The sequence below is a fragment of the Methylobacterium sp. E-005 genome (assembly GCF_022829725.1).
GTDB lineage: Bacteria > Pseudomonadota > Alphaproteobacteria > Rhizobiales > Beijerinckiaceae > Methylobacterium.
In genome coordinates this window covers 55,272-111,838 of record NZ_JAKSYG010000164.1, presented here as the reverse complement: position 1 = coordinate 111,838, position 56,567 = coordinate 55,272, and the positions used below count along the sequence as shown (strand labels likewise).

The following is a 56,567-nucleotide window of genomic DNA, read 5'->3' as shown; positions in this document are numbered from 1 at the left end:
GCGAACCGCATCGCCGTGTCTCAACCGTTAAGCTCTCGTTAACGAAAGCTCTCACGCCGGCGGCCCGGCGGCAATCCGCCGATTAACAAAAGGTTAACGCTGTGCGCAACGCGGATAAGCCAGGCCATCCGCCTGGACCACCGGAGGGGGCAGGCGAAACCGCGAGATCGTGATGGGAGCACGGCGGCCCCGACGCGGCCGGGCGCCGTTATGGTCTTACCGCACCCGCGCGACGACGCCTGTGGGCGGGAGGAGAAACGTCGATGCGCGGAGCGGATGGAATGGCCGGGATCGTCCTGGCCGGGCTAGCAGCAGGCTCTCTCTGGACGATTCCCGCACGTGCGGCGCCCCCTGCCGCACCGGCTCCCGCCGTTTCGGGCGCAGCGGATCTCAAGAGCGACGGGCCAACCCAGCCCGCCAAGGTCCAGGACGGCCAGTACACCGACAAGAACGGCGACCCGACCTATCACATCACGGATGATGGCAAGAAGGTCGACTGGTACACGATGTCGGGCTACCTCCGGTACAATGCCAATTGCATCGTCTGCCACGGGCCGGACGGCATGGGCTCGACCTACGCGCCCTCCCTGGTCGATGCCCTCAAGGGCATGGATTACGCGCATTTCGCCGGCATCATCGTCGGCGGCAAGAGGGACGTGAACGCCGCCCAGGAGCTGGTCATGCCGGCCTTCGGGGATAACCGGAACGTCATGTGCTACATGCCGGACATCTACACCTACCTGCGCGCCCGCTCGGACGGGGCGCTGGGGCGCAACCGCCCCCCGGAGCACGAGCCCAAACCCGCGGCCTTCGAGAAGGCTGAGGATGCCTGCATGAAGTGACGCCACACACGACACATCCAGTATTGGACGGTGGAACACCCCCGTTGCGCGGATTGATTGCGCGCGACATACTCACCCCGTGAGACTGAAGAGCGGGCGCAAAGCCCGCCAAGGGGGTCCGCAGGGGGTGAGATGTGGTTCAGGGATCGGGTGTGCGCCGCCATCTGTGCGGGATCTGGACGGCCTGGACGGAGGCGGCCTCGGCCGTCGACGCGGTCGCCGATGTGGCCCGGGCGGTCCGTGAAGCCCACCTCTCGCAGATCGTCGTGTTCTTCTCGGCCGATTACGACGCCGAGGCCCTGGCCCGGGAATTGGGGACATGGTTCCCCGGCGTGCCGGTCTCCGGCTGCTCGATGTCGGGGGGCATCGCCCCGGCTGGCGGCCTCGACCGCGGCCTTGTCGTGATCGCGTTTCCGGCTGAGCGCTTCCGCATCGTCTCGACGGTGCTCGACGCCATCGACCATCTCGACGTGGAGCGCACAGCCTCAGCGGTGCGGGCTTTGCGCCGCACCCTCGACCCGCTCGATTCCTGCCGCGAGGGCGACGCCGCGGCGGCCGGCCGCCGCTTCGCCCTGTCGTTGATCGACGGCCTCGCCAATGCCGAGGAGACCGTCGTCTCGGCGATCGCCTGGGCGCTCGACGGCATCCCGATCGTCGGCGGCTCGGCCGGTGACGACCTGCGCTTCCGCGACGCGGTGGTGATCCATGGCGGCCGGATCCACCGCAAGGCGGCTGTTCTGGTGCTGGTCGAGACCGATTTCTCAGTGGAGATCTTCAAGAGCGACAATTTCGAGCCGACGCAGACCAAGTTCGTGGTCACGGCCTCGGACGGCGAGCGCCGCGAGGTCCACGAGCTGAACGCCGAGCCGGCGGCCCGGGAATACGCCATGGCGATCGGCCTCGATCCGGAGCGTCTGTCGCCGATGAGCTTCGCGGCCTATCCGCTGGCCGTGAAGGTCGGGGGCGAATATTTCTGCCGCTCGATCCGGCGGATGAACGAGGACGGCTCGCTCAGCTTCTTCTGCGCGGTCGACGAAGGCGTGGTGCTGACCCTGGCCGAGCCGCGCGACATCGTCGCCTCCACCCAGGCGGAGCTGGCTCGGCTCGACGCACAGCTCGGCGGCATCGACCTGATCATCGGGTTCGAATGCGTGCTGCGCCGCCTCGATGCCGAGAGCCGGCAGGTCCGCCACGGCATCACCGACCTGTACCGCCGCTACAACGTCGTCGGCTTCGAGACCTTCGGCGAGCAGTACCGGGCGATGCACCTGAACCAGACCTTCACGGGCATCGCCATCGGCAAGGGCCTCGCTGACACGAATCGGGCCTCCGGCGAGGCTCCGGTCGCGTCGTGACCGTCCATCCGAACGGGCTGGAGACCGACGCGTCCCTGCGGCGTCGGATCGAGAAGCTCGAACGCATCAACGCCGCGCTGATGTCCCATGTCGAGCGGAGCATGGATCAGCGGGGCAGCGCCTACTCGCTTTTCCAGACCGCGATCATGCTCGAGGGGCGGGTCCGCACCCGCACCGAGGAGTTGACCGGGCTGATGCACCGCCTGGAGCGCTCCAACGAGGCGCTGGCCGCCGCCAAGGAGGAGGCCGAAACCGCCAACCGCTCCAAGACCCGGTTCCTGGCCGCTGCGAGCCACGACCTGCTGCAGCCCGTGAACGCCGCCCGCCTGTCGATCTCGGCGCTGGCCGACCTCGACGTGCCGCCGGAGGCCCGCACCATCGCCGGCCAGGTGGAACGGGGGCTTCAGACCATCGAGGATCTGATCAAGACGCTGCTGGACATCTCCAAGCTCGATGCCGGCATCGTCCGCCCGCTTCTGCAGCCGATCTTCCTGCCCGATCTGCTGGCCGAGCTCGCCGAGAGCTTCAAGCCGTTTGCCGAACGCAAGGGCCTGCGGCTCGCCGTGCGCTGCCCGGATCTCACCGTCACCAGCGATGCGGTCCTGCTCCAGCGCATCCTGCAGAACCTCGTCTCGAACGCCGTCCGCTACACCGGCGCGGGCGGCATCGTGCTCGCCGCCCGGCGCCGCGCCGGCATGGTCCGGGTGGAGGTGACCGATACGGGCTGCGGCATCGCCGATGAGGATCGCGCCCTCGTCTTCGACGAGTTCTTCCGCGGCGGTGCCCGGTCGAGCAGCGGCGAGGAGCCTGGCTTGGGACTCGGCCTGTCGATCGTGCGCCGCATGGCCCAGGCGCTCGATCATCCCCTGACCCTGGCCTCCCGCCCGGGCCACGGCACGCGGGTGACGCTGGCCCTGCCGCTGAGCACGGTTCCGGCCGCCGCGGCACCACCCGCGCCGGTGGCGACCCGGCTGTCGGGGGCGCACGTCCTCGTGGTGGAGAACGACGCCTCCACGGCCGACGCCCTCGCCCGCCTCCTCCAGAACTGGGACGCCCGGGTCTCGACCTTTCGCGATCTCGCCGGCGTGCGGGCCGCCGTGGCGGCGGGGGCCGCGCTGCCCGATATCCTGGTGCTCGACTACCATCTGGATGACGGCGCCTGCGGCCTCGACGTCGCCGCCTATCTGCGCGAGCGCCGCCTGGAGCCCCTCCCCGTGATCGTGACCACGGCCGACCATTCCGCCGAGGTGGAGGAGCGAGTCACGGCGGCCGGGGCCGAACTCGTGCGCAAGCCGATCAAGCCGGCCCAGCTACGCTCGCTGCTGACCTACATGCTGGCGTGAGCGGCGCCAGAACAAAACCCTCCGCGCCGTGACATAGAACACACCGCGCCCCTCGACGGGCCGCCTCGCCTGCGCGACAGGGAGCGGCATCCGCGGCGCCTCGGCACCTGGATTCCCCCCGCCATCGACGTCACGGACTTCCCGGACGCCGCAGGAGCGCGCGATCATGGCGCAGGTCCCGCCCGGTTCAGGCGCAGCCCACAGTGGCAGCGCGCAGGACGGCTTGCCACCGCGCGAACGGGTCCTCGCCATGGCGGCCATCGGACTGGCCATGACAATGGCGGTCCTCGACGGGGCCATCGTCAACGTGGCGCTGCCGATCATGGCCAAGGATCTCGCGGTCAAGCCCGCCGACGCAATCTTCATCGTCAACGCCTATCAGATCGCCGTCACCGCCAGCCTTCTGCCGCTGGCGGCCCTGGGTGACATCTTCGGGTTCAGGCGGGTCTACCTGCCGGGGCTCGCGGTGTTCGTCGCCGCCTCGCTGGCCTGCGCGGTCGCGCCGAGCCTGCCCCTGCTCATCGCGGCCCGCATCGTCCAGGGGCTCGGTGCGGCGGCGATCATGAGCGTCAATATCGGCTTCGTGCGCTTCATCTATCCGCACCGGATGATCGGCCAGGGGGTCGCCAACGTGGCCCTGGTGGTGGCGGTGGCCTCCGCGGCCGGCCCGACCGTGGCGGCCGCGATCCTCTCGGTGGCGACCTGGCCCTGGCTGTTCCTCGTCAACATCCCGGTGGGGCTGCTGGCGCTGACGGTGGCCTCCCGTACGCTGCCGGTGACGCCGGCGAGCGGGCGGCCCTTCGACGGCATCAGCGCCGTCCTGAACGCCCTGACCTTCGGCCTGCTCATCATCGGCATCGACGGGTTGGGCGATGCCGGGGCGCAGGGTGTGGCCGTCGCCGAGCTGATCGGCGCCCTGGTGATCGGGACGATCTTCGTGCGGCGCCAGATCCGTCTGCCGGCGCCGCTGCTGCCGGTCGATCTCCTGCGGATTCCCGCCTTCGCCCTCTCGATGGCGACCTCCGTCGCCTCGTTCTGCGCCCAGATGGTCTCCTACGTGGCGCTGCCCTTCTATTTCCAGGACGTGCTGCACCTCTCCAGCACGCAGACCGGCTTCCTGCTCACCCCCTGGCCGATCGCGGTCGCCGCGATGGCGCCATTCTCCGGACGGCTCGCAGACCGCTACCCGCCCGGAATCCTCGGCGGGATCGGGCTCGCCATGCTGGCGACCGGCCTCGTCTGCATGACGCTCCTGCCCGCTTCGCCCGCGACCCTCGACATCGTCTGGCGGCTGACCCTGTGCGGGCTCGGCTTCGGCCTGTTCCAGTCGCCCAACAACAAGGTGATCGTCACCTCCGCGCCCCGTGACCGGGCCGGGGGCGCCAGCGGGATGCAATCGACGGCGCGGCTCACCGGCCAGTCGCTGGGCGCGGCCCTGGTGGCGGTGATCTTCGGCCTCACCCACGGCCTCGGACCCGCCCGGGCCGTCACCCTCTCGCTGTCCTGCGCGGCGGCGTTGGCGGTGATCGGCGGCTGCGCCAGCGTCCTGCGGCGGAGTCGGGCCGGCTAGACGCCGCCGGCATGTGACCGAGGCTCCCCATGCGCGTTGATGCTGCAACGCACCGTTGGAGGTTTCGATGGATCTCGATCTCACCGGCCGGACCGCCCTGGTCACCGGCTCGACCGCCGGCATCGGCTACGCCATCGCGAAGGAACTTTGCGATCTCGGCGCCGAGGTCGGCATCAACGGCCGCACCCCCGAACGCGTCGAGGCGACGCTCGCCAAGCTGCGCGGCGAGGCGAAATCCGGCCGCGCCTTCGCGGCACCGGGCGACGTCGCCACCGCGGAGGGCGTCTCGGCTCTGGTGCGGGGACTGCCCACGGCGGACATCCTGGTCAACAACACCGGGATCTTCGAGCCGAAGCCGTTCTTCGACATCCCGGACGCCGATTGGCAGCGCTTCTTCGACGTCAACGTCATGAGCGGCGTGCGCCTCTCGCGGGCCTACACACCCGGCATGGCCGAGCGCGGCTGGGGCCGGGTGATCTTCATCTCCAGCGAGTCCGGCATCAACACCCCGACCGAGATGGTCCATTACGGGATGATCAAGACCGCGCAACTCGCCATCGCCCGGGGCCTTGCCCAGACGGTCGCGGGCAGCGGCGTGACGGTCAACAGCGTGCTGCCGGGTCCTACGCTTTCTGAGGGCGTGGCGGAGTTCATGAAGCAGATGGCAGGCGGCCGGGCCGACGCCGATCTCGACGCGATGGGCCGCGCCTTCGTGGCCGAGCACCGCCCGTCCTCGCTGATCCAGCGCCTCGCGCGGGTGGAGGAGGTGGCGAACCTCGTCGCCTATCTGTGCAGCCCCGCGGCGAGCGCCACGACGGGCGCCGCCCTGCGGGTCGACGGCGGGGTGCTGCAGGGTATCGCCTAGGAGCCCGCCCGACCCATCCGCACACGAAATGCGCGGCACCCGACTGCCGCGCTGGTCCAGGCCGTGCCCGATCCGGCGAAACACGACGGGACACCGAGCCGACGGGAATCCACCCTCCCCCCCATGCCCTCAGCCTGAGGTGCCGGAGCGCAGCGGAGGCTTTGCACGTGGCCTCCAGATCGCGCCGAGATCCTCGGAACCCATTCGCGAGGCCCGCTGATTCAGGCACCTCAGGATGAGGGGGTGGGATGGATGTGATCAGCCGAACGCCGGCGTCGACCGTGATGGCGCCGCGATCAGGTGCGGCTCCAGCCCCGCCGCGCGCAGCGGAGCCCGACCCTCAGAAACGCAAAGCACCCCGAACCGGCCAGGGGCGGCGCGCCTCGATCCGATCGGACCTGCGGTTCCCGGATCGCGGGGGCGCGTCGCCTCAACCCGAAGGGTTTCGGGCGCCCGTCGCATCCATGCGGCGGTTCCAATGCTCCTAGAGCCGATGGTCCGGACGATGAGCCGAACCTGGCTCTAGGGAGCGATCAGGCCTTGAGATGCGCGGCGAGGTGCTTGTTCATCTCGAACATCGAGCACTTGTCCTTGCCGAAGACCTTCTTCAGCTTGTCGTCGGCCATGATCTCGCGCTTGTTCTCCGGGTTCTGCAGGTTGTGCTTCTTGATGTATTCCCAAACCTTGCTGACCACCTCGCCGCGCGGCAGCGGGCTGGTGCCGACGATCGCGCCGAGATCGGCAGAGGGCTTCAGCGGCTGCTGCAGGGCGTTCGGCTTGGTGCCAGCGGCCGCCTTGGTCGCGGTGGGCTTTGCAGCCTTCGGAGCGACCTTGGCCGGAGCCTCCTTCTCGGCAGCCTTGGTGGTCTTGGCCGCCTTCGGCGCAGCCTTCTCGGTCTTAGTGGCCATAAACTTCCTCCGGTTCTCGGGCCGCAGGCCGGGGCACGATCACCCCACGGCCGAGCCAGCATAGCAGCAACTAAGCGGTGCCGCTGCCGTTCCAAGGGGAAATCGCCTTCACGGGGCCATCATCCACAAGGCACGCACGGAAATTCACACCGAACGGCCCCAATCGGGGCCGGCGCGAAGATGATTCACCGATTGAGGTTACGCGAAACCTGTTCTTAACAATCTTGCCGCTGATGTGCTTGCATGTTCGCCCCGGCCCTCACCCTCGCACTGCTGCTTGCCGCCGGGCTCGTCACGGCGCTCGGGGTCGGTATCCGCACCGAGCCGGCGAGTTCGGGCATCACGCCGGGCCGCGGCCTGGTCTGAGCCGCCGGGATTGCCCTGGGGCCCGCCCGAACCATCTGCCCGGCGGCATGATCGACCCGACCATCCCCACGACCTTGGCCACGACCCTGGAAAGCACGGCGCATGTCGTGCAGGTTGCGCTGAGCCCCGTCTTCCTGCTCTCCGGCATCGCGACGCTGCTCAACGTCTTCGGCGCGCGCCTCGCCCGGGTGGCGGACCAAGCCGATCACGTGTCCGCCCTCCTCGCCGGTGCCACGGATGCCGAGCGCCGACGCCTGGGCCGTCGCCTCGACCGGTTGCACCAGCGATCGCTGGCCCTGGATGCCGCGGTGGTGCTGGCGGCCCTCGGCGGCGTCGCGACCTGCGGTGCGGTGCTGACGCTGTTCGTGGGCGCACTCCGGGACGCGACCGTGGCGACGTTGCTGTTCGGATTGTTCGGCGCGGCGATCCTGTGCACGCTGTGCGCCCTGGTCGCCTTCGGCTTCGAGATGCTGCTCGCCAGCCGCGCGGTGCGGGACCGGGTCAACGAGCGGCGGGTCCAGGCCGGTCTCCCGACGGATCCCTGAACAGGCCGGGGCCGTGGAACCGGCCACCCGCGTCCCGCTTGGTTCTCAGAACCCACGGGGTGCGGATCGTCCCGCGCCCGCCGACAGGGAGTGATCATGCCGACGGATCTGCCCACCGAACGTGCCGTGAGGAAGCCCGGAACCCTGGAACTCGACCCCGACAGCGGTGAGGGCGTCGCCATCGACGAGACCCCCCGGCTGGTCGGATCGCACAAGGTCGAGGGAGCGGACGTCTACGACCGGACCGGCCGCCATCTCGGCGCGATCCACACGATCATGGTCGATAAGATATCCGGGCAGGTCGCCTACGTGGTGCTGGCCTTCGGCGGATTCCTAGGCCTCGGCGAGACCCATCATCCCCTGCCCTGGAACGCACTGAGCTACAGCACCGATCTCGGCGGCTACGTGGTCGATATCGAGCCGGGGGTGCTGGCGGGCGCACCGACGCAGGCGGGATAGGCCGGGCTTTCCGGCCCGACCCTCCACGGTGGACGGCGCGGGTCGCTCAGAACTTCCCGCCGAGGCCGACGCTGCCGCCGGGCGCCATCATCGGCCCCATCGAGCCGCTGCCGGTCCCGGCTCCGACCGCCCCGTTACCGCCATCGAGATCCTCGCGGCGGATGCGCCGCTCGCCCGCATCGGCCGAACGCGTCGCGGCGCCGGCGGTCTTGGGGATCGCGAGCTGGCGCGTCGGCGCGGTCTGGAGCGGCCGCCCGTCGGCATCCACCCCGGCGTTGCGCGCCTCGCGGTTCGGCAGGGCGCCGCGCATCGAGGGCGGGAGCCCGACCTCGGTGTCCGGCATCACGCCGCCCCCGCCTCCGAGCGCTTGGCAGCCGGCCGTGAGGGCGGCGAGCGCCGCGCCGAGCGCAAGGCCGCGCAGGGCGGGGCACCACGACGGGGAGAGGGTCGGCATCGTTTGGTCCTCGAAAAAGGCCGCGGTGATGTCCGCGGCTCGCGTGACTTATCGGCCGCTGTCTACGCCGGGGATGCGGCGAAAACCAGACGTCCGCGTCGCCGCCCTCGGCGCGGGGGCGGCCCGAACCTTGCGGCGCGGCCGCTGGGATCCATAACTTCGCCCAGGTCCTGCGGCACGACGACCATCCGCAGGCGCAGACCTGCCGGCGGTCGGCCCGGATCCGACCGAGATGGTCGCGGTCGCGCCGGCATGCCGGTCCGGTCCGGCCCTTCCTCAGAGGACGTAGCGTGTTCAGAACCAACCGGATGATCGCGGCCGTGACGCTCGCCCTCTGGGCGTCGGGCGCTGCGGCGCAGGTCCAGGCAAGCGGGAGCGAGGGCGCGTCCGGTCAAGCCTCGTCCCAGGTCCCGGCGGCAAATCCGGGCCCCGCGGTCAATCCGGCTCCGGCGGCCCCCGTCCCGGGCCCGACGGCCCCGGCAGTCACGCCGCCGGCCGCCACGGCCGCGCCGGCGGCGACGCAACAGGGCACGCCCGCCACCGTGCTCGACACCCAGGATTACGAAAGCCTGCTCGGCCGCAGCGTGCGCAGCGCCCAGGGCGACGAACTGGGCCGCGTCATCGACATCATCATCGACAAGGAGGGGCACCCCCGGGCCGCGATCATCGATTTCGGTGGCTTCCTCGGGGTCGGCACCCGCAAGATCGCGGTCGACTGGCGGGCCCTGCGCTTCACGTCGGACGGCGGCAAGGAGCGCAAGCTGTCGGTCGCGCTGACCCGCAATCAGGTCCGCGTGTCACCCGAATACAAGTCGGGCGAGCCGATCGTGGTGCTGGGCCCCGCGAGCCCCGCCGCGCCGTCGGCCGAGGGCGATCAGGCCGCCGCACCCGCAGCCCCTACGGCCAGTCCGACGCCCACCGCCGCGCCCCCGACACCTCCCGCTTCCACGGGCCAGACCCCGCCCGCCGCCTCCCCGGAGAAGGCGCCGGATAAATGACGGTGGCCCGATTGAAGGTACGAACCGTCGTTCCCCCCCGCGAGCGCGAGATGCCCCGGCAGGATATCCGCGCACGGCCCGTGCGCCTGAAGGATCAGGCGGCCGAGGTCCCGCGCGAGCCCGCTCCGGTGACCGAGGTCGCGGCGGGCGGGCGCCGGATCTCGGCGGCGAGCCGCTACGGCCTCGACGCCTTCGCGTTCTTCGTCGCCAACCTGCAGACCGGCTTCGGGCCGTTCCTGGCCGTGTATTTCTCGCAGGCCAAATGGACCCAGTCGGATATCGGCTTCGCGCTGACGGTCGGCAGCCTCGTCGCCCTGCTCGGTCAGGTGCCGGGCGGGGCCTTCGTGGACGTCGTCCGCTCGAAGCGCTTTGCCGCCGCGGTGGCGGTGATCGGCATCGCGGGCAGCGCCTTCGCGCTGGCGGTCTGGCCGAGCTTCCTCGTGGTCCTGCTGGCGATGGCGGCCCATTCGGCGGCGAGCTGCGTGCTGACGCCTGCCATCGCGGCGATCAGCATCGGCCTCGTCGGGCGCGCGCAGGCCGGCGAACGCCTCGGCCGCAACGCCAGCTTCGCGGCCCTCGGCAACGCGCTGGGCGCCGCCGGGATGGGCGCCATCGGTTATTACCTGTCGAACGGGGCGGTCTTCTACCTCACGGCGGCGCTCGGCATCCCCACGGTGATCGCGCTGGCGCGCATCCGCGCCCGGGACATCGATCCCGACGTACTCAAGGAGCCGTCGAGCCCCGCGACGCCGCGAGCCGCCGGGCAGGACGGTATCCGCACGCTGCTGACCAACCGGGGGCTCCTGTGCTTCTCGGCCTGCATGGTGCTGTTCTTCCTGGCCAACGCGGCGATGCTACCGCTGGTGGGCAGCGTCCTGACGCTCCGGGCGAGCGAGACCGCGACCGCGCTGGTGGCGGCCTGCATCATGGTCCCGCAGGCGGTGCTGGCCGTCAGCGCCCCCGCGGTCGGGCGGGCGGCCGAGCGGTTCGGCCGATACCCGGTGCTGCTGTTCGGTTTCGGCGCTTTGCCGGTGCGCGGGCTGATGCTGGCCTACACCACCAACCCCTACGGCCTCGTCGCCATCCAGGTGCTTGACGGGATCTCGGCCTCCGTGCTCGGCGTGATGGTGCCGCTGATCGTCTCGGACCTCACCCGCGGGACCGGGCGTTTCAACCTTGCGCTGGGTGCGGTCGGCACCGCGATGGGCATCGGCGCCGCCCTGTCTACGTCGCTCGCCGGCGTGATGGCCGACCATCTCGGCAGCCACAGCGCCTTCCTGGGTCTCGCCTGCGTGGGCTTCGCGGCCTTCATGCTGGTCGCGCTGATCATGCCCGAGACCCGCCACTCCGAGGCTCATCCGGTGCAGGGCGCGGCCTGAACCGCCGCGGCACCGGATTCGCTTGGGTGTTTCCGACCCGCTCAAGCGGTGTTCAGGTTTGACGGATAAAAGCGCACGGGAGGTGCGGACTGGTGCAACATATGGCAACGCTCTCGCGTTGTCGCTGCGGGTCAGACTGCGCCCGCGCTGCACACCGCCTTGCCCGTAAGCCAGAGCCGCGCGAATACGGAATGGTCACCGCGATGGAAGAGCTGCACCGATACGCCGACAGGCCGTTCGCCTTCGTCGGACGGTATCTCCGCCGCCGCTGGGTGCCGCATCTGGTCATCCTGATCTCGGTGCTCGGCGCCGTCGGCTTCTCGGTCTCGACCGATTACGCCCTGAAGGGCGTGGTCGACGCGCTGACGAAGGGGCCGGGCCCCGGCAACGCCGTGATCTGGAGCGCGCTCGCGGTCCTGATCGCCTTCATCGCCGCCGACAACATGCTCTGGCGCGTGGCGGCGCTGACCGGCGCCTTCACCTTCGTGGGCATCACCGGCGACATCCGCCGGGACCTGTTCCGGCACCTGACCGGCCATTCCCCGACCTTCTTCTCCGATCGGCAGCCCGGCACCCTGGCGTCCCGCATCACGGCGACCTCGAACGCGATCTTCACGGTCGAGAACATGTTCGTGTTCAACGTGATGCCGCCGACCGTCGCGGCCTTCGGGTCGATCGCCTACATCGCCACCGTCAACACCACCATGGCGGGCATCCTGGCCGGGGTCTTCGCAGCGGTCGTCGTGCTGATGTTCAAGATGGCGGCGGCCGGCAAGCCGCTGCACCACGACTTCGCCGCCAAGGCGGCCTCGGTCGATGGCGAGATGGTCGATCTCGTCGGCAACATGTCGCTCGTGCGCGCCTTCTCGGCGTTCAAGCGGGAGGGCGTGCGCTTCGAGGGCACCATCGCTACCGAGATGCGGGCCCGCCGCTCCTCGCTCCTCTACCTCGAGAAGCTGCGCATCGTGCACGCGGTGCTCACCGTTCTGGCGGTGTTCGGTCTGCTCTACTGGGCGATCCAGATGTGGGAGGCCAAGGAGGCGACCAACGGTCAGGTCGTGCTGGTCTGCACGCTGGGCATCCGCATCCTGGCCGCCACCCGGGACCTCGCGGTGGCTCTGGTCGACGCCACGCAGCACACCGCGCGCCTGTCCGAGGCGTTGCACACGCTGCTGCAGCCGCACGACCTCGTCGACCATCCGGAGGCGAAGCCGCTCAGCGGCCAGGGCGCCAAGATCGAGTTCGACCACGTCGCCTTCAACTACCCGGACGGCCGCCCCGTCTTCACGGATTTCGACCTGACGATCGAGCCGGGTCAGCGTGTGGGTCTCGTGGGCCGGTCGGGCGGCGGCAAGTCGACCCTGTTCTCGCTGCTTCAGCGCTTCTACGACGTGCAGAAGGGAGCGATCCGGATCAACGGACAGGACATCCTGCGGGTGACGCAGGAATCCCTGCGCGAGGCGATCACCGTGGTCCCGCAGGACGTCTCGATGTTCCACCGGTCCTTGCGCGAGAACATCCGCTACGGCCGACCCGACGCCACCGACGAGGAGGTCTGGCAGGCGGCTGAGGCGGCCCATTGCACGGACTTCATCAAGGCCCTGCCGGAGGGATTCGACACGATCGTGGGCGACCGCGGCGTAAAGCTCTCGGGCGGCCAGCGTCAGCGCATCGCCATCGCGCGGGCGATCCTCAAGAACTCGCCGATCCTGCTCCTCGACGAGGCGACCTCGGCGCTCGACGCGGAATCCGAGGAGGCGATCCGGCATGCGCTGGCCAACCTGATGAAGGGCCGGACCGTGATCGCGATCGCGCACCGCCTCTCGACGCTGCAGGATTTCGACCGGATCGTCGTGCTGGAGGGCGGCCGCATCGCCCAGGATGGCTCGCCCGACAAGCTGACCCATCTCGACGGCTTCTTCCGGGAGCTGATGAAGAAGGAGTCGATGGCGATGGCGCTCGCCGCCGCCTGACACACCCCCCTCGATCCCGCACCACCGCATCGCCAGCTCAGTGAAGCGAGCCAGGGCAGCGCAACGCCATCAAAGCGTGGCGCTGCCGGATTGCTTCGCTCCGCTCGCAAACACGATGGTGAGCCGGGCGGTCGTGTTTTCACGCCCGACTCGCGCTGCTAGATCGGCCGGGGCCGGACCGGTCCTTGCATCGTCTGAAACGTCGCCAGCCGGTCCGGTTCCGACGTTTCTCGACGCCCGAGCCTGCCCGTGCCCGACCTCGCCCACGTCATCCGGGAGATCTCCGAGGAGATGGCCCAGCGCTCCGACCGGGGCACGGTGGCCGACTACATTCCCGAACTCGCCCGGGTCGATCCGAAGAATTTCGGCATCGCGGTGATCGACGCCGAGGGGCAGGCCTTCACCGGCGGCGACAGCGACACGCCGTTCTCGATCCAGAGCGTCTCGAAGGTCTTCACCCTGACCCTGGCGCTGGGCATGGCCGGCGACCGGCTGTGGAAGCGGGTCGGCCGCGAGCCGTCCGGCAACCCGTTCAACTCCATCGTCCAGCTGGAGCGGGAGCGCGGGGTGCCGCGCAATCCCTTCATCAATGCCGGCGCCATCGCGGTGACCGACCTGATCCTCTCGGGTCACGAGCCACGCGAGGCCCTAGGTGAGATCCTGCGCTTCATGCAGTTCCTGGCCCAGGATGCCAGCATCACCATCGACGAGCGGGTGGCGGCCTCGGAGAAGCGAACCGGCTTCCGCAACACCGCGCTTGCCAACTACATGAAGTCCTTCGGGGTCATCGATAATCCGGTGGATTACACGCTCGGCGTCTATTTCCACCACTGCGCCATCGCGATGACCTGCCGCCAACTCGCCACCGCCGGGCGGTTCCTGGCCCATAACGGCCGCATCCCCGCGACAGGCCACTCGGTGGTCTCGGCGGAGCGGGCGCGCCGCATCAACGCGATCATGCTGACCTGCGGCCATTACGACGGCTCGGGCGAGTTCGCCTACCGGGTCGGCCTGCCCGGCAAGAGCGGCGTCGGCGGCGGCATCCTGGCGGTGGCGCCCGGCAAGGCCTCGATCGCGGTCTGGGCGCCCGGCCTCGACGCGGCCGGCAATTCCCATCTCGGCCGGGTCGCCCTGGAGCAACTGACGCAGCGCATGGGCTGGTCGGTGTTCGGGGCGTGACCAGCGGCTTGCACCCTGCGGATTTCCGCGGCACTGCGCGGGGGCGCCGATTTGGCGCCTGAGCGGACGCGGCGGTATGGCGACGATTACGGCTGCACGGGTCTCGGCCGAGTCTCTCGATCCCGGCAGCCTCCTCGCCCGCCTGGACCGGCTGCCCGCCACGCGCACGATCTGGCGGCTCGTGATCCTCCTCGGCCTCGGCTTCTTCTTCGAACTCTACGACCTGCTGTTCACCGGCTACGTCGCCCCGGGCCTCGTCAAGGCCGGGATCCTGACGCCGACGACACCCGGCCTGTTCGGCGCGAGCGGCGTCGCGAGCTTCGTGGCGGCCCTGTTCACCGGGCTGTTCATCGGCACCCTGCTGTGCGGCTGGCTCGCCGACCGGTTCGGGCGCCGGGCGATCTTCACGGGGTCGCTGCTGGCCTACACGGCGGCCAATCTCGTGATGGCCTGCCAGCACGAGGCCTTCGGGCTCAACCTCTGGCGGCTCGTGGCCGGGATCGGCCTGGGGCTCGAGATGGTGACGATCGGCAGCTACCTGTCGGAACTGGTGCCGAAGGCGGTGCGCGGCCGCGCCTTCGCGCTCTGCCAGGGCATCGGCTTCACGGCGGTGCCGGTGGTGGCATTCCTCTCGTACCTGCTGATCCCGACGGCCCCGCTGGGGATCGATGGTTGGCGCTGGATCGTGCTGATCGGGGCCTCGGCGGCCCTCGTGGTCTGGTGGTTGCGCGCGGGCCTGCCGGAGAGCCCGCGCTGGCTGGTGGAGCACGGACGGCTCGCGGAGGCGGACGCGGTCCTGCGGCGGCTCGAAGCCCAGGTCGCCGCGGAATCCGGGCGCCCGTTGCCCGCACCCGCCCCGCCGGAGCCGGTGCAGCCACGCGGCGCCTTCCGCGACATGTGGGTGCCGCCCTATCGCCGCCGGGCGCTGATGATGGCCGGCTTCAACGTGTTCCAGACGGTGGGCTTCTACGGCTTCGCCAACTGGGTGCCGACCCTGCTGGTGGCCCAGGGCATCACGGTGACGGCGAGCCTCGCCTACACGGCGCTGATCGCGCTCGCCGCCCCGGTCGGGCCGCTGATCGGGCTCCTGATCGCCGACCGGTTCGAGCGCAAGCATGTCATCGTGGCGGCCGCGCTGGTGTACATCGCCTGCGGGCTCGCCTTCGCGCGCACCACGGCGGTCGAGGGGATCGTGGCGCTCGGCATCGGCCTGACGCTCGCCTCCAACGTCATGTCGTACAGCTTCCACGCCTATCAGGCCGAGCTGTTCCCCACCGGCATCCGCGCCCGGGCGGTGGGCTTCGTATATTCGTGGAGCCGGTTCTCGGCGATCTTCACGGGCTTCGTCATCGCCTTCGTTCTGCGCCAGGCCGGCACGCCGGGGGTGTTCCTGTTCATCTCGGCGGCGATGCTGGCGGCGGGGCTGCTCGTCGGGCTCCTCGGCCCCCGGACGCGGGATGTGGCGCTGGAGAAGATCGCCGGGTGACGATCGCTCACCCCGGCGGCGGCCCGAAGCGGTCGAGGTAGCGGCGCGCCCGGGGCAGCGGTTCGTGAAGGAACTGGCCGGGTTCACGGAGCCACAGGCCGGCGTGACGTCGGGAGCGTTCCTCCGAGACAAGGACCTCGGGCGGCAGCGCGATCAGCTCGGCCTCCCAGCCGGGCCACCAGTGCCGGGCGCGGGCGAAGGTGTGGGCGATGTAGCGCTCGCGGGCGCTATAGCCGTGATAGTCGAACACCCAGGCCTCGGTCGCCACCACGATGTGGTTGCCTGTGAAACCGGGCGCGGGCTTGAACCAGTGAACGATCATATTCGGCCTGCCGTACCGTTCGAGGAAGGCATGGGCCAGGATGTGGCAGGCCCCGCAGGCGAAGAAGACGCGATCGGGAAGGTTCCATCGCTTGAGCGGGTTGCGCTTCGCGCCGGGGGTTCTGCGCCGATACATGCGCACTCCGACAGAGCCGCGTTGGCCCAAAACCGAATCGTGTTAGCCTGCCGCCATGGTGGCACAGCCGAAGCCTCGGATGACGGTCGATGAGTTCCTAGTCTGGGCCGAAGGCCAGCCGGGGCGCTACGAACTAGTCGATGGCGAGGTCTTCGGCATGTCGCCCGAACGCGTCCGGCATGCCGAAGTCAAAGCATCCGCCTATCTAGCGCTGCGATCCGCCCTGGGTCGGACGACTCTTCCGTGTCGCGCGTTGCCCGACGGTATGAGCGTGCGCATCGACCACACGACCGTCTTCGAGCCCGATGCCCTGGTCTATTGTGGCCCACGCGCAAACCCGGACGCGATCGAGATTACCGACCCCATCATCGTAGTCGAGGTGCTGTCGCCCAGCACGGCCGCAGTCGATTCAGGCCGCAAATTCGCTGGCTACTTCGCCCTCATGAGCATGCGGCACTACCTGATCATCGACCCGATGAAGCGCTTGGTCATCCACCATCGACGCGGTGCCGACGGGCTTATCGTGTCTCGCATCGCGACCGACAGCACCCTCGACCTCACGCCGCCCGGCCTGACCCTACCGGTCGCCGAGCTGTTCGCCGATCTGCCGCCGCCCGCAGATCCCGCGGCTTGATCCGATCCGAGGCGGATGCCACAGCGGCGCGAACCCGAATCAGGACGCCCGGATGACAGCCTCCCTCGATCTCCTCGTGCTCGGCAACGCGATCGTCGACGTGATTGCCCGCGCGGACGAGTCCTTCCTCACCACCCAGGGCGTGACCAAGGGCGCCATGCAGCTCATCGACGAGCCGCGGGCGGAGACGCTGTTCCAGGCCATGGGCCAGACGACGATCGTGTCGGGCGGCTCGGGGGCGAACACCGCCGTGGGCGCGGCGCTGCTCGGCGCGAGGACCGGCTTCGTCGGCAAGGTCCGGGACGACGAGCTGGGCACCCTGTTCGGCCACGACCTGAAGGCCACCGGCGTCGGCTTCACCGTCCCGGCGGCGGCCGAGGGGCCGGCCACGGCCCGCTGCCTGATCCTGGTCACGCCGGACGGCGAGCGCACCATGAGCACCTATCTCGGCGCCTGCCAGGGCCTCTCGCCCACCGATGTCGACGACGCGCTGGTGAAGTCCGCCCGGGTCGTCTACCTCGAAGGCTACCTGTGGGATCCGCCGGCCGCCAAGGACGCGTTCCGCAAGGCCGCCCAGATCGCCCACCAGGCCGGCAACGCCGTGGCGCTCACCCTGTCGGACGCGTTCTGCGTCGGCCGGTACCGGGACGAGTTCCTGGGCCTGATCCGCGACGGGAGCATCGACATCCTGTTCGCCAACATGGGCGAACTCCAGAGCCTGTATCAGACCGACGATGCCGAGGCCGCCGTGGCGGCTTTGCGCGACGAGCGCAACGCTCGCGGCCGCCACCTGCTTGGCTTGGTCACGCGCTCGGCCGAGGGCGCCCTGGTGGTGCAGGGCGGCGAAGTCCGTGCCGTCGAGGCGAGCCCAGTGAATGCGGTGGTGGACACGACCGGGGCGGGCGACCTGTTCGCGGCCGGGTTCCTGGCCGGCCACGCCCGCGGCCTCGACAACGTCGCCAGCGCCCGCCTCGGCACGCTGGCGGCCGCCGAGGTGATCCAGCACATCGGCGCCCGGCCGCAGACTGATCTCGTCGGCCTCGCCAAGGCGCGCGGGCTGCTCTGAGGCGTCAGGGCCGCAGCAGCACCTTGCCCACCGCCGCCCGGCGGGTCAGCAGGCCGAAGGCCTCCGGAAACTCGGCCAGGGGGTAGGTCCCGTGCACCTGCGCGGTGAGCTTGCCCTCGGCCACCCAGTCGAGGAGCCGGCGCTGGTCGGCCCGGTGCGCCTCCGGCTCGCGTTCCAGGAAGGCGCCCCAGTGGACGCCCTGTACGTCGAGTTCCTTGAGCAGGATCAGGTTCAGCGGCAACCGCGGAATGTCCCCCGCGGCGAAGCCGATCACGAGGTAGCGCCCGCGCCAGCCGAGCGCCCGCAGGGCCGGCTCCGCATAGGCGTCGCCGACCGCGTCGTAGACCACGTCCACGCCGCCTCCGGAGATCCGGCGCAGTTCATCCTTCAGGGTCGCGGGATCGTACACGAGCCCCGCCTCGGCCCCGTGGGCCCGCGCCACCGCGAGCTTCTCCTCGGACGACGCGCAGGCGATCACCCGGGCGCCCATCAGCCGGCCGAGTTCCACGGCGGCGAGCCCGACGCCCCCGGAGGCGCCCAGCACCGCGAGCCATTCGCCGGGCTGGATCCGCGCCCGGTTGGCCAGCGCGTGGAGCGAGGTGCCGTACGTGATGGTGAGTCCGGCCGCCTGCTCGTCCGGCACCGCGTCCGGCACCGGCGTGAGACGCCGCGCGTCGATGGCGATCCGCTCGGCGCAGCAGCCGTGCCCCGCATGGACGATCACCCGGTCGCCCACCGCGACGCCCGAAGCCCCCTCCCCGAGCGCCTCGACCACGCCGACACCCTCGCCCCCCGGCGAGAACGGCAGCGGCGGCTTCACCTGATAGCGGCCGGCCACGATCAGCGTGTCGAAGAAATTCAGCGCCGCCAGCCGCATCCGAACCAGGGCCTGTCCCGGCCCGGGGACCGGATCGGGCCGCTCGACGATTTCGAGATGGTCCGGCCCGTCGAGCCGCGTGCACAGCAGCGCCTTCATGGCGTCTCGTCCTCCCGTTGTGGTTGGTCCCGTTCAGAACCCTGCCGGCCGCGCGGTCAAGCCGTCCCGATCATCTCCCGGATGCGCGCGCCCAGCACCTCGACCACGAACGGCTTGGTGATCACCTGCATGCCGGGGGCGAGCTGGCCGTGGCCCAGCACCGTCGCCTCCGCGTAGCCGGTGATGAACAGCACCTTGAGCCCCGGACGCTTCTCGCGGCCCGCCTCGGCCATCTGGCGCCCGTTCATCCCGCCGGGCAGCCCGACATCGGTTACCAGCAGATCGATCCGCACGTCGGATTGCAGCACCTTGAGCCCGGCGACGCCGTCGGCGGCCTCGATCGCGGTGTAGCCGAGATCCTCCAGAACCTCCGTCACCAGCATCCGGACCGTCGGCTCGTCATCGACGACCAGCACGGTCTCCCCCGGGGCGGCCCGGGGCGGCGCGCCGAGCGTCGCAAGGGGATCCTCGTCCGGCACCGCGCCGCCGTGGCGGGGCAGGTAGAGGCACACCGTCGTGCCCCGGCCGACCTCCGAGTCGATCCGCACCTGCCCGCCGGATTGCTGGGCGAAGCCGTAGATCATCGACAGGCCGAGGCCCGTGCCCTGCCCCAGGGGCCTGGTGGTGAAGAACGGCTCGAACACCCGCGCCACGACCTCCGGCGGCATCCCGGTGCCGGTATCGGTGACGCAGAGCGAGAGATACGGCCCCGGCGGCATGTCGTGGCGCTGGGCGGCTTCCGTGTCGAGCCGCGCGTTGGCGGTCCGGATGGCGATCCGGCCCCCCTCCGGCATCGCGTCCCGGGCGTTGATGCACAGGTTGAGCAGCGCGTTCTCGAGCTGCGGCGGATCGACCAGGGCCGGCCACAGGCCGGGCTCGCCCGCCACCTCCACCGCGATGGAAGGCCCCACGGTGCGCCGGATCAGTTCCTCCATGCCGGCGACCAGCCGGTTCACGTCGGTGGGCTTGGGATCCAGCGTCTGCCGGCGTGAGAAGGCGAGCAGCCGGTGCGTCAAGGCGGCAGCACGCCGGGCCGCGCCCTGGGCGGCGTTGATGTAGCGATCGACATCCATCATCCGGCCCTGGCTGAGCCGGGTCTGGATCAGCTCCAGCGAGCCGGAGATGCCGGCCAGCAGGTTGTTGAAGTCGTGGGCGAGGCCGCCGGTGAGCTGGCCCACCGCCTCCATCTTCTGCGACTGCCGCAGGGCCTCCTCGGCGGCCGCCAGGGCGTCGGCGCGCTCGCGCTCGGCGGTGAAGTCGCGCCCGACCGCGTTGATCACCCCATCGCCGGGCCGGGCCGCCCAGCTGATCCAGCGGTGGCCGCCGTCCCGGTGGCGGTAGCGGTTGTCGAAGCGCGTCAGACGCTCGCCGGCCGCAAGGCGCCCGCCCCCCTCGATCGTGCGCTCCACATCGTCCGGGTGGATGAGGTTCATCAGGTTGGTGCCGACGAGTTCGTCCGCCTGCCAGCCCAGCACCTCGGTCCAGGCCGGGTTCACCGCGGTGATGGTCCCGTCGAACAGGCTGCGCAGCATCATGTCGGTGGAGAGCGTCCACAGGGCGTTGCGGTCGGCGGTCCGCTCCGCGACCTGATGGGCCAGGGTGGCGTTGAGGCTGCCGAGTTCCGTGAGCGCGGATTCGAGCTGGGCGCGGCTCTCGACCAGGGCGGAATCCGCTAGAACCCGGCCGGTGGTCTCATTGGTGAGGATGAACAGCCCGGCGACCGCGCCCGTGGCATCGAGGACGCGCGAGTACGAGAAGGTCCACCACGTGTCCCGGGCGCCCCGGTCGGTGTCGAGCTGCCAGGGCAGGTCGACGAAACGCTCCGGCCGGCCCGCCTGGGCGGCGTCGATGATCGGCTTGGCCTGATCCCAGGCATCCGCCCAGACTTCATCGAAACGCGCCCCCATGGCCCAGGGCAGCCGCGGCCCCAGCAGCGGGAAGTAGGTGTCGTTGAAGAAGAAGTGGAGATCGGCCCCCCAGGCCAGGATCATCGATTCCGGCGAGTTGAGCACGAGGGAGAGTGCCGCGCGGAAGTCGGCCGGCCAGGTTTCCGGGGGGCCGAGGGGGTGGCCGGTCCAGTCGCGCGCGCGGATCATGCGCGCGGCTTCGCCGCCGCCGGCGAGGAAGGCGAGTGGGTCGGTCACGGGGTGGGAACGGGACACGTCATGGGCGTACGGCGTATGACCGGCTTTGGCGGCATCTCCAAGACGACGCTATCGATCTGCAACTTAAGGACGCTTGAAGAGGGTCAATCGTGGAAGGTCGCAGGCGGACCCCATGACGGACGATTCATTTTTTCGCCTCGCAGCCGACTGCGACGCAGCGCGTGCCGCGGCCGAACGCCTGTTCCAGACGGTCACCGACCAGTTGCACCCGCAACTTCCCATGTCGGCGGAGATCCGACACGTTGGGGCGACTGCCATACCCGGCTGCCTGACCAAGGGCGATCTCGACATGGTGGTGCGCGTCGCGCGCGCCGACTTTGCCGCAGCCGATGAACGGCTCGCACGGCTCTTCGCCCGAAACGTAGGGTCGATCCGAACCGATGCGTTTTCGGCCTTCGCCGATGCAAGCCGGACCCCGCATCTCGGTGTGCAATTGACCGTCAAAGGGGGCACCCTCGACGTGTTTCATCACTTTGCGGACGCTTTACGGTCTGATCCCGCGCTCGTGGAGCGCTACAACGCGCTCAAGCGGGCGCATCAGGACTGGCCGATGGCGCTCTATCGACCGGCCAAGGATGCGTTCATTGCCGGTGTTCTGAGGGAACGCTCGCTCCGTTCGCGAGGACAAAGCGGTTTAACCTCGATCCAATCCGCGCCCTCATCCTGAGGTGCCGCAGCGCAGCGAAGGCCTCGAAGGAGCCCTCCAGAAGTCGCTTTGATGCCTGGAGCCCTCCTTCGAGGCCCGCTGACGCGGGCACCTCAGGATGAGGGTGATGGATTGGACATCCGGCATCGTGCGGCTTCGTCCGTGCCGGATTTAGGCCGGCGATGCATCGTTCGCGGTTGCCGCGCCCTCAATGCGCCTCCTGCCAGTTCCCGGCCGCCTTGGCCTCCACGACCAGCGGCACGCGGAGTGTAAGAGCCGGCGCCGGCGCCTGCTCCATCACCCCGGCGATAACCGGAATCGCCGCATCCACCTCGTCCTCGGAGACCTCGAACACCAGCTCATCGTGGACCTGCAGCAGCATCTGCGCCTTGAGCTTCTTAGCCGCCAGCGCCGCCTCCATCCGGGTCATGGCCCGGCGGATGATGTCGGCGGCCGAGCCCTGGATCGGCGCGTTGATCGCCTGCCGCTCGACGCTGGCACGCTCGGACGGGTTGTTGGAGCGGATCTGCGGATAGTGGCAGACCCGGCCGAACAGGGTGGTGACGTAGCCCTTGTCGCGGCAGCTGCGCTTGGTGGTGTCGATGTAATCGCGGATCCCCGGGAACTGCTCGAAATACTGCTTGATGAACGCCGAGGCCTCCTCGCGCCCGATTCCGAGCCGGTCGGCCAGCCCGAAGGCCGAGATGCCGTAGATGATGCCGAAATTGATGGTCTTGGCCCGGCGCCGGAGATCCGGCGTCATCTCCTTGAGCGGCACGCCGAACATTGCGGAGGCCGTGGCCGCATGGATGTCGATCCCATCCGCGAACGCCTTCCGCAGCTCCGGGATGTCAGCCATGTGGGCGAGCAGCCGCAGCTCGATCTGAGAATAGTCAGCTGAGATCAGCCGGTTGCCGGGCGCCGCCACGAAGGCGCGGCGGATGCGCCGGCCCTCCTCGGTGCGGATCGGGATGTTTTGCAGGTTCGGCTCGGACGAGGACAGCCGCCCGGTGGTGGTCGCCGCCAGGGAGAACGAGGTGTGGACTCGCGCCGTCTCGCGATCCGCATGGGTCTGGAGCGAATCCGTGTAGGTGGATTTCAGCTTCGAGAGCTGGCGGTATTCCAGGATCTTTTTCGGGAGTTCGTGCCCCGCCTGGGCCAGTTCCTCCAGCAACGTGGCCGGCGTCGCCCATTGGCCGGAGGGCGTCTTCTTGGCCCCCGGCAAGCCCATCTTCCCGAACAGGATATCGCCGATCTGCTTCGGCGAGCCGACCGAGAACTTCTCGCCGGCATCCTCCTGGATCTCCTCCTCAAGGCGGACGAGGATCTGCGAGAAGTCGCCCGAGAGCCGGCTCAGCATCTCCCGGTCGACCCGGATGCCCCGCTGCTCCATCCGGGCGATCACCGGCAGCAGGGGCCGCTCCAGGGTCTCGTAGACCGCGACCCGGTGCTCGGCCACGAGGCGCGGCTTCATCATCCGCCACAGGCGCAAAGTGACGTCCGCGTCCTCAGCGGCGTAGGCGGTGGCCTTATCGATGGCGACGCGGTCAAACGTGACCTTGTTGCGGCCGGTGCCGGCCACATCGGAGAACGTGATCGGCTGGTGGCCGAGATGGCGACGGGCCAGCTCGTCCATGCCGTGGCCGCCCTTGCCGGCGTCGAGCACGTAGGAGATCAGCATCGTGTCGTCGAAGGGCGCGATCTCGATGCCGTAGCGGGCGAGCACGACCCAATCGTATTTCAGGTTCTGGCCGACCTTCAGAACGCCCGGGTTCTCCAGGAGCGGCTTCAACCGGGCGATGGCCTCCTTCAGGGGGATCTGGCCGGGCACCGGTTCGGCCACGTCGGAGGCCGCAGCGCCCTCACCGAACAGGTCGGTGGCGTCGGCCTGCACCTTCACGGCCTGGATGTGGGCGAGCGGGATGTAGCAGGCCCGGCCGGTCGCCACCGCCAGCGAGACGCCGACGAGGCCGGCCTTGTGGGCATCGAGGGCGTCGGTCTCGGTGTCGACCGCGATCACCCCGGCTTCCTGGCTTTCCGCGATCCAGGCGTCGAGCTGCTCCAGGCTCGCGACGGTCTCGTAGGCGGCGGTATCGAACGGCGCCACCGCCTCAGCGGCGCGTGCCGCCACGACATTGCCCGGCGTCGCCTCGACGGGCGCCCGGGGCTTGGCGGGGGCGTCCGGCAGGTCGAGATCCGCGAAGGGATCGATCTCGCCGCCCTCCGGCGGGGCGGCCCCCGGTGGGCGCTCGGCGCCCGCCGCCGCGGTCTCGGGGTCCGGCGGCACGGAATCGCCGAAGAACGGCACCGCGTCGCTGCCCCCTGCGCCGTTGCTATCGCCATGCGGCCGGGCGCCGGGCAGGAGCCGCGGATCGGGCTTCACCGCCTCGGGATCGACGTGCAGCATCTGGGCGATGCGGCGGGTCAGGGTGTTGAACTCCATCGCCTTCAGGAAGCCGACGAGCTTCTCCGGGTCGGGCTTGGGCACGCCGAGCTCGTCCAGCGGCACCGGGACCGGCACGTCCTCCATCAGCGCCACGAGCTTTCGCGAGAGCCGCGCCTGATCGATGCTGGCGAGCAGGGTTTCCCGGCGCTTGGGCTGCTTGATCTCGCTGGCCCGCTCCAGCAGCGCGTCGAGGCTGCCGAATTCCTTGATCAGGGCTGCGGCGGTCTTCAACCCGATGCCAGGGACGCCGGGCACGTTGTCGGAGGTGTCGCCGATCAGCGCCAGCGCGTCGCCGATCTGGTTGGGCTGCAGGCCCTCCCACTTGGCGATGATCGCCTCGACATCGAGGTTGCGCTCCGGCCGATAGCCGGGCTTGCCCTTGGCGCCGGATTCGAAATCGTAGAACCGCACCTGCGGCCCCACGAGCTGCATCAGATCCTTGTCGGAGGAGACGATGATGACACCCGCGCCCCGCGCCTCGGCCTGGCGGGTGTAGGTGGCGATCAGGTCGTCGGCCTCGTAGCGCTGCAGCTCAACGGCGTGCAGGCCGAAGGCGCGCACCGCGTCGCGCATCAGCGGCATCTGGCGCTTGAGGTCGTCCGGCGCGTCCGGGCGGTGGCCCTTGTAGTCCGGGAACATCTCCTTGCGGAACGAGCCCTCGGACTTGTCGAAGACGATGCCCAGATGGCTCGGCATCGTGCCGGCGGCGCCATCCTGCAGGAACTGCGCGATCTTGGTGCAGAACAGCCGCACGGCGCCGGTGGGCAGCCCGTCGGAGGGACGCGAATTGTACTTCTGGTCCTGGTTGATCGACTGGAAATAAGCCCGGAAGATGAACGACGAGCCGTCGACCAGGATCACCTGATCGCCGGGGCCGACGGGTTTGGTCTCGGGGCTCGCGTCGGGCTTCGCGTCGGTCATGGGGCTCGGGCGGCTCGGGGGCGATCAGGAATCGGGCGCGCGGTCCAGCTCGGCGCGGCAGGCCGCGACGAGAACGGGCAACTCGTGGTGGACGGTGAGCCAGACGATGTCCAGCGTCACGCGATCGTAGCTGTGGCGATAGACGTTGCCCGCATCCGCGATCTGTCGCCACGGCAGGCCCGGATGCCGGGCCTTGGTCTCGGCGCTCAACCGGCGGCTCGCCTCCGAAACGATCTCCAGGCAGCGGACGACTGCGAAATGCGTGCGCTCGTCCGCCTCGAAGGTCTCAAGCGTGAATCCGGCCACGAAGCGAGTGGCGCGATCCGCGTTGGCGATGATGTCTGCGCAGGCGGTCCGCTCGCGCTCAGAAGGCGAAAACGGCATCGCGCTCTGCGTGCGTGCGGACCCGCGCCTTCAGCGTCGCCCGATTCGCAACGTCGACCCGGATCGGAAACAGGTCATCGATGAAGTGGCACAGCCCGACATAGCCATAGACACCGCCGACGACGGGCGCGTCGATCTCGATCATCACGTCGAGGTCGCTCTCCGTCCCCGCCTCGCCGCGAGCGACCGAACCGAACAGGGCCGCGTGCAGGACCCCGCGGCGGCGCAGTTCCGGCTCGTTGGCACGCAGGATATCGAGGGCGGCGAGCTTGTCCATGGTGGCAGAACTCGGAGAATCGGCGCCCGCCAGCATAACAGAACGCGAGGCGGAGAGGATCACGCCGCGAGCTCTTGCCCGAGCGCCTCCACCCGGCGCAGGTCGTCCACGAAGGCCGCGTAGGCCTCCGCCTTCGCCTCGTCGGGCAAGCGCAGCAGATAGGAGGGGTGGACCGTGATGAAGCCCTGAAAGCGGTTGTCGTGCCGCTCGAACCGGAACGGGCCGCGCGCCCGGGTGATCGGCACCGCCTTGCCGGTCAGCGCCAGCACGGCGGTCGCGCCGAGCGCCACCACGAGCTTGGGGGCGACGAATTCCAGTTCCCGATCGAGCCACCAGCGGTAATGGCTGACCTCGCCGGCCGTCGGCTTCTGGTGGATGCGGCGCTTGCCGCGCTCCTCGAATTTGAAATGTTTGACCGCATTCGTGAGGTAGCTCGCCCCCCGGTCGATCCCGGCTTCCGCCATGGCGCGGGAGAGGAGCTGTCCGGCGGGTCCGACGAAGGGCCGGCCCTGCCGGTCCTCCTGGTCGCCCGGTTGCTCGCCCACGAAGGCGATGGTGGCGCCGACCGGCCCTTCGCCCAGCACGGCCTGGGTGGCGCCCGGGACCAGCGGCTCGGTCCTGCGGATGATGGCGTTCAGCGCGTCGAGGGTCTTGGGATCCTGGTCGGCCATCGCGGCGACGGCGCGGGCGGGTTCGCGGCGTGTGGGCAAGATCGGCTCCCTCTCGATCATCGCTTCGGTGCGCCCGGCCGCCGCCCGGACCAGGGCGGGGATCGCGGCGGTCTCGGGCATGTTGTGCCAGTATTTTTTCGGCATCTCGGCCCGCATGGCCTTCAGGTTGGTGCGGGCCGGGTTGAACGTGCTCTCGTAATAGGTCTGCCAGCCGGCCTCGAACCCGTCGCCCTCGGGGAGTTTTCCGCGGTCGCCCGGAGGTCCGAGGGTCAGAGTCTCGGTGTCCCAGTGGGCCGAGCCCTCCGGCGTCAGGATCGACCAGCGCATCCCGCGGAAGCGGTTGACGAAGAACGGGGCCGCCGCCTCAAGGATATGGTGGTCGGGCTCGAACCACGCGACGAAGTGCTCGCCGCCGCTGTTTTCGGCCCGGCGGAAGCGCAGGAAGGCGTGCATCTTGTGCAGATCGCGCCCGATCGCCTTCGCCATCCGGTGGAGGCGATGAACCAGTGGATCGCTGCCGACCTCCATCAAGTGCCGCTCGCCGTGGCAGACGCGCCAGATCAGGGCGTAGAGCAGGCCGTAGCGCTCCGGGTCGCGGTGGGGGATCACCTGCGGGATCAGCGCGGCGACGGGTTTGGGGAGAGCGAGCGGCGCGGCTTGAGTGGCTTCGGCATCGCTACCGAATAGGCCAGGGGAATCTGTGATCGACCACGTCACCGCCTCGGGCGGGACGCGCTGCGCGACAAGGCTCCGGGCGGCGCTGCGGAAGCCGTCGAGATCGGCACCCGGGCGCAGGGTGATCGCGCACGGCGCGGGCGCATCCCCTCCTCCCGCAGGGGGGGAAGGAAGAGTCGTGGTTCCGAGCCTCATCAGAACAGGCTTAGCTGCGTCGCCGGCTCGACAAGCCGCGCACGCAGATCCAGCCGATCGGTCAGCCCCACCGGACGGTGATCGGCAGCCACCAGGAATGGTCGCGCCCGCTTCAAGCCCGACGTCAGCCGCGCGACGTCATCCAGGCGCAGGGTCGCGTGGCGGCGGGCCGCTACGATCTTATCGACCGCCCGCGCCCCGAGCCCCGGCACCCGCAGCAGCCATTCCCGATCGGCCTTGTTCACATCGACGGGGAATTTCTCGCGGTGCTTGAGCGCCCAGGCGAGCTTCGGGTCGATATCGAGGGCGAGCATCCCGCCTTCGGAGGCATCGGCCACCTCGTCGGGGGTGAATTCGTAGTACCGCAGCAGCCAATCGGCCTGGTACAGACGATGCTCGCGCTGGAGCGGTGGCGGCTTCGGCGGCAGGATCGCGGACCCGTCCGGGATCGGGCTGAAGGCCGAGTAGTAGACCCGCTTCAAACCGACGCTGCCGTAGAGCAGCGCGCTCTTGCGGATCAGCGCCTCGTCGGTGGTGGCATCCGCCCCGACGATCACCTGCGTCGAGTGCCCGGCCGGCGAGAAGCGCCGCTTCTCGGCCTTGGCCTGCACAATCCGCTCACCGATCTGCGCCATGGCGCCCTGAATCGCGGCGCCGTCCTTCTCCGGTGCCAACTGCTGCAGGCTCGCCTCAGTGGGCAGTTCGACGTTGATCGACAGGCGGTCAGCGTAGAGGCCCGCCTCCTCGATCAGCCAGGGACTCGCCTCCGGGATCGACTTCAGATGGATATAGCCGGCAAAGCCATGATCGCGCCGGAGCGACTTCGCCACCCGGGTCAGCAACTCCATCGTGTGGTCAGGCGACTTGATGATGCCCGAGGACAGGAACAGGCCCTCGATGTAGTTTCGCTTGTAGAAATTGAGGGTGAGGTTCACGACCTCCTCGACCGAGAATTTCGCTCGCCGCACGTTCGAAGAACGGCGATTGATACAATAGGCGCAGTCGAACAGGCACCAGTTGGTCAGCAGGATCTTCAGCAGCGAGACGCAGCGCCCGTCCGGTGTGTAGGCGTGGCAGATCCCGGCGCCGGTCGTGGACCCAAGACCGTCCTTGCCGGCGGCCCGCTTCGGCGCGGCCGAGGACGCGCAGGAGGCATCGTATTTTGCGGCATCGGCCAGGATGCGCAGCTTTTTGGCGAGGGTCTCATCCATCGAACAGACAATGAACGACACGGCCCAAGGTGCAAGGGCGAGCCACCCTTCACCCCAGGTCGCGATGCCGCACCCGTAATTCCGTCTCCTCCACCTCCGCATCGACCACGTGCCGGGCGAGGGCGTAGGCAAACCCGGCCCGGGCCATCGCGGCGAGATCCCGGTCGCGGTACGCCGCCCGCTGGTCCGGCCGGCGAAACGGCCCGAGCCGCCGCCGCTTGGCATAGGCTTGCGCAGCCTGCGCCTCGATATCGGCGGCCTCCCCCTCCGGAACGGCATCGCGCTCGGCCTGCATGGCGGCCTCGACCACGTCGCGCGGAACGCCCTTGGCGGCGAGCTTGGCCGAGACGCCCCGGCTCGACGTGCCCCGGCGGCGCAGGGTTGCGACCCGGGTCTCCGTAAAGCGCGCATCGTCCACGAGGCCGGCCGAGATCGCCCGCGCCACGGTGGCGGCGATCATTTCGGCGAAGGCCGCCGGATCCTCGCCGCGCAGCCGCGCCCGCTTCTCGACCCGCCGCGCCAGGGTCCGGCGCAGCATCTCGGTGGAGGCGCTGTAGCGCTCGAGGTAGTGCAGCGCCGACCGTTCGAGCCAGGTCGGGCTGATCGGCTTCGGTGGCGGAACGGCGGCTTGGCGGCCGTCCGGTCCGGGTTCTGCAACGAATGGTCGTTTCACCGGTTCTTCACGATCTCGACAGGTTTGCGTTCCATGACTTGGGTATGGAACGCGCGCAACGCGACAGGCTCGGCCATGGCCCGAACCACAGTCCCTCGCCCGATCGTCCCCGACCCCCGTGGCGGCAGCGCCTCCACGCTCTGGCGGCGTCTCTGATGCGGCGCGAATGGCTCCTGGTCCTGGTGGCCCTGGGGCTTGCCGCGGTCGCGGCTGCGATCGTCTATCTGTCGCGCCCGAACACGCTCACGGTGGCGGTCGGCCCCCAGGACGGCCCCGAAGCCGCACTGATCGAAGCTTATGCGGGCGCCCTCGACCGGGCTCGCGAGGATGTCCGCCTCAAGGTGGTGCGTTACGGCGATGTCCGTGACAGCGCGATGGCGCTCCAGCGGAACAAGGCCGATCTCGCCGTGGTCCGCCCGGACGTGTTCCTGCCCGAAAACGGCCTGACGCTGGCGATCCTGCACGACGAGGCCCTGGTCATCGCGGCGCCTGAGGCGGCCGATATCGACGACATCCCGGCCCTGGCGCGCAAGCGGCTCGGTATCGTCGTGCGCCACAGCGCCGATCTGCCCTTTCTGACGAACCTGCTCTCCTTCTACGATCTCGTGCCCGAGAACCGGGGCGAGACGGTGCTCGAGGACGGCGCTGCAACCGAGGAGGCGGAGACCGGCCACGTGGTGGTGGTGCCGCTGAAAGTCGGCGATGTGACGGCCGCGCTCAACGACAAACGGGTCGATGCGGTCGCCGTCATCGCGAGCCCGGCCTCGAAGATCGCGGCCGCGATGGTCCATGCCGTCGAGCTGGGCTCGCCGGAACGCAAGATCGGCTTCGTCTCGATCCCCGACGGCGATGCGATCCTGCAGCGTTTCCCCGAACTGCAGGCGGTGACCATCCCGGCGGGGACCTTCGGTGGGCGCCCGAAGCGCCCCGACGAGGAGATCAAGACGGTCGGCGCCTCCTACCGCCTGATGGCCCGCGGCACGGTGAGCCGGGTCGCAGTCGCGTCGGCGACGCAGCACCTGTTCGAGTGGCGCTCGCGGCTCGCCTCCACGGCCCCCGTCGCCAAGCTGATGAAGGCCCCCGACTTCGACACCACGGTGGCGGCGACCTCGGCCCGGCTGCCGAACCATCCCGGGGCGGTCGACTATTTCGAGCGCGAGCAGCAGACCTTCCTCGACCGCTACGAGGATTACATCTATCTGTTCGCCTTCTTCGGCGGGACGATCGGCTCGGGCTTCGCGTGGCTGGGGCAGCGGCTCGCCCGCAAGCGCCGCGAGCGCGTGGATTTCGTTCTCGATCGCCTGCTCGCCATCATGGGCGAGGTGCGGGCGGCGACCCAGATCGAGGCGCTCGACGCCCTCGCGGTGGAGACCGACGGGCTTGTGGCCGACGTGGTCTGCTACGCCCGGGAGCGCAGCATCGATACGCGCACGGTGAGCGCGCTGATCCTGGCGGTCGACGGGGTTCACGCGGCGATCGCCGATGCCCGGCGCCAGACCGATCACGCGCAGACGCGCAGGACCACCCGGAGCCGGACGGCGCGGCTTCTGGCCCTCGACCTGCCGGCGGCGGAGTAATGATACGCGGGCACAGCGACCCGGGCTGCCGCGCTGCATGGCTGGCGGCGTAGGCTTATCATGCTAACGGGAGCTATGTTCGATCCCGTTGCCGCCCTTGCCACGGTCCTGGAAAACCTCGATCGCGAGGCCCGCGAGCCCACCAAGCTCCGGGCCGCGCTGGTCCCGCATTTGCGCCGGGTGATCGAGGAGGGCCACCGCGCCGCCGAGGCTCAGCTCCTCGCGGACCGCAACGGCCTGCACTGCGCGCAGATGCTCTCGAACCTCACCGACGCGGTGGTCCGGGCGATTCACGACGCCGTGGTCTGGCGGCTCTATCCCAATGACAACCCCTCCACCGGTGAGCAGCTCGCCGTGGTCGCCACCGGCGGCTACGGACGGGGCACGATGGCGCCGGGCTCGGACATCGATCTGCTGTTCCTGCTGCCCTACAAGCAGACCGCATGGTCGGAAAGCGTCGTCGAGGCGATGCTCTACGTGCTGTGGGACCTGAAGCTGAAGGTCGGCCACGCGACGCGGTCCGTGGAGGAATGCCTGCGCGAGGCGCGGGCCGACATGACCATCCGGACCGCCCTGCTGGAAGCGCGGTTCCTGTTCGGCTCGCGGACCCTGTTCGAGGAGCTGGTGACGCGCTTCGACATGGAACTCGTGGTCGGCTCGGCCGCCGAGTTCGTGGAGGCGAAGCTGCGTGAGCGCGACCTGCGCGTCTCGAAGGCCGGCTCGTCCCGCTACCTCGTCGAGCCCAACGTCAAGGACGGCAAGGGGGGCCTGCGCGATCTCAACACGCTGTTCTGGATCGCCAAATACACCTACCGGGTGCGCGATCAGGCCGAGCTCGTCAGCGCCGGCCTGTTCACCCCGGAGGAATACGCGCTGTTCGAGCGCTGCGAGGAGTTCCTGTGGCGTGTGCGCTGCCACATGCACTTCGTGACGAAGCGCGCCGAGGAGCGCCTGTCCTTCGGCCTGCAGCCGCGGATCGCCGAGCGATTCGGCTACGAGGCGCGCGGCGGCCTCTCGGGCGTCGAGCGCTTCATGAAGGCGTATTTTCGCTTCGCCAAGGATGTCGGCGACCTGACCGCCATCGTCTGCGCGGAGCTGGAGGCGCGCCACGCCAAGCGCACGCCAGTGCTCGATCGCTGGATCGGCCGGTTCCGGGACCGGTTCCGGGCCACCGCCATGGAGGCTGAGGATTTCTGGATCGACCACGGCCGGGTCAACCTGCGCGCCGAGGACGCCTTCGAGCGCGACCCCGTCAATCTGATCCGCCTGTTCTGGCTCGCCGACCGGCACAACCTCGCGATCCATCCGGACGCCAAGCGGCTCGCCAACCGCTCGCTGCGGCTCATCAACCCGTCGCTGCGGGGGGACCCGGACGCCAACCGCCTGTTCCTCGACCTCCTCACCTCGCGCAACGCCCCCGAAGAAGCCCTGCGGGAAATGAACGAGGCGGGCGTGCTCGGCCGGTTCATCCCGGATTTCGGCCGCATCGTCGCGATGATGCAGTTCAACATGTACCACCACTTCACGGTGGACGAGCACCTGCTGCGCACGGTCGGCGTGCTGGCCGACATCGAATCGGGCCGCAACCAGGAAACCTACCCGCTGGTCTCGCGCCTCGCGCACACGATCCACAATCGGACGGCGCTCTACGTGGCGATCCTGCTCCACGACATCGCCAAGGGCCGGCCGGAGGATCACTCGATCGCGGGCGCCGCCATCGCGGAAAAACTCTGCCCCCGGTTCGGCCTGAACCAGGCCGAGACCGAGACGGTCTGCTGGCTCGTGGAACATCACCTGCTGATGTCGATGACCGCCCAGAGCCGCGACCTGTCGGACGCGAAGACGATCGAGCGTTTCGCCGCCAGCGTACAGAGTCTGGAGCGGCTGAAGCTCCTCACGATCCTGACGGTCGCCGACATCACGGCGGTGGGCCCCGGCGTCTGGACCGCCTGGAAGGGCACCCTGATCCGGACCCTCTACGACGAGACCGAGGTCTACCTGTCGGGCGGCCATTCCGAGATCGCCCGCACCGACCGGGTGCGCCTCGTCCAGATGGGCCTGCGCGAGCGGCTGCCAGGATGGTCATCGGAGGAGTTCGACGCCTATGCGAGCCGGCACGGGCAGGCCTACTGGCTCAAGGTCGATGGCGTGCGCCAGCTGAAGAACGCGCTGTTCCTGCGCGAGGCGCTGAGCGACGGCCGCACCAGCGCCACCGATTTCGCCCTCGACCCCGTGCGGGGGGTCACCGAGATCACGATCTACTCGCCGGATCATCCGCGGCTGCTCGCCATCGTCACCGGCGCCTGCGCGGCGGCGGGCAGCAACATCGTCGACGCACAGATCTTCACGACGACGGACGGGTTCGCCCTCGACACGATCGTCATCTCCCGCGCCTTCGAGCGGGACGAGGACGAATTGCGCCGGACGAAGCGCATCACGGCGTCGATCGAGCGGGCGCTGAAGGGCGAGATCCGCATCGCCGACCTCATGGCCGACAAGCATCCGCCGACGACCACGCGCGCTAAGACCTTCCCGGTGCCGCCGGACGTGATCATCGACAACGCCCTGTCGAGCCGGGAAACCGTCGTGGAGGTCACCGGCCTCGACCGGCCGGGCCTGCTCTACGAATTGACCACCGCGTTCGGCCGGCTGTCGCTCAACATCACCTCGGCGCATGTGGCGACCTTCGGCGAGCGGGCGGTGGACGTCTTCTACGTCACCGACCTCACCGGCACCCGGGTGACGCAGCCCGACCGGCAGGCCGCGATTCGCGGGGCCGTGATGGATGTGTTCGCCGGCGACGTCGCCGCCCTCAAGGCCGGGGGCCTGGAGGCGCTGGTCGCGGCACCGCCGCCGCGCGAGGCGTGAGCAACGGGTTGATTTCGCTGGCCCCGGGCCAGATATCAGCGCCGGTTCCGCGTGCCTGAACCCCTCTCCCGAACGACTGAAACACGATGACGAGCAACGACATGCCCCAGGATGACCAGCGCCAGACCACGGTCGAGGCCGGTGCCGGTGCGGCCCAGGATCCCGCCTCCGCGGGTCACGGCGCCGAGGCGTCCGTCGATCCGATCGCGGAGACCCTGGCCCTGCTCACCGCCGAGCGCGACGAGCTGAAGGACCGGACGCTGCGCACGCTCGCCGAGATGGAGAATCTGCGCCGCCGCACGGAGCGTGAGGTCGCCGACGCCCGCGCCTACGCGGTCACGAATTTCGCCCGGGACGTGCTGAACGTCGCCGACAACATCCGCCGCGCCCTGGACAGCGTGCCGGCCGACGCGAAGGCCACGGCCGACGGCGCGCTGAAGGGGCTCATCGACGGCATCGAGCTCACCGAGCGCGACCTCGCCAAGACCCTGGAGCGGCACGGCGTGAAGATCGTGGAGCCGCAGGGTCAGAAGTTCGATCCGAACCGGCATCAGGCGATGTTCGAGGTGCCGAACCCGGACGTGCCCGCCGGCACCGTCGTGCAGGTTGTGCAGTCGGGCTACGTCATCGGCGACCGGGTGCTGCGCCCGGCCCTGGTGGGCGTCGCGAAGGGCGGTCCCAAGGCGGCAGCCAACCCGGCCGACGCCGCCTGAGCGGGCCGGCGGCGCGCCCTATTGGCAGGGCAGCGCCGCCGCGAAATCGGCGATGAACTGCGCCGTCTCGCGGGTGTGGGCCGGCGCGCGCGGGTCGCGGGCGACCATGCCCGCCTCGACCTCCAGACGATGATTGCAGGCGCAGGCCGTCAGATTGCCCGACATCATGTCGGCTGAGCAGAGATCGTGGTGCGCACAGGCGCGGTCGAGCGCGTCGATCGGCCTGTAGCCGGGACCGCGGTTCCCCGGTCCGCAGAAATTGCCGTAGATCAGAACGGCGCCCCGCCCGGTCGGCCCGGGCGGGATGATCTCCTGGGCCGATGCGGCGATGGCGGAGATCGAAAGGGCGAGAAGCATCGCCGCGGGGACGTGCAGGCGCAGAGTGCTCACGGACGATCCTGTCGGAAAGGCCCCGATACCGCGCGGCGGCACCCGTGCGGCATTCGGCACCGCCGCTTCCGGACCAGCCGTGGTCACGCACGACCGGCCTATGACGTCGTAGAGCCGAACGCCGTGCATAGCGCCTCAACCCGGCCGGTCCGTCAAGATCCGTTTGCCTCAATACTGATTAGAAACGGTAGTTCACCCCAGCTCGGACCAGGGCGAACCCTGAATCCTGTTTGCCGGCACCATAATACGCCGGGACGCCAGCGCTGTAGTATGTCGTCCCGGCGAAACCCCGGTCGAGATGGAGGTACAGGGCTTCCACCTTGGCCGACAGCTTCTCGGTGAAGGCGTACTCGATGCCGCCACCCGCGGCGTAGCCCGTCCGGTCTGTCCCGGGCAGCGTGTAGGGGTAGGAGGCGGCGTAGGACGAACGGGAGCCACCGCCATACGCAAAGCCGCCGGTCCCGTAGATCAGCACGCGGTCGAAGGCGTAGCCGAGCCGGCCGCGGACCGTCCCGAAATAGTCGAGGCTCGGACGGACGCTGTAATAGGGCGTCGTGCCAAGATAGGCCGCATCCGCCTTGGCGAAGGCCGTGCCCTGGATGTCGGTCTCGACGCCGATCACGAAGCCGGAGCCCGGCGTGAACTGATAGTTGTAGCCGACCTGCCCGCCGCCAGCGAAGCCGCCGGACCGGTTTCCCCCGGTGACCGTGCCGTAGGTCGGATCGGTGAAGCCGCCGCTGCCCGTGTTGAAGGCGTAGCCGGCGTTCACGCCGGCATAGAAGCCGGTCCAGGTGAAGGCCGGCGGCAGCGGGAGCGGCGGAGGCGGCGCGCGACGGGGCAGATCCGCGGCCTGGGCGCTCAGCGCGGCACAGCCTGCCGCGGCGCCGAGGCAAGCGGCGCGAAACGATATCGTCATGGGGGTCTCTTGTGTGGGGCGGCCCGAAGCCGCGGGTCAGAAGGCCAGCAGCAGCAGGCCGACCACGGTCACCGAGAGGATCAGGCAGAGCGCGAGATCGAGGACGGGCGCGCCACCGCAGGTGGGCGCCGGCCGCATGGCGTCGCGCTCGATCTTGGACAGGGCGATCACGACCGTATCTCCGCATGTCCGGTGGCGCGCAGGGCCGTCCTGGCGGTCCTGAGGACACGTGCGGGCGTGACCGCCCGCGTGGGTGCCGCCGCCCCGTCTGAGGGGTTGACGGGAGCGGCGGCCTGCGACGCCTTCGTGCCGCCGATGCGGTGGACCGTATCCGCAGCAGCGATACCGAAGGCGGGCAGTGCGAGGGCGGCGAGGACGCACAGGATGCGCCCGAGCCGCGGCATTGGGTTGTCCGTGCAGGACCGATTGACGGCCAAGTCCTCGATCCGGAGGGGTGGCAGCGCGTTCCCGACGTGAATGCGCGTCTCGGCCGTCATGACATCTCTCCGCAGGTCGTGTGGGAAATTTGACCACGCCAGCAACCTACGTGTGCAAAAATCCCACGTCAACGCGGAAACGACGTTTCCGAGTGCGTCGGCGCACGTTGTGGGATTGTCTCCCACGCAACATGCGGTATCGATGATCCAATGTCCGAGACCGCCGAAACACCGCAAGAAGGCGCGGCCCTGCACGCGCCCCTGGCACGGCTTCTGCGGCCGCTCGTGCGCTTGCTGGTGGCACGCGGCATCACATTCCCGGCTCTCACCGATCTCCTGCGCGAGCTCTACGTGAACGTGGCCGAGTACGACTTCGCCCTGTCCGGCAAGGAGCAGACCGACAGCCGCGTCTCCCTACTCACCGGCATCCACCGTAAGGAGGTGCGGCGCCTGCGCGGGGCCGGCGCCCCCGTGAGCGCGGTGCCCGCGGTGGTGTCACGCACCAGCCGGATCATCGCCCGCTGGATCGCCGACCCGGCCTTCACCGACCCGCAGGGCCATCCCCTGCCGCTGCCGCGGACCGCCGAGGACAACGCGCCCTCCTTCGAGACGCTGGTAGCCGGGGTGACGCGGGACCTACGCCCCCGCGCAGTCCTGGACGAGTGGCTCGACCGCGGCCTCGCCTTCACGGATGCGCAGGATCGGATCGTGCTGGCGGAAGCCGCTTATGTGCCGCGGGGCGACGGCGCCGAGGGGCCGCAGCTCTACTATTTCGGCCGCAACCTGCACGACCATATCGCGGCCGCCGTCGCCAATATCGTTGGCGACAAGCCGCGGTTCCTGGAGCGGGCCGTCCATTATGACGGGCTCTCGCAGGAACTGGCGGCCAAGCTCGAGGCGCGGGCCCGCGAGATCGCCATGGAGGCGCTGCAGCAGGCCAATCGGGAGGCGCACGCCGCCTGCCAGGAGGATCCGGGCGGCGATCACCGTTGGAATTTCGGCCTCTACGTCTATGCGGAGGCCGCGCCGTCGGCGCGGCCCACGGACGGGCGCTGAGGGGCCGGCCGGTGCGGACCCAGCCCAACCGCCGGTTCGTCCTGCGCCTCCTCGCGGGCGCAGCGTTGCTGCGGCCGGCTTCCGTATGGCCGCAGGACGCGCCGCGCGACCAGGGCATCGGCGGCACCGGCATGATGCGGACCGATGCGCCGCGCGAGAACCCGCTTGGCGAAGGCGACCGCGGCATCGGCGGCACCGGGGTGATCGGCACGATCCGGCGCTTCGGATCGATCGTCGTCAACGACCTGCGCATCGCCTATCCGCCGGAGGTGGAGGTGCGCATCGACGGCGCCGCCGCGAAGGCCACCGACCTGAAGATCGGGCAGGTCGTCCACGTGGTGGCACGGCCGGAGGGCGGCGGCCTCGCCACGCGCCGGATCGACGTGACCAGCGAGGTGGTGGGGCCCGTGGAGGCGATCACGCCGGGGCGGATGATCGTGCTGGGCCAGCGCGTTTCGACCGCAGGCCTGACCGGCGACTGGAAGCCCGGGGCGCGGGTCGCGGTGAGCGGGCTGCGGCGACCGGACGGGGTGATCGTGGCCAGCCTCATCGAGCCGCGGGACGCCGGGCCGGACCGGGTCGCCGGACCGGTGCGGCGCGGGGCGGACGGCGCCCTCCTGATCGGGGCCTTACGCCTGACGGGGGCCGACACCCTGCCCCCGGGCAAGCGCGCCCTGGTGACAGGCTCGGCGGCGGACGGGGTCCTGCGCACCACCAACGCCGCTCAGATCGGCCTGCCCTTCCCGCCGGGGCTGAAGCAGGTCTCGATCGAGGCCTATATCGGCCGCGCAGGCGGGGGGCTCGACATCGGCTCCGGCTACCGGGTCACCGGCCGACCGGGAGCGACGGTGCCGCGACAGGGAAGCGTCCGCGCCGTGTTGACCGCCGGCATCGCCCGGGACGGCGACCTGACGGTTGAGCGTCTGCGGATCGAGGACCGCATCGCCCCCGTATCGCCGCAGCGCGAAAGCCCGGGTTTCGAACGGGAGCGCGATCGCCTGGACCTGCGCAACCTGCCCGACGAGTTGCCAGGCCGCTTCGGCGCGGAGCCCGGGGGGCGGTCGGGCGGCATCGGCGGCTCCGGTGAACCGCGGGGATTGGGCATCGATACGCGGCCCGGGGGTGGGCCGATCTCCGGTGGCGAGGGTCCGGGCGGCTTCGGGGCGCCGCGGGTTGGACCGGGCGTTCCGCCACCGGGCGGCCCCGGCGCCTTCCCGGTCGGCCTTGGCGGATTCGGCGGCCCCGGAGGTCCGGGAGGCGGTCCGGGGGGCTTCGGCGGGCCTGGCGGTGGATTCGGTGGGCCAGGAGGGCCGCCGGGCGGCCGTCGCTAGGGCCGTGTCAGAGGGTGCCGTGCCGATCTGACACCCGCACTCCCTCCCTAAGTAGGGACGGGATCACTGCATAACGGAAAGCCCTCCGCCTCGCGCTGAAGCAGGTCACGCTTGCGCGCCACGCCCCAGCGATAGCCGGACAGCGCCCCATCCGAGCGGACCACCCGGTGACAGGGTATCGCGACCGCGATCGCATTCGCGCCGCAGGCCTGGGCCACCGCCCGGGTCGCCGCGGGGAGCCCGATGGCGCGGGCGATCTCCGCATAGCTCGCGGTCGAGCCCACGGGGATGCGCCGCAATGCCTCCCAGACCCGCTGCTGGAAGGCGGTGCCGCGGATGTCGAGGGGCAGATCGAGGCCGCGCCCCGGCGCCTCCACGAGGCCGATGACGCGTGCCATCCAGTCCTCGAAGGCCGGATCGCCGCCCTCGATCTCCGCCCCCGGAAATCGGTCCTGAAGATCCTGAAGGAGCGGTTCGGGCGCGTCGCCGAGCAGGATCGCGCAGATGCCTCGGTCGGTCGCCGCCACCAAGATCGCGCCCAGGGAACAGGCGCCGATCCCGAACCGAATGCGCAGGCCCGCCCCGCCCTTCCGGTACAGCGCCGGCGCCATGCCGAGGCGTGCGGCGCCCTCCGCGTAGAAGCGGCTCGCCGCGCCGTAGCCGGCTTCGTAGATGGCCTCGGTGACCGAGGCTGCACCGGGCAACCGGGCGGCGAGCCCCGCGGCCCGATGGGCGGCGGCGTAGGCCCGCGGCGTCACGCCGGTGGCGGCCTTGAACACCCGGTGGAAGTGATAGGCGCTCATCCCCGCGGTCCGGGCAAGTGCGGCGAGCGACGGTTCGGTCTCCGCCGTCTCGATCAGCCGGCAGGCACGGGCGACCGCCTCGGCCCGGCGCTCGGCGAGGCCGGGCGCGTCGGGACGGCAGCGCCGGCACGGGCGGAAGCCGGCGGCCTCGGCCTCGGCGCAGGTCCGGTGGAAGGTGACGTTCTCGGGCCGGGCGGTCCGCGACGGACAGCTCGGGCGGCAATACACGCCGGTGGTGCGGACCGCGTACACGAAGGTGCCGTCCGCCCGCGCGTCGCGGGCGAGGAGCGCCGCCCAGCGTTCGGCATCGGGATCCGTCGCCGGATCGGGCCTCGGAACGACATTCATGGCGACGGCACTCGCAGGCTTGGCGGGGGCGACGAGGAGGGGCATGACGGACACGGCCTGGCGAGCGAGGGGCGGTGCATCATCCTGGCCGTCCGCCGCCGGCCCGGCATCCCGCGCCTTGCTGCCGAATTCGCGGCCGCATCGTCCCAGATCCGGGGCGATGCTGTAAAGCCGGCGGCCGGGCTCGGCCCGGGCGAACGCCTCACGAGGGTGACCGCGGTGCCAAACCACACCGCCCATATCCATGTCGGACAGGACGGATGGCTGTTCCTGACGACCGGGACGAACGATGTCCGCGGCCCGTACGAGCGGCCGGAGGAGACGACCGGTCATGCCGTACATGCTGACGATCCTGCTGGCGAAGACGTTGCGGGAATTGCACGTCCTGTGGAGCACGTCGCTCGACTGGGCCTCCATCGAGGGCGTCCGGCCCGACATCGTCGTCGCCGAGGGGGCCGAGCGCTTCATGATCCCGGTGCCCGACGACGCGGTCCCGGTGGAACGCGACGCGCAGGAGCGGTACGGCGCAGAACTCGCGGCGGCACGCGGGTGAGCGACGTCCCAGCGTCGGCGACAAAATAGTGCCCGCGTTGATAACCTTTCCGACCCTATTCGGGGTATGACGTTGCGCCAGGGCGTTGCGGTGTCGAGGGGGCCGGCCTGTGAAGGCGTGGATCGGAAAACTCCATGGCGATCTGATCTTCGACCGGCGGACGCGCGTGCTCGCCGATGCGCTGACCGGTCTGCTGCCCCGCGCCGCGACCGTTCTCGACGTCGGGTGCGGTGACGGGACCATCGCGGGGCTCTGCCGCACGATCCGGCCCGATCTTCACATCGAAGGGATCGATGTCCTGGTGCGGCCGGACACGATCATCCCGGTGCGCCCGTTCGACGGCAGGACGTTGCCGTTCCCGGATCGATCGTGGGATGTCATCACCTTCGTCGACGTCCTGCACCACACCGAGGACCCGGTTCAGCTCCTCCGGGAGGCCGCCCGCGTCACCCGGCACCATGTGATCATCAAGGACCATCGATCGGAGACCAGGTTCGACCACCTGACGCTCGCCCTGATGGACTGGGTCGGCAACGCGCCCCATGGCGTCGCCCTGCCTTACAATTATCAATCGTCGAAGCAGTGGGACGCCCTGTTCAACGAGGCGCGCCTGTCCGTTGACACGACGAGCACCGCGATCCCGCTCTACCCCTTCCCGCTGAACAGGGTCTTCGGCCGGAAGCTGCACGTCCTCACGCGCCTCCGTCCCATTGGCGCCGGCGCATAGCCGACGGATCGGTGCAGGCTCGTCTAAAGCAGCTTCGGATCCTGCGATCGCGTCCGCCTGGTCTGCCAGAGCCGAGCGGCGATCAGCAAGGCCAGAAGGGGGATCAGCCAGATGACCCGCGCCTGGTAGCGGGCGAAGACGCCGGATGCTGCCCCACAGATCAGCGCGTTCAGGATCACGCCCATCGGGATCAGGATGACGGCCCCGGCCAAGTGAGAGGACGGGTCGGAACCGTTCACCCGCGCGCGCGCGAAGAGGCCGAAGCACCGCGTCTTGAAGATGGCCCAGACGATGAGGATCCACGCCAGCATCACGATGGCGATGTGAAGGACCGCGACGAAAAGCGGATTCGCTCTCACATCGCAGGTATCCGGCGCCGCCTCACAGGCTTTCATATCGGGAACGATGCGCAGGATGGCGGTTCGATGCCACCATGGAAACTGCAGGAATAGGGCCGGCGACTTCATCGGCTCCCAGACATAGAAGGTTATGAGCTGCTGCAGCCCGTTGCTCAGAAGACGGGCGACGATGGCGACAGGCGCGCGGGGGACGACGGCGGTCACGAAGGCCGCCTCCTCGTCCCGTAATCTGTCCCGGGTCGCGTAATCCGAGACGGAAAACACCCCCTTCGCGGGATCCTCCGACCAGAGGATCTCATCCTCGCTGGTGAACGGTCGATCCGCGAACCGGCACAGGGTCGGGCTGACGCCGTTCGGGCACAGGGCCGTCAGATAGTCTCGGCCCGGCCCGTCCGCGAGGAGGCGCGCCATGAGAAAGGGGGGCGCGCGCTGAGCAACACCGGCATCCGCTTGGTAGAGCGCGCCGAAGGCCCAGGTCATCGACATGGCAACCAGGATCGACAGGGCGAGCCATCCCGCACGGATCGCGATCACCGTTGGTGGCGTCCGGGATGCGGCCAGGATCGCGAGCGCGAGGCCCGAGAGGCCGACCGCGAGCGCGATGTTGACGGCATGGAACGTCAGGCTCGCCACGAGCAGCCCCCACAGCATGACGCGCTCAACGGCGGAGAGCCGCTCGGGGCAGACGGCGAGGAGGGTGACGGCGATAATCAGCAGCCCGGCATAGAGGTCCGGCATCGCGAAGGCGGCGAAGAACGGCAGGCTTGTACCGAGACCGAGCACCAGGATCACGCCCTGGTACAGAAGGGGCGTGGCCACCGGCAGCAGCCTGCGGGTCAGGACATAGATCGTCCACGCCGCCAGGAGCGCCTGCCCCCCGGCGAGGAGCCACAGCGTTCCGAATCGGACCGCGAGGACGAGGACGAGTCCGTAAAATGGCGATCGGCCGCCCGCGATCGTTGCCGGGATCTTATCGCGCATCGCTTGCGAGTCCGGCATGACCGAGGTCGGATCGGTCAGGCGGTTCTCGTCGAGGTCCGGCAGCGCGATGCCCAGCCGCCAAGCGAGATACTCGCCCTGCGAATAATACCAGGCCGTGTCGGCGAAGACCGAGGGCCTTCCATTGGCGGCCGCGACGGCGAACAGAATCGCACCGGCGAGGAGGATGTGCATCCCCCACGCCCTGCGATCACCCCGAGCCCGGGCACCGGTCACAGCCTGACGGTATCGCGCAAGGGCACCCAACGATCGGGCTGTCATCATGATCGTGACCCCAGACAGGGACCGCGATGACCCGCCTCCGATCGCAGGGTAACCCGGACCATCGCCACGTCCTGGCCCAGACGTGCGACCCTGTGCCGGAACGACGTCCCGTCCGGCCGAGGGCGCGCGCAGCAGGACGCCCGTTTCACGCCGCGGATTGCCGGGGTTCCGCGGCCTCCACCTCGGGGGCCTTGGTCTGGAGGAATTCAGCCTCGTTGCCGCCGATCACGGCCAGCAGGAAGCCGCCGAGCGCATTCTGAGCGCCGACGACGAGAAACGTCGTCCCGGCCACCGCGGGCAGGACGCTGCCGATCGGGCCGTAGCTGTGCCGGGACCAATACCAGATCACCAGCGACAGGATGGTGATGCCGGCCATGAAGGCGATCAGGCCGGCCCCCAGCATCGTTTCCAGGGAAACCCAGGATGTCCACCGCGCCAGACGCCGCCGCGGTCGACGATAGCCTTCGCGGACACCGTAGAGATGCGTGGCCGCAGCGAACAGGCTCAGGCTGTGGGCGAGCCCAAGCATGGAGCCCGCAAGGATCACCCAGTAATTGCCCAGGAAGAACGTCCGTTCTGCCCCGAGGGTCAGGGCCACCGCCGCCAGCAGCAGGATGGCGAGACCGCAGCTCGCGAGCAGAGCTGCGGGGGCTGCGAAGATCCCCGTCGGGCTCAACATCAGCAAATACCGCAGATGGCGCCAACCGTCGCGCCACGGGCGAAGGTGCGGGCCGCGACCGCGACAATCGCGCGACAGGGTCGCGGGGCGCTGGGCGATGCGTTCGCCCTTCAGCGCCGCCTTGATCACCATCTCGCTGGCGAATTCCATGCCGCTGCCGCGCAGGTTCAGCCGCCGGTGGCATCCCTTCGTCAGGGCGCGCAGGCCGCAATGCGCATCCTCGACGCCCGCCCGGAACAGCAGGTTCAGGATGCCCGTCAGCACGGGGTTGCCGATGTAGCGGTTTTTCCACGGCATGGCGCCGGCCGCGATGCCCCCCTGAAAGCGCGACCCCATGCAGAGATCCGCGCCCGAGCGCAGCGCGCTCACCATGGCGACCGCATCCCGGAAATCATACGAGCCGTCGGCATCGCCCATGACGAGGTAGCGGCCCCGAGCCGCCTGGAATCCGCCAGTGAGCGCCGCCCCATAGCCGCGCTGGGAAACCACGACCACGCGCGCGCCGGCAGCGGCCGCGATTGTGCGGCTCCCATCGCGACTGCCGTTGTCGGCGACGATGATCTCACCCTTCAGGGCCTGCGTTTCGCTGAGCTGCTCGAGGGCCACGCGCGCCGTCGCCAGGGCGGTCGGCAGGGCCTGTTCCTCATCGAGGCACGGAATGACGATCGAAACGTCGATCGGGCCCGCGCTTTTCGCGCTTGAAGTCCAGTCGTTCCGACTCATGGAAACCGTCCGAGCTGCTCGTCGGACAGGCTAAGGAACGAGAACCTGCGGTTTGGTTAACCAAATCGGAATCGACCGTCGTGCGATCTGAAATCCGTGACAGGAATCCAGTACAGGCACGAACGGGCAGCGCCGATCCTACCCTTGGGTGACACGTTCTCCTCGAAATAGGGCGATACAAGCTTCGCTCAGCGCACAGAACCGGCCGCCCCGCCTGCTCAGGCCTGAAGCTTGGCGACCAGCGCGTCCGACAGGGCGAAGTTCACGTAGACGTTCTGGACGTCATCCTGATCCTCGATCACCTCGACGAGGCGGATCAGCTTCTCGCCGGTCTCGTCATCGACGTCGATCGTGTTCTGCGCCTTCCAGATCAGGCCGGTGCGGCTCGGATCGCCGAACCGGGCCTCCAGCGCCTTGGCGACCTCGCCGTAGGAATCCTGGGCGCAGATCACCTCGTGCCCGTCCGGCCCGGAACTCACATCGTCGGCGCCGGCCTCGATGGCGGCTTCCAGCATCGTGTCGGCATCGGCCACGGTGGCCGGATAGGCGATCACGCCGACCCGATCGAACATGAAGGCGACCGCGCCGGTCTCGGCCAAGCTGCCGCCCGACTTGGTGAAGGCCGAGCGCACGTCCGAGGCGGTGCGGTTGCGGTTGTCGGTCTGCGCCTCGACGATCAGGGCGGCGCCGCCGGGGCCGTAGCCCTCGTAGCGGATGTCCTCGTAGTTCTCGCCATCGGCGCCGGCGGCCTTCTTGATGGCGCGCTCGATATTGTCCTTGGGCATGTTCTCGGCGCGGGCCGCCAGGATCGCGGCGCGCAGGCGCGGGTTCATCGCCGGATCGGGCGTGCCGAGCTTGGCCGCCACGGTGATCTCGCGGGCGAGCTTGCCGAACACCTTCGAGCGGACCGCGTCCACCCGGCCCTTGCGGTGCATGATGTTCTTGAACTGGGAATGGCCTGCCATGGCGTATCGGACTTTGTTCGTTGGCGCGGGCGGGGGTGAGGACCCCGCCGACGCGGCTGTGAGGTCGTTCGCGTTATAGGCTGCCCGGTTTCGACGAAGCAACGCGCTCACCCACGCAGTTCGTGATCGGATGGAAGCGGAAAGATCGGCGCGATCGGGCGTTGGCGCAGGGATTTTCTCTGGCGCTGGGGACCTGATGTCGAGCCGGAACGGACGCAATACGGTGATGGTGGCGGGCGCGAGCGCCGGCGTCGGACGCGCGGTCGCTCATGAATTCGCCCGACAGGGCTGGAATGTCGGCCTGATCGCCCGGGGCGAAGCGGGGCTCCGGGGCACGATCCGCGACGTGGAGCAGGCCGGCGGCCGGGCGATGGCCTTCATGGCGGACGTGGCCGATGCCGACGCCGTCGCGCAGGCGGCCGATGAACTGGCCGAGCGGTTCGGCGGCATCGACGTGTGGGTCAACAACGCGATGGTGACGATCTACGCGCCGGTGCAGGAGACCAAGCCGGAGGAATTCCGACGGGCCACCGAAGTCACCTACCTCGGGCAGGTCCACGGCACGCTCGCGGCGCTCAAGCACATGGTGCCGCGCGACCGGGGCACGATCGTCCATATCGGCTCGGCCCTGGCCTATCGGTCGATCCCGCTCCAGGCGAGCTACTGCGCCGCCAAGGCCGCGGTGCGCGGTTTCGTCGACAGCCTGCGTAGCGAATTGCTCCACGACGGCAGCCGGGTGCGTCTGACGATGATCCAACTGCCGGCGGTCAACACGCCGCAATTCGATTGGGCGCGCTCGCGGCTGCCGCGCAAGCTCGAGCCGGTGCCGCCGATCTACCAGCCGGAGGCCATCGCCCGCCATGTGTTCAAGGCGGCCCACGATGCGCCGCGGGAATTGTGGATCGGCGCCTCGGCCTGGAAGGCGATCGTCGGCAACATGCTGATCCCAGGCTGGATCGACGGCTACCTCGCCCGGCATGGCTATCGTGGGGAGATGACCAGCGTGCAGGCCCAGAAGAACCGCCCGGACAATCTCTACGACCCGGTCGATACCGATCCCGGGGCGCATGGCCGCTTCGATGCCCGCGCGACCGGCCATGTGGCCGCCGCCGATCCGCGCTGGCTCAAGCTCGGGCTCGCGGCGGCGCTCGGCGTGGTGGCGGGCACGATGCTGTTCGCCACCGAGGCGCAGGGCCGCGGCGAAGGGCGCCGCGAGGGGCGCCGGGCCATGCTCGACCGGCGCAGCACCCCCACGCGGGCCCGGCCCGGGGGGTGAGAATCCTCGACCAGCCGGGGCGCGGGCAGGCCCACACGCAGCTCCGGAACCGCCGCTGCACCGCCGAAGGGCGGCGCGGCGGCTCGATCGATCAGGCCGCCCGCACGGTCGCGAGGAATCGGTGAACCTCCTTGGTGAGGTCGTCCGATTGGCGCGATAGCTCGGAGGCGGAGGTCAGCACCTGGTCCGCCGCGATTCCGGTCTTTTCCGCCGCCCCCGCGACCCCCGCAATGGTGCTAGTCACCTCGCCCGTGCCGGCAGCCGCCTGTCCGACGTTCCGAACGATTTCCTGCGTCGCCGCCGCCTGCTCCTCGACCGCGGCGGCGATCGAGGCCGCGACACCGTTGATCTCGCGGATGCGTCCGGCGATGCGCTCGATCGCCGACACCGCCTGACCGGTCGCCCCTTGCACCTGCCCGATCTGCCGGCCGATCTCGTCGGTCGCCCGGGCGGTCTGGTCGGCCAGCGCCTTCACCTCGGCGGCCACCACCGCGAAACCCTTGCCGGCCGCGCCGGCGCGCGCCGCCTCGATGGTGGCGTTGAGCGCCAGCAGGTTGGTCTGCGCGGCGATGCCCGAGATCAACCCCACGACTTCGTCGATCCGGGCGACGCTCGCCGTCAGGGCCTCCACCAGTTCGGCGGTGCGGTCCGCTTCATCCACTGCGGCCCGGGCCAGATCGGCCGAGCCGGACACCTGCCGGCCAATCTCGCGCACCGAGGTGCCGAGCTCCTCGGAGGCCGCCGCCACCGTGCCGACGTTGGCCGCGGCCTGGTCGGCCGCAGCCGCCACGGTGAAGGACCGCTCCGCCGTCTCGGCGGCGGTGGCCGCCATGGCCTTCGCGGTGGCCTGCAGCGCGCCGGCCGAGGACGCCACCCGACCGACGATCCCACCGGCCGCCCGCTCGAACGCGTCGGCCATCTGGTGCATGACCGTTTGGCGCTGCGCCTCGGCGGTGCGGCGCGCCCCGGCCGCTTCTTCCTCCAGCGCACCCGTCCGGATCAGGTTGTCCTTGAACACCTGCACGGCGCGCGCCATCGCGCCGAGTTCATCCGTGCGGCTGGCCCCGGGCACCGCCGTGTCCAGCTGCCCCCCGGCGAGGCGCCGCATCGCATCGACCAGACCGAGGATCCCCCGCACGACGCGGACCTGCACGATCACGATCGCCGCACCCGCAAAGCCGGCAGCGAGCATCATCGCGGCGACCGCGATCACGAGTTCCTGGCGCGCCGCCGCCGCGGAGGCGCGGGCCTTCCCGACCGCGGCGTCGATAGCCGCGATTGCCGCCTCGGAGACCGCATTCAGGCCGATCATGGACTTGGCATCCCACTCGGTAGCCGAGGTGGGAATGGGGCGACCCTTCATGAGGGCCTCAAAGGCAGCCTGCCGCATCTCGCCCGTCCGGCCGGTGAAGTAGGCCCCGTCTGCCCGGGCATAAATCGCTCTTAAGGGGGTCTCGGCCCCCGCGATCTCGATCGATCGCTGCGCCAGCTTCCAGGCCGCGGCCGCCTGCGCCTCCAACGTGTTCAGCCGAAGCCATTCCTCGGGCTTCGCAGCCCGGCCGCTCGCGAGGAATTCGAGCACCACCACGTTGGCGGCGCCGGCATTCTGCCGGGCGACCCACGTCGCCGCCCTGGCATCGATATAGCTTCCCAGGGCGGGATCCAGGGATTGGATCTCCATTTCGGTCGCACTGGAAGCGGCTTCGAGGGCCGCCAGGAACCGGTTGCCGAACTCGTCCAGACTCTTGCGCAACGCGTCGTCCCGTGCCGCAAGGGCTTGGTCAAAGGCGACGTCGATCGCAGGGCGCAGGTGGCGCCATTCGTTCAGGAAGGATTGCAATTCGGCACCCCGCGCCCGCAGGGCCGCGCTCGGGGCCCGGCTCAGTTCCGCGACGGCGTTGTCGACGACCGCGTCCAACGCCGTCCGCCCTTCGAGGGAGGCCCCCCGATGGACGCGATTCATCGTAGGCTCTTCCGCCAGAGCGATAGCCGCCCATCCACGCTCGAGGCGAAACTGCGCCAGACTGACGAACAGATTCCGGTCGATAATCACGTAGGCGGCGGCCTGATCGGCTGTCTTTGAACCGGACAGGCTCCTCGTTATATCCCGAACGGCGAGCCCGATGGACGATAGTCCTGTCATTACGATGAGACAAATCAGCATCAAACGTACCGACAAACGTCGCATGACAATCTCTCAAATAAAATTGGGCATCTCTGATCTTACCGCGATTTCATTTTCGGGCAAAATCTTCACAGGGGGGTCTTCTTGTGCATTCGGTTCAGACCTTTTCAAATGAACAGCAAATAGATGTCTTCGTATCGCCGATGACGTCCAGTCATCGGCGCCAATGGCGTGTCCGAGCGTGATTTCCGGAGGTTCGATGCTCTCTCTCGTCGCGGCGGCCGAAACACCAGGACCGCCCCAGGCGGTCGACGATCTTCGCGATGCTGCCCCGGCTGTCCCGCCGTCACGCCGCCCGCACGGTCACCAGGAAGCGCTGGACCTCGGTCGAGAGCCGGTCCGACTGGCGCGCCAGCTCTGAGGCCGAGGCCAGGACCGCGTTCGCCGCGATGCCGGTCGCCTCCGCCGTACCAGCCACGGCCGTGATGGTGCTGGTGACCGCGCTCGTGCCAAGGGCGGCCTGCCCGACATTGCGGACGATCTCCTGGGTGGCCGCGCCCTGCTCCTCGACCGCCGCGGCGATCGAGGCGGCCACGGTGCTGAGTTCGCGGACCCGGCCGGCGATCCCGCCGATCGCGGAGACCGCCTGGCCCGTCGCCCCCTGGACCTGATCGATCTGCGCGCCGATCTCACCGGTCGCCCGGGCGGTCTGGTCGGCCAGCGCCTTGACCTCGGCGGCGACCACCGCGAAGCCCCGGCCAGCCTCCCCGGCCCGCGCCGCCTCGATGGTGGCGTTGAGCGCCAGCAGGTTGGTCTGGGCCGCGATGCCGGAGATCAACCCGACGATCTCACCGATCTTGACCACGCTTGCACTCAGCGCCTGGACGAGCGTGGCGGTCTGGTCCGCTTCCCTCACGGCCGCCTGGGCCAGATCGGCCGAGCCGGACACTTGGCGGCCGATCTCCTGCACCGACGTGCCCAACTCCTCAGCGGCCGCCGCGACGGTCCCGACATTGGATGCCGCCTGCTCGGCGGCAGCGGCCACGGTGGTGGACTGGTTCGCCGTCTCGTCCGCGGTGTCCGCCATCGACCGAGCGGTGGCCTGAAGTCCGTTCGCCGAGGACGAGACCGTCTCGACGATCCCGCCGGCAGCACGCTCGAAGGCGTCGGCGACCTGCTGCATGGCCGCCCGGCGTGCGGCCTCGGCGGCACGGCGACCTTCGGCAGCCTCCTCTTCGAGGGCCCGGGAGCGGATCAGGTTGTCCTTGAACACCTGCACGGCGACGGCCATGTCGCCGATCTCGTCGTTGCGCTGCGTGCCGGGCACGGGCGTGTCGAGTTCTCCGTCGGTCAGGCGCCGCATCGCGGCCGCCAGACCGAAGAGCCGCCGCACCACGTGGAACTGCACTGTCAGAACTGCCGTCACCGCCAGTCCGGCGGCGAACAGGATGATCGCGACCGCGAGCGCGAAACTCCAGCGGGCCTCCTCTGCCGCCACCCTGGATCGGGCCAGGGCCGCGTCGACGACCGCGATTGCCGCATCGGCGATCGTCTGCTGGGCCTGGATCGCCTCGTCCCACGCCGCGGCGGCGATCGAGACCTTGCGTCCCGCAGCGACGTCGGCGACGGCACTCCTCCGCATATCGGCGAGCCTGCCGGTGAAGTACGTGGCGTTTGCCCGGGCATAGGCGGCTTTCACGGACGCGTCGGCCCCGGCGGTCGCCACCACCCGCTCGGCGAAGCGCCAATGCGCCAGAACCTCCGTTTCGGCCGCGTTGAGTTCCGTCCAATCCGCAGGCGTGGCGACGCGACCGGTCGTCGCGAGATCGCTCACCAGGGACGCGACGCGGCTGCCCGACGTCCGCGCGAGCCACGTCGCAGCCCGCGCGTCCAGGAAGGCGCCGAGATCGGGCTGCAACGCAGAGACCTCGCTCTCGATCGCGTCGGAGACCGCCTCCAAAGCGGCGAGGAGACGAAGGCCGGCCTCGCTCAGCGTCCTGCGCAGCGATGGATCACGGGTCGCAGGAGGCTGGTTGAAGGCGGCATCCACGGTGGGGCGCAGACGTTTCCACCCATCCACCAGCGTCTGGAGTTCGGCGTGCCGTGCCTTCAACGCGCCGTCCCGCACGCGGCTCAGTTCGGCCAGCGCCTTATCGGTGACTGTATCGAAGGTGTCGCGGGCCTTGAGGATGATCTGCAACTGGCTCTGACTGCTCTCGGATTCGAGACGGAGCTTGATCAGGCTCCATCCGCGCTCGGCCCGGAGATGATTCAGGCTCGCGAAGAGATTACGATCTATCTCCACGTAGGTCTCAGCCTGAGTTGCAACATCAAACCTCCGAGAATTCCGCACGACTTCTAATGACGCGATCCCTACCGCAACGAAACTGACCAATGCCAACACGGCAATGAGGACGAGACGAATTGAAATGCGGAACATTGCCAGTCTTTCATCTCTGAGAATCCGATTACCTAGATGTTGCGCCAATTCTGGCGTTTTTCAAGAAAAAATTGTATAGATCCGCTTATTCTCTCTACGTGAAGAGATAAATATCAACCGGGACCGAGAGATTTATAAATGTAATAAGGTAAAACGACTTGGAAAATCCAAGTCGAGATCCGGACAAATACGGGCGGCGAGCTCAAACCGACCGCGATGCCGCGGTCGTTTTCTGCCTGGACAGGGTGGGCACAGGTTCAACGCCGCGCCACCTTCCGCGGGCGCGGGGAGGGAGGCAGCCGGGACGCTCCCTGTCCGGCAGCGCGGCGACGGAGCCTCTACGGCGAGTACGCGTGCCACTGTCGCGGGGAGGCCCGCGTGACCCGGCGTCCCGGCCCTCCCGCGCCGACGATGTGCGGGTGCGGGCGGCCGGGCTTACCGCGGTGAGAGACCGCCTGGACGGCGCCGTCGAGCGTGCGGCTGCGGGTCGTCATGACCCGTGCAGGCCCGGCTGTCGTACGAGCCGCCGGAGGCGGCTCGCAGCGTCACGCCGCCCGCACGGTCGCGAGGAAGCGCCGGATCTCGGCCGTCAGATGCGCGGATTGGTTCGACAGCGCGGAGGCTGCGGTTAAAACACGATCCGCGGCGGTCCCGGTCTGCTCGGCGGCGCCGGCGACGCCCGCGATGTTGCGCGTCACCTCGCCCGTGCCCGTCGCGGCCTCCCCGACATTGCGGACGATCTCCTGGGTGGCCGTCCCCTGCTCCTCGACGGCGGCCGCGATCGAGGCTGCGACGTCGTTGATATCGCGGATTCGCGCCGCGATGGTGCCGATCGCTGCGGCGGCCTGACCCGACACGCTCTGCACCTGACTGACCTGCTGGCCGATCTCGTCGGTGGCGCGGGCCGTCTGGTTGGCCAGGGCCTTCACCTCCGCCGCCACGACGGCAAAGCCCTTGCCCGCCTCCCCGGCCCGGGCGGCCTCGATGGTGGCATTCAGCGCGAGGAGATTCGTTTGCGCGGCGATGCCCGAGATCAGGGCCACGATCTCGCCGATCTTGGCCACGCTGGCGTTCAGCGCCTGCACCAGCGTGCCGGTCTGGTCCGCCTCGGCCACAGCCTCTCGCGCCAGCCGAGCCGAGCCATCGACCTGCCGGCCGATCTCCTGCACCGACGTGCCCAGTTCCTCCGCGGCGGCAGCGACCGTGCCGACATTCGATGCCGCTTGGTCGGCGGCGGTCGCCACGGTCGTGGAGCGCGCTGCCGTGTCGGCCGCCGTGGCCGCCATGGCTCGGGCGGTGGCCTGCAACGCGCCGGCCGCGTCGGAGACGTCGTGCACGACCGCCCCGGCGGCCTGCTCGAACACGTCGGCCAGTTGATGCAGGGCGGCGCGGCGTTGCGCCTCCCCGGCCTGCCGGGCCTCGACCGCCTCCTGCTCCAGCGTCCGGGTCCGGATGAGATTATCCCTGAACACCTGCACCGCGCCGGCCATCGTGCCGAGCTCGTCGGTGCGGTGGGTTCCCGGCACGACCACGTCGATTTCCCCGTGGGCCAGACGCCGCATGGAGCGGGCCAGCTCGAGTATGCCCCGCACGACGCGGAACTGCACGATCAGGATGGCCGCCACCGCGGAGATCGCCGCGAAGAGGCCGACGGCCACGGCCACGAGAAGGTCCTGCCGGGCGCGACCGGCTGACGCCTTGGTTCTGTCGGCCGCCCAATCGATCACGGCGACCGCGGCCTCGGAGATCGCCTTCTGACCACCGACGACACTCTCATTCCACTCCGCCATGGGTAGCTCGATCCTCCGGCCCGCCGCGACGGCAGCCGCAACCGTCTCCTGCAACGCGGCCATCCGACCGCCGAAGTAGAGTGTATCGACGCGATCAAAGCGTTCTCGGACGCGAAGATCGGGTCCCGCGATCTCGACTGCGCGCTTCGCGAGGGTCCAAGCCGTCCGCGCTTCGATCTCTGCGCCCTTCACCCGGACCCAGTCGGCGGGCGCGGGCGTGCGGCCGGTCGCCAGGAATTCGCCGATCATTGACGTGTTGCGGCTGCTGCTCGTTCGCGCAAGCCACGTCGCCGCCCTGGCGTTGAGCAGGATACCGTAAGTCGGGTCCAGGGCCTGAATTTCGGCTTCCGTGGTCGTGGAGGCGGCCTCCAGCGCCGCCAGAAGACGGGCCCCGAGTTCGTCCAGGCCCTTTCGAATCCCTGGATCGCGGGCTGCCAGCGGCTGGTCGAAGGCTGCGTCAACGGCTGGACGCTGGCGGCGCCACGCGTGGACGAGGGATTGGAGTTCGGCGCTGCGGGCGCGCAGCGTCTCACTGGGCACCTGACTGAGCGCGGTCAGGCCGAGATCGACGACCGGGTCGAGCGCCGTGCGGCCCTCAAGCACGGTTTGCCGATTGGCGCCGTTGGCGGCGGGTTCCTTGAGCAATGCGCTCATTGCCCATCCCCGCTCCAGGCGCACCTGGGTCAAACTCACAAAAAGATTGCGGTCGATGATCATGTAAGCCGCAACCTGGTCGGCAACAGCCAATCTCTCCCTGCTTTCAGTGATCCGCAAACCCGACAATGCGGCGACGCAAACACTCATAATGAGAATAATTGCAATCAGCACAACTCTAATCGATGGTGGCCGCATAGATATTCTTCCGCACAGACGTTGTATTTTAATTTTTAAAATGCGCGCCTGCGGATGGCTACAAATTTTTGAATGAATCTTATTCCCCTAACGCACCTTCTAATGATAATAGATCTGCTCACAAATCATTTTAAATCGCATGAATGCGCAATTCAGCAACTTAATTTCGTATAAATCAGTATACCCGGTCGATTTCCGAAATATTGACCGTCTCGTGTGGTCGCGTCGCCCCCCATGGAGCATCGGGAAACGCTGAGTCTCGTGCAGGGCTGTGCCTCCGGACCAGAGCGCCGGCCTGTCTACCGGCTGGTCAGCGCCTGAAGCGCCGCGCCCTGACCGTCCAGGGCCCCGTGCCACCGGATGAGGCGGGCGAGGTCCACCACACCGCCGGGCCATTCCAGGCCGGCGATATGCCGGTGCGGGCGCCCGGGCTCCCCGAGATCCGAGACCGCCGAGAAGGCGCCGTCGAGCCGGTGGCTGTTCGTGTACGCGCTGCGGGTCGCCAGGACCGGCAGGCCGGCGGCGCGGGCCGAGTTGATCCCGGCCGCCGAATCCTCGAATGCGACGGCCTCCGAGGCGGCAATTCCCAGCCCGGCGAGCGCCAGAAGGAATACATCCGGAGCGGGCTTCTTGCGGTTGGCCTCGTCGCCGGCCGCGATCACGTCGAAGGGCGCGTCGCCCGGCGGGAAGTTGATCGCCAGCAAATGATCGACGTTCGGCCGGCTGGTGGTGGTGGCCACGGCAAGCCGGAGGCCACCCGCCCGCGCCTCGGCGATCAGCCGGGCGATGCCGGGGCGCAGCGGCAGCCGGTTCTCCGCCACGAGCGCGCCATAGGCCGCGGTCTTGCGGGCATGGATCTCGGGCGCGCGCGCATGGAGCGCCCCGGCGTCCGCCGGATGCTGCGTGTCGATGTAGTGGGCGAGCCGCTCCTTGCCGCCCATCACGGTGAGCAGATCGGCGTAGAGGGCCGGATCCCAGTGCCAGGGCAGGCCAAGGTCCGCGAAGGCGCGGTTGAACGCCTGCCGGTGCAGATCCTCGGTCTCGGCGAGGGTGCCGTCGACGTCGAAGATCAGCGCCCTCAGCACGACAGGTCGCGGCCGGAGGCGCCCTCCGCGCCGTCCCGGATCGCCGCGATGCGCTCGGCATAGGCGCCCGGGCCGCCGCTGAAGATGGCATTGCCGGCCACGAAGGTGTCGGCCCCCGCCCGGCTCGCGGCCTTGACGGTCTCGGGATCGATGCCGCCATCGACCTGAATGCGGATGTCGCGCCCGGCCACCATTGCGCGCACCCGCGCCACGGATTCCATGCAGCTCTTGAGAAAGCTCTGGCCGCCGAAACCGGGATTGACGGTCATCACCAGCACGAGATCCGCGAGGTCGAGCACCGGCTCGACCATCGCGGCCGGGGTGCCAGGGTTGATCGCGATACCGGCGCGCTTGCCGAGGTCGCGGATGGTCTGGAGCGAGCGGTGAATGTGCGGCCCGGCCTCGGCATGGACCGTGATGCCGTCCGCGCCCGCCTCGGCGAAGGCCGCGAGATACGGATCGGCCGGGGCGATCATCAGATGTACGTCAAAGTACTTCTGCGTGTGAGGCCGCAGCGCCTTCACCACCGGCGGACCGAAGGTGATGTTGGGCACGAAATGCCCGTCCATCACGTCGAGATGGATCCAGTCGGCCCCGGCCGCATCGACGGCGCGGGTTTCTTCGGCGAGCTTCGAGAAGTCGGCGGAGAGGATCGAGGGGGCGATGATGGGAGGCAGCATGGGAGGCTCTCGGGATCGGCTCAGGCCAGACGTCTGCGGCGCTCGACGAGCTGCATGATCATCGGCGTCAGGATCAGCTGCATGGCGAGATCCAGCTTGCCGCCGGGGATCACGATGGAATTGGCCCGGCTCATGAAGCTGTCGTGAATCATGGAGACCAGATAGGAGAAATCGATCCCCTTCGGGTCCTTGAAGCGGATCACCACCATCGATTCGTCGGCGGTGGGGATCCAGCGGGCGATGAACGGGTTCGAGGTGTCGACCATCGGCACCCGCTGGAAGTTGATGTCGGTGAACGAGAATTGCGGGCAGATGGTCTGCACGTAATCGGGCATCCGCCGCAGGATCACGTCGGTGACGGCCTCGGTCGAGTAGCCGCGGAACGAGCGGTCCCGGTGCAGCTTCTGGATCCATTCCAGATTGATCACCGGCACGACGCCGATCTTCAGGTCGGCATAGCGGGCGATATCGACATCCGGATCAGCCACGCAGCCATGCAGGCCCTCGTAGAACAGCAGGTCGGAATCCGGCGGGAACGCCTCCCACTCCGAAAAGCTGCCTTCGGGGATGCCGTAGGCCTGCGCGTCGTGCGGGTCGTGGGCGTAGTGGCGGGTACGGCCCGTGCCGGATTCGGCGTAGCTCCGGAACACCGCCTCCAGTTCCGGTAGCAGGTTCGCCCGGGGCGCGAAGTGCGACAGGGTCGGCTCGCGCGCCATCATGGCCCGCATCGTGTCCCTGTCGAAGGCGTGGAAGCCATCGCCCTCGATGAACACCGCCCGCACATCCTCCCGGCGGAAGATCTGCTCGAAGGTGTTGCGCACCGAGGTGGTGCCGGCCCCCGAGGAGCCGGTCACCGAGATGATGGGATGCCGCGCCGACATGCGTTTCGGACTTCGCGTGGTGCTTACGAGCGCATCAGGCCGCGCTGGCCGAAGAGCGGCGAGCGGCCGGCATCGGGCTTGCCGCCGCCGTAATAGGCCGCGACGCACTCGACTTCCTCGGTCGAGCCGCAGACCAGGGGCGCGCGCTCGTGGATGCCGGTGGCCACGATGTCGAGGATGCGCTGCTGTCCGTCCGTCGCCGCGCCGCCGGCCTGCTCCACCAGCATCGCCACGGGGGCAACCTCGTAGAGCAGCCGCAGGCGGCCGCGGGCGTAGTTCTTCCTTGCATCGCCCGGGTAGAGGAACACGCCGCCCCGGGTCAGAACGCGCTGGATGTCGGCCACCAGGGAGGCGAGCCAGCGCATGTTGTAATCCTTGTCGCGCGGGCCCTCGGTGCCGCGCTGGCAATCCTCGATATAGGCCTTCACCGGGGCGTCCCAGTGCCGGGCGTTCGAGGCGTTGATGGCGAATTCCTTGGCGGAAGCCGGCACCGACATGGCCTGGCTCGTCAGCTTGAACGTCCCGTCCTTGCGGTCGAGCACGTAGGATTGGGTCCCCTGGCCGAGGGTCAGGATCAGCGCGGTAGCGGGGCCGTAGGTCACGAAGCCCGC

51 protein-coding genes and 1 pseudogene (2 of these 52 cut by a window edge) are annotated in these 56,567 nt (G+C 69.4%); 25 read left to right on the top strand and 27 right to left on the bottom strand.

Translation table 11 applies throughout. From position 1 onward, the window contains the following. The coding region annotated (locus MKK88_RS18020) for a transglutaminase-like cysteine peptidase (protein ID WP_244002067.1) crosses the window boundary (this coding region is incomplete at its 3' end): on the bottom strand, nt 1-11 show 11 of its 426 nt. 415 nt of the annotated region lie to the left of the window's left edge. A 270-nt stretch (nt 12-281) separates the two neighbouring features. On the opposite strand from MKK88_RS18020, the gene MKK88_RS18015 reads away from it, so the two are divergent. The 5 genes from MKK88_RS18015 (at nt 282) to MKK88_RS17995 (ending at nt 5,975) form a co-directional block, all read left to right on the top strand. Beyond that, nucleotides 282-842: a c-type cytochrome, methanol metabolism-related gene (locus MKK88_RS18015; protein WP_244002066.1), complete on the top strand. Its 561-nt coding sequence runs from the start codon at nt 282-284 to the stop codon at nt 840-842. 152 nt (nt 843-994) lie between these two features. Further along, complete coding sequence (locus MKK88_RS18010) at nt 995-2,197, top strand: FIST signal transduction protein (RefSeq protein ID WP_244002064.1); 1,203 nt, start codon at nt 995-997, stop codon at nt 2,195-2,197. Continuing rightward, complete coding sequence (locus MKK88_RS18005; RefSeq protein WP_244002062.1) at nt 2,194-3,540, top strand: hybrid sensor histidine kinase/response regulator; 1,347 nt, start codon at nt 2,194-2,196, stop codon at nt 3,538-3,540. Before MKK88_RS18010 ends, MKK88_RS18005 begins: the two co-directional genes overlap by 4 nt. Nucleotides 3,541-3,706: 166 nt before the next feature. Then, nucleotides 3,707-5,110 (top strand): MFS transporter, encoded by a 1,404-nt coding sequence (locus tag MKK88_RS18000; protein WP_244002060.1) that lies wholly within the window; start codon nt 3,707-3,709, stop codon nt 5,108-5,110. Between the two features lie 67 nt (nt 5,111-5,177). Beyond that, the gene (locus MKK88_RS17995; RefSeq protein ID WP_244002058.1) at nt 5,178-5,975 is read left to right on the top strand and encodes an SDR family NAD(P)-dependent oxidoreductase; all 798 of its coding nucleotides are present in this window, start codon (nt 5,178-5,180) and stop codon (nt 5,973-5,975) included. Between the two features lie 533 nt (nt 5,976-6,508). Here the strand turns inward: MKK88_RS17995 and MKK88_RS17990 are convergent. Next, entirely contained in the window at nt 6,509-6,883 is a 375-nt protein-coding gene (locus MKK88_RS17990; RefSeq protein ID WP_244002056.1) for an SWIB/MDM2 domain-containing protein, read from the bottom strand. Nucleotides 6,884-7,126: 243 nt separating this feature from the next. Between MKK88_RS17990 and MKK88_RS33885 the strand changes: the two genes are divergently transcribed. From MKK88_RS33885 to MKK88_RS17980, 3 genes and pseudogenes are all read left to right on the top strand, one after another. Then, nucleotides 7,127-7,249: a hypothetical protein gene (locus tag MKK88_RS33885; RefSeq protein ID WP_279602379.1), complete on the top strand. Its 123-nt coding sequence runs from the start codon at nt 7,127-7,129 to the stop codon at nt 7,247-7,249. A 47-nt stretch (nt 7,250-7,296) separates the two neighbouring features. Then, nucleotides 7,297-7,794 (top strand): DUF2721 domain-containing protein, encoded by a 498-nt coding sequence (locus tag MKK88_RS17985; RefSeq protein ID WP_244002054.1) that lies wholly within the window; start codon nt 7,297-7,299, stop codon nt 7,792-7,794. Nucleotides 7,795-7,890: 96 nt separating this feature from the next. Next, nucleotides 7,891-8,244: pseudogene (locus MKK88_RS17980) on the top strand (PRC-barrel domain-containing protein); the annotation flags it as partial. A 55-nt stretch (nt 8,245-8,299) separates the two neighbouring features. On the opposite strand, the gene MKK88_RS17975 reads toward MKK88_RS17980, so the two are convergent. Beyond that, nucleotides 8,300-8,707, bottom strand: coding sequence for a hypothetical protein (locus MKK88_RS17975; protein WP_244002050.1), 408 nt, complete (start codon nt 8,705-8,707; stop codon nt 8,300-8,302). Nucleotides 8,708-9,015: 308 nt separating this feature from the next. Here MKK88_RS17975 and MKK88_RS17970 point away from each other — a divergent pair, with 308 nt between their 5' ends. The 5 genes from MKK88_RS17970 to MKK88_RS17950 all read left to right on the top strand — a co-directional run bounded on the left by MKK88_RS17970 (nt 9,016) and on the right by MKK88_RS17950 (nt 15,722). Then, nucleotides 9,016-9,705 carry a PRC-barrel domain-containing protein gene (locus MKK88_RS17970; protein WP_244002080.1) on the top strand — a complete coding sequence of 230 codons (690 nt, stop codon included), beginning with the start codon at nt 9,016-9,018 and terminating at the stop codon, nt 9,703-9,705. Continuing rightward, nucleotides 9,702-11,084, top strand: a complete 1,383-nt coding sequence (locus tag MKK88_RS17965; RefSeq protein ID WP_244002047.1) for an MFS transporter — start codon at nt 9,702-9,704, stop codon at nt 11,082-11,084. Before MKK88_RS17970 ends, MKK88_RS17965 begins: the two co-directional genes overlap by 4 nt. A 203-nt stretch (nt 11,085-11,287) precedes the next feature. Next, nucleotides 11,288-13,057, top strand: coding sequence for an ABC transporter ATP-binding protein (locus MKK88_RS17960; RefSeq protein ID WP_244002045.1), 1,770 nt, complete (start codon nt 11,288-11,290; stop codon nt 13,055-13,057). 249 nt (nt 13,058-13,306) lie between these two features. Next, the gene (locus MKK88_RS17955; protein ID WP_244002043.1) at nt 13,307-14,236 is read left to right on the top strand and encodes a glutaminase; all 930 of its coding nucleotides are present in this window, start codon (nt 13,307-13,309) and stop codon (nt 14,234-14,236) included. Nucleotides 14,237-14,312: 76 nt separating this feature from the next. Continuing rightward, nucleotides 14,313-15,722 (top strand): MFS transporter, encoded by a 1,410-nt coding sequence (locus tag MKK88_RS17950; RefSeq protein WP_244002041.1) that lies wholly within the window; start codon nt 14,313-14,315, stop codon nt 15,720-15,722. A gap of 7 nt (nt 15,723-15,729) precedes the next feature. Here MKK88_RS17950 and MKK88_RS17945 read toward each other — a convergent pair whose 3' ends face one another. Continuing rightward, entirely contained in the window at nt 15,730-16,179 is a 450-nt protein-coding gene (locus tag MKK88_RS17945) for a hypothetical protein (protein ID WP_244002039.1), read from the bottom strand. Between the two features lie 79 nt (nt 16,180-16,258). Here MKK88_RS17945 and MKK88_RS17940 point away from each other — a divergent pair, with 79 nt between their 5' ends. Both MKK88_RS17940 and MKK88_RS17935 read left to right on the top strand, forming a co-directional pair. Further along, the gene (locus MKK88_RS17940; RefSeq protein ID WP_244002037.1) at nt 16,259-16,813 is read left to right on the top strand and encodes a Uma2 family endonuclease; all 555 of its coding nucleotides are present in this window, start codon (nt 16,259-16,261) and stop codon (nt 16,811-16,813) included. Between the two features lie 52 nt (nt 16,814-16,865). Continuing rightward, nucleotides 16,866-17,879, top strand: a complete 1,014-nt coding sequence (locus MKK88_RS17935; RefSeq protein WP_244002035.1) for an adenosine kinase — start codon at nt 16,866-16,868, stop codon at nt 17,877-17,879. Nucleotides 17,880-17,883: 4 nt separating this feature from the next. Here the strand turns inward: MKK88_RS17935 and MKK88_RS17930 are convergent, their stop codons facing one another. Together MKK88_RS17930 and MKK88_RS17925 are read right to left on the bottom strand one after the other, a co-directional pair. Beyond that, nucleotides 17,884-18,855 (bottom strand): NADPH:quinone oxidoreductase family protein, encoded by a 972-nt coding sequence (locus MKK88_RS17930; protein WP_244002033.1) that lies wholly within the window; start codon nt 18,853-18,855, stop codon nt 17,884-17,886. A gap of 56 nt (nt 18,856-18,911) precedes the next feature. After that, the gene (locus MKK88_RS17925) at nt 18,912-20,999 is read right to left on the bottom strand and encodes a PAS domain-containing sensor histidine kinase (protein WP_244002031.1); all 2,088 of its coding nucleotides are present in this window, start codon (nt 20,997-20,999) and stop codon (nt 18,912-18,914) included. Between the two features lie 133 nt (nt 21,000-21,132). On the opposite strand from MKK88_RS17925, the gene MKK88_RS17920 reads away from it, so the two are divergent. Continuing rightward, on the top strand, nt 21,133-21,687 hold the full coding sequence (locus tag MKK88_RS17920; RefSeq protein ID WP_244002029.1) for a GrpB family protein: 555 nt from the start codon (nt 21,133-21,135) through the stop codon (nt 21,685-21,687). A gap of 187 nt (nt 21,688-21,874) precedes the next feature. On the opposite strand, the gene polA is transcribed toward MKK88_RS17920, so the two are convergent. Genes polA through MKK88_RS17890 form a run of 6 tightly spaced genes read right to left on the bottom strand, consistent with a single transcriptional unit; the run spans nt 21,875 to nt 29,050 of the window. Next, nucleotides 21,875-25,033, bottom strand: coding sequence for a DNA polymerase I (gene polA / locus MKK88_RS17915; RefSeq protein ID WP_244002027.1), 3,159 nt, complete (start codon nt 25,031-25,033; stop codon nt 21,875-21,877). Between the two features lie 24 nt (nt 25,034-25,057). Beyond that, entirely contained in the window at nt 25,058-25,417 is a 360-nt protein-coding gene (locus MKK88_RS17910) for a DUF86 domain-containing protein (RefSeq protein WP_244002025.1), read from the bottom strand. Continuing rightward, nucleotides 25,398-25,694, bottom strand: coding sequence for a nucleotidyltransferase family protein (locus MKK88_RS17905; protein WP_244002023.1), 297 nt, complete (start codon nt 25,692-25,694; stop codon nt 25,398-25,400). The genes MKK88_RS17910 and MKK88_RS17905 overlap by 20 nt, the downstream gene beginning before the upstream one ends. Nucleotides 25,695-25,753: 59 nt before the next feature. Continuing rightward, nucleotides 25,754-27,235 (bottom strand): UdgX family uracil-DNA binding protein, encoded by a 1,482-nt coding sequence (locus MKK88_RS17900; RefSeq protein WP_244002020.1) that lies wholly within the window; start codon nt 27,233-27,235, stop codon nt 25,754-25,756. Then, nucleotides 27,235-28,446, bottom strand: coding sequence for a putative DNA modification/repair radical SAM protein (locus MKK88_RS17895; protein ID WP_244002018.1), 1,212 nt, complete (start codon nt 28,444-28,446; stop codon nt 27,235-27,237). Before MKK88_RS17895 ends, MKK88_RS17900 begins: the two co-directional genes overlap by 1 nt. Nucleotides 28,447-28,495: 49 nt before the next feature. Next, entirely contained in the window at nt 28,496-29,050 is a 555-nt protein-coding gene (locus MKK88_RS17890) for a regulatory protein RecX (protein WP_244002078.1), read from the bottom strand. 224 nt (nt 29,051-29,274) lie between these two features. On the opposite strand from MKK88_RS17890, the gene MKK88_RS17885 reads away from it, so the two are divergent. The 3 genes from MKK88_RS17885 (at nt 29,275) to grpE (ending at nt 34,277) form a co-directional block, all read left to right on the top strand. Further along, nucleotides 29,275-30,696 carry a TAXI family TRAP transporter solute-binding subunit gene (locus tag MKK88_RS17885; RefSeq protein ID WP_244002016.1) on the top strand — a complete coding sequence of 474 codons (1,422 nt, stop codon included), beginning with the start codon at nt 29,275-29,277 and terminating at the stop codon, nt 30,694-30,696. 75 nt (nt 30,697-30,771) lie between these two features. Continuing rightward, nucleotides 30,772-33,564, top strand: coding sequence for a [protein-PII] uridylyltransferase (locus MKK88_RS17880; protein WP_244002014.1), 2,793 nt, complete (start codon nt 30,772-30,774; stop codon nt 33,562-33,564). A gap of 101 nt (nt 33,565-33,665) precedes the next feature. Beyond that, nucleotides 33,666-34,277, top strand: a complete 612-nt coding sequence (gene grpE, locus MKK88_RS17875) for a nucleotide exchange factor GrpE (protein ID WP_244002012.1) — start codon at nt 33,666-33,668, stop codon at nt 34,275-34,277. 18 nt (nt 34,278-34,295) lie between these two features. On the opposite strand, the gene MKK88_RS17870 is transcribed toward grpE, so the two are convergent. The 4 genes from MKK88_RS17870 to MKK88_RS17860 form a co-directional block, all read right to left on the bottom strand. Further along, nucleotides 34,296-34,667 carry a hypothetical protein gene (locus tag MKK88_RS17870; RefSeq protein WP_313902325.1) on the bottom strand — a complete coding sequence of 124 codons (372 nt, stop codon included), beginning with the start codon at nt 34,665-34,667 and terminating at the stop codon, nt 34,296-34,298. A 178-nt stretch (nt 34,668-34,845) separates the two neighbouring features. After that, nucleotides 34,846-35,583, bottom strand: a complete 738-nt coding sequence (locus tag MKK88_RS17865) for an outer membrane protein (protein ID WP_244002010.1) — start codon at nt 35,581-35,583, stop codon at nt 34,846-34,848. A 36-nt stretch (nt 35,584-35,619) separates the two neighbouring features. Continuing rightward, complete coding sequence (locus MKK88_RS33880) at nt 35,620-35,754, bottom strand: hypothetical protein (protein ID WP_279602378.1); 135 nt, start codon at nt 35,752-35,754, stop codon at nt 35,620-35,622. Then, on the bottom strand, nt 35,751-36,080 hold the full coding sequence (locus MKK88_RS17860; RefSeq protein ID WP_244002008.1) for a hypothetical protein: 330 nt from the start codon (nt 36,078-36,080) through the stop codon (nt 35,751-35,753). Before MKK88_RS17860 ends, MKK88_RS33880 begins: the two co-directional genes overlap by 4 nt. 150 nt (nt 36,081-36,230) lie before the next feature. Here MKK88_RS17860 and MKK88_RS17855 point away from each other — a divergent pair, with 150 nt between their 5' ends. After that, on the top strand, nt 36,231-37,076 hold the full coding sequence (locus tag MKK88_RS17855; RefSeq protein WP_244002006.1) for a DUF6502 family protein: 846 nt from the start codon (nt 36,231-36,233) through the stop codon (nt 37,074-37,076). Nucleotides 37,077-37,087: 11 nt separating this feature from the next. Then, a complete protein-coding gene (locus MKK88_RS17850; protein WP_244002005.1) occupies nt 37,088-38,407 on the top strand; it encodes a DUF5666 domain-containing protein in 1,320 nt (439 codons plus the stop codon). A 47-nt stretch (nt 38,408-38,454) separates the two neighbouring features. Here MKK88_RS17850 and ada read toward each other — a convergent pair whose 3' ends face one another. Then, a complete protein-coding gene (gene ada, locus MKK88_RS17845; RefSeq protein ID WP_244002074.1) occupies nt 38,455-39,558 on the bottom strand; it encodes a bifunctional DNA-binding transcriptional regulator/O6-methylguanine-DNA methyltransferase Ada in 1,104 nt (367 codons plus the stop codon). A 331-nt stretch (nt 39,559-39,889) separates the two neighbouring features. Between ada and MKK88_RS17840 the strand changes: the two genes are divergently transcribed. After that, nucleotides 39,890-40,111, top strand: coding sequence for a hypothetical protein (locus MKK88_RS17840; RefSeq protein WP_244002003.1), 222 nt, complete (start codon nt 39,890-39,892; stop codon nt 40,109-40,111). 109 nt (nt 40,112-40,220) lie between these two features. Beyond that, nucleotides 40,221-40,838 (top strand): class I SAM-dependent methyltransferase, encoded by a 618-nt coding sequence (locus MKK88_RS17835; RefSeq protein ID WP_244002001.1) that lies wholly within the window; start codon nt 40,221-40,223, stop codon nt 40,836-40,838. A gap of 23 nt (nt 40,839-40,861) precedes the next feature. On the opposite strand, the gene MKK88_RS17830 is transcribed toward MKK88_RS17835, so the two are convergent. The 3 genes from MKK88_RS17830 to MKK88_RS17820 all read right to left on the bottom strand — a co-directional run bounded on the left by MKK88_RS17830 (nt 40,862) and on the right by MKK88_RS17820 (nt 44,827). After that, complete coding sequence (locus tag MKK88_RS17830; RefSeq protein WP_244001999.1) at nt 40,862-42,370, bottom strand: hypothetical protein; 1,509 nt, start codon at nt 42,368-42,370, stop codon at nt 40,862-40,864. Between the two features lie 235 nt (nt 42,371-42,605). After that, complete coding sequence (locus tag MKK88_RS17825) at nt 42,606-43,862, bottom strand: glycosyltransferase family 2 protein (RefSeq protein ID WP_244001997.1); 1,257 nt, start codon at nt 43,860-43,862, stop codon at nt 42,606-42,608. A 218-nt stretch (nt 43,863-44,080) separates the two neighbouring features. Continuing rightward, nucleotides 44,081-44,827, bottom strand: a complete 747-nt coding sequence (locus MKK88_RS17820; RefSeq protein WP_244001995.1) for a YebC/PmpR family DNA-binding transcriptional regulator — start codon at nt 44,825-44,827, stop codon at nt 44,081-44,083. Between the two features lie 196 nt (nt 44,828-45,023). Here MKK88_RS17820 and MKK88_RS17815 point away from each other — a divergent pair, with 196 nt between their 5' ends. After that, complete coding sequence (locus MKK88_RS17815; RefSeq protein WP_244001993.1) at nt 45,024-46,103, top strand: SDR family oxidoreductase; 1,080 nt, start codon at nt 45,024-45,026, stop codon at nt 46,101-46,103. A gap of 91 nt (nt 46,104-46,194) precedes the next feature. Here MKK88_RS17815 and MKK88_RS17810 read toward each other — a convergent pair whose 3' ends face one another. Then, a complete protein-coding gene (locus tag MKK88_RS17810) occupies nt 46,195-48,066 on the bottom strand; it encodes a methyl-accepting chemotaxis protein (RefSeq protein ID WP_244001991.1) in 1,872 nt (623 codons plus the stop codon). On the opposite strand from MKK88_RS17810, the gene MKK88_RS33875 reads away from it, so the two are divergent. Continuing rightward, on the top strand, nt 48,052-48,186 hold the full coding sequence (locus MKK88_RS33875) for a hypothetical protein (RefSeq protein WP_279602377.1): 135 nt from the start codon (nt 48,052-48,054) through the stop codon (nt 48,184-48,186). The two genes, MKK88_RS17810 and MKK88_RS33875, sit on opposite strands and share 15 nt — an antisense overlap. 388 nt (nt 48,187-48,574) lie before the next feature. Here MKK88_RS33875 and MKK88_RS17805 read toward each other — a convergent pair whose 3' ends face one another. The 6 genes from MKK88_RS17805 to MKK88_RS17780 form a co-directional block, all read right to left on the bottom strand. Next, a complete protein-coding gene (locus MKK88_RS17805; protein WP_244001989.1) occupies nt 48,575-50,533 on the bottom strand; it encodes a methyl-accepting chemotaxis protein in 1,959 nt (652 codons plus the stop codon). Between the two features lie 680 nt (nt 50,534-51,213). Then, a complete protein-coding gene (locus MKK88_RS17800) occupies nt 51,214-53,112 on the bottom strand; it encodes a methyl-accepting chemotaxis protein (protein ID WP_244001988.1) in 1,899 nt (632 codons plus the stop codon). A 497-nt stretch (nt 53,113-53,609) separates the two neighbouring features. Then, nucleotides 53,610-54,395 (bottom strand): HAD-IA family hydrolase, encoded by a 786-nt coding sequence (locus MKK88_RS17795; protein ID WP_244001986.1) that lies wholly within the window; start codon nt 54,393-54,395, stop codon nt 53,610-53,612. Further along, nucleotides 54,389-55,075, bottom strand: a complete 687-nt coding sequence (gene rpe, locus MKK88_RS17790; RefSeq protein WP_244001984.1) for a ribulose-phosphate 3-epimerase — start codon at nt 55,073-55,075, stop codon at nt 54,389-54,391. The genes MKK88_RS17795 and rpe overlap by 7 nt, the downstream gene beginning before the upstream one ends. A gap of 20 nt (nt 55,076-55,095) precedes the next feature. Next, nucleotides 55,096-55,956 carry a phosphoribulokinase gene (locus MKK88_RS17785; protein ID WP_244001983.1) on the bottom strand — a complete coding sequence of 287 codons (861 nt, stop codon included), beginning with the start codon at nt 55,954-55,956 and terminating at the stop codon, nt 55,096-55,098. Between the two features lie 23 nt (nt 55,957-55,979). After that, nucleotides 55,980-56,567, bottom strand: the 3' portion of a protein-coding gene (locus tag MKK88_RS17780) for a class 1 fructose-bisphosphatase (protein WP_244001981.1). It continues 468 nt past the right edge of the window; 588 of the gene's 1,056 nt are visible here — the last part of the coding sequence; its start codon lies off the right edge, out of view; its stop codon occupies nt 55,980-55,982.

Coding starts and splice junctions, on each gene's coding strand:
- MKK88_RS17785 (WP_244001983.1), bottom strand. CDS start 55,956: ATGTCGGCGCGGCATCCCATCATCTCGGTGACCGGCTCCTCGGGGGCC.
- MKK88_RS17855 (WP_244002006.1), top strand. CDS start 36,231: ATGTCCGAGACCGCCGAAACACCGCAAGAAGGCGCGGCCCTGCACGCG.
- MKK88_RS17900 (WP_244002020.1), bottom strand. CDS start 27,235: ATGAGGCTCGGAACCACGACTCTTCCTTCCCCCCCTGCGGGAGGAGGG.
- MKK88_RS17860 (WP_244002008.1), bottom strand. CDS start 36,080: ATGACGGCCGAGACGCGCATTCACGTCGGGAACGCGCTGCCACCCCTC.
- MKK88_RS17970 (WP_244002080.1), top strand. CDS start 9,016: ATGATCGCGGCCGTGACGCTCGCCCTCTGGGCGTCGGGCGCTGCGGCG.
- MKK88_RS17895 (WP_244002018.1), bottom strand. CDS start 28,446: ATGGATGAGACCCTCGCCAAAAAGCTGCGCATCCTGGCCGATGCCGCA.
- MKK88_RS17825 (WP_244001997.1), bottom strand. CDS start 43,862: ATGAGTCGGAACGACTGGACTTCAAGCGCGAAAAGCGCGGGCCCGATC.
- MKK88_RS17985 (WP_244002054.1), top strand. CDS start 7,297: ATGATCGACCCGACCATCCCCACGACCTTGGCCACGACCCTGGAAAGC.
- rpe (WP_244001984.1), bottom strand. CDS start 55,075: ATGCTGCCTCCCATCATCGCCCCCTCGATCCTCTCCGCCGACTTCTCG.
- MKK88_RS33875 (WP_279602377.1), top strand. CDS start 48,052: ATGGACGCGATTCATCGTAGGCTCTTCCGCCAGAGCGATAGCCGCCCA.
- MKK88_RS17810 (WP_244001991.1), bottom strand. CDS start 48,066: ATGAATCGCGTCCATCGGGGGGCCTCCCTCGAAGGGCGGACGGCGTTG.
- MKK88_RS33885 (WP_279602379.1), top strand. CDS start 7,127: ATGTTCGCCCCGGCCCTCACCCTCGCACTGCTGCTTGCCGCCGGGCTC.
- ada (WP_244002074.1), bottom strand. CDS start 39,558: ATGAATGTCGTTCCGAGGCCCGATCCGGCGACGGATCCCGATGCCGAA.
- MKK88_RS17975 (WP_244002050.1), bottom strand. CDS start 8,707: ATGCCGACCCTCTCCCCGTCGTGGTGCCCCGCCCTGCGCGGCCTTGCG.
- MKK88_RS17800 (WP_244001988.1), bottom strand. CDS start 53,112: ATGAGCGCATTGCTCAAGGAACCCGCCGCCAACGGCGCCAATCGGCAA.
- MKK88_RS17965 (WP_244002047.1), top strand. CDS start 9,702: ATGACGGTGGCCCGATTGAAGGTACGAACCGTCGTTCCCCCCCGCGAG.
- MKK88_RS17950 (WP_244002041.1), top strand. CDS start 14,313: ATGGCGACGATTACGGCTGCACGGGTCTCGGCCGAGTCTCTCGATCCC.
- MKK88_RS17935 (WP_244002035.1), top strand. CDS start 16,866: ATGACAGCCTCCCTCGATCTCCTCGTGCTCGGCAACGCGATCGTCGAC.
- MKK88_RS17815 (WP_244001993.1), top strand. CDS start 45,024: ATGTCGAGCCGGAACGGACGCAATACGGTGATGGTGGCGGGCGCGAGC.
- MKK88_RS17880 (WP_244002014.1), top strand. CDS start 30,772: ATGTTCGATCCCGTTGCCGCCCTTGCCACGGTCCTGGAAAACCTCGAT.
- MKK88_RS17940 (WP_244002037.1), top strand. CDS start 16,259: ATGACGGTCGATGAGTTCCTAGTCTGGGCCGAAGGCCAGCCGGGGCGC.
- MKK88_RS17930 (WP_244002033.1), bottom strand. CDS start 18,855: ATGAAGGCGCTGCTGTGCACGCGGCTCGACGGGCCGGACCATCTCGAA.
- MKK88_RS17945 (WP_244002039.1), bottom strand. CDS start 16,179: ATGTATCGGCGCAGAACCCCCGGCGCGAAGCGCAACCCGCTCAAGCGA.
- MKK88_RS17885 (WP_244002016.1), top strand. CDS start 29,275: ATGCGGCGCGAATGGCTCCTGGTCCTGGTGGCCCTGGGGCTTGCCGCG.
- MKK88_RS18015 (WP_244002066.1), top strand. CDS start 282: ATGGCCGGGATCGTCCTGGCCGGGCTAGCAGCAGGCTCTCTCTGGACG.
- polA (WP_244002027.1), bottom strand. CDS start 25,033: ATGACCGACGCGAAGCCCGACGCGAGCCCCGAGACCAAACCCGTCGGC.
- MKK88_RS17995 (WP_244002058.1), top strand. CDS start 5,178: ATGGATCTCGATCTCACCGGCCGGACCGCCCTGGTCACCGGCTCGACC.
- MKK88_RS17840 (WP_244002003.1), top strand. CDS start 39,890: ATGCCGTACATGCTGACGATCCTGCTGGCGAAGACGTTGCGGGAATTG.
- MKK88_RS17920 (WP_244002029.1), top strand. CDS start 21,133: ATGACGGACGATTCATTTTTTCGCCTCGCAGCCGACTGCGACGCAGCG.
- MKK88_RS17830 (WP_244001999.1), bottom strand. CDS start 42,370: ATGCACATCCTCCTCGCCGGTGCGATTCTGTTCGCCGTCGCGGCCGCC.
- MKK88_RS17865 (WP_244002010.1), bottom strand. CDS start 35,583: ATGACGATATCGTTTCGCGCCGCTTGCCTCGGCGCCGCGGCAGGCTGT.
- grpE (WP_244002012.1), top strand. CDS start 33,666: ATGCCCCAGGATGACCAGCGCCAGACCACGGTCGAGGCCGGTGCCGGT.
- MKK88_RS17905 (WP_244002023.1), bottom strand. CDS start 25,694: ATGGACAAGCTCGCCGCCCTCGATATCCTGCGTGCCAACGAGCCGGAA.
- MKK88_RS17960 (WP_244002045.1), top strand. CDS start 11,288: ATGGAAGAGCTGCACCGATACGCCGACAGGCCGTTCGCCTTCGTCGGA.
- MKK88_RS17820 (WP_244001995.1), bottom strand. CDS start 44,827: ATGGCAGGCCATTCCCAGTTCAAGAACATCATGCACCGCAAGGGCCGG.
- MKK88_RS17910 (WP_244002025.1), bottom strand. CDS start 25,417: ATGCCGTTTTCGCCTTCTGAGCGCGAGCGGACCGCCTGCGCAGACATC.
- MKK88_RS17990 (WP_244002056.1), bottom strand. CDS start 6,883: ATGGCCACTAAGACCGAGAAGGCTGCGCCGAAGGCGGCCAAGACCACC.
- MKK88_RS18000 (WP_244002060.1), top strand. CDS start 3,707: ATGGCGCAGGTCCCGCCCGGTTCAGGCGCAGCCCACAGTGGCAGCGCG.